This is a genomic window from Saccharothrix sp. NPDC042600, assembly GCF_040647305.1.
Taxonomy (GTDB): Bacteria; Actinomycetota; Actinomycetes; order Mycobacteriales; family Pseudonocardiaceae; genus Actinosynnema; species Actinosynnema mutabilis.
The window spans coordinates 1-52,554 of record NZ_JBEZBW010000058.1 but is presented as its reverse complement, the minus strand read 5'-3'; the positions used below and the strand labels follow the sequence as shown (position 1 = coordinate 52,554).

The window sequence follows — 52,554 nt, the reverse complement described above, 5'->3', positions numbered from 1 at the left end:
CGCGCGCGCCCGCGCCCGCCGCGCCGCCCGCGTCCGCCGCGCCGACCGCCCGCCTCGGCCCTCAGTGCACGCCCAGCACGCCGTCCACGCGGCGTGGGATGCGCAGGGGGTTGTCCGTGCGCAGTTCCGCCGGCAGCAGCGCGTCCGGCCACGACTGGTAGGTCACCGGGGCCAGCCAGCGGCGGATCGAGGTCGCCCCCACCGACGTGTGCAGCGGGTTCGTGGTGGCGGGCCACGGGCCGCCGTGGTGCATGCCCCACGCCACCGCCACACCGGTCGGCCACCCGTTGAAGATCAGCCGCCCGGCGACCCCGCCCAGCGCGGACGCGACCACTCCCGCCAGCTCGTGCTCGTCGTCCGACGCGTGCACGGTGCCGGTCAGCGTGCCCGGCAGCCGGCGCAGCACGTCCGGCAGGTCCTCCGGGTCGGTGTAGGTGACGACGATCCCGGCCGGCCCGAAGTGCTCCTCGGTCAGCTTCTCCAGGTTCTCGGCGAACGCGTCCAGCGGCACCGCGAACAGCTTCGGCGCGGCCGTGAAGCCGGCCTCGGGCGCGGTGCCCGCCGCGACCTGCTCGGCCAGGCCCGACGCCGCCAGCTCCTCGGTGCCCGACCGGTAGGAGTCCGACATCCGCTCGTTGAGCATCGCGCCGCCGGTCGTCCCGTCGACGGCCGACGCCAGCTCCGGCACCAGCGACTCCGGCGCGAACAGCAGCCCCGGGTTGGTGCAGAACTGCCCGACGCCCAGCGTCAGCGACCCGGCGAACCCGGTCGCCACCTCCTCCGGCCGCGCCGCCGCCGCGCCCGGCAGCACCACGGCCGGGTTCACGCTGCCCAGCTCGCCGTAGAACGGGATCGGGTCCGGCCGGCCCTGCGCGATGTCGAACAGCGCCCGCCCGCCGCCGGTGGACCCGGTGAACCCGACCGCCCGCACCGCCGGGTGCTTGACCAGCGTCACGCCCGCCTCGGTCCCGTACACGATCCCGAACACCCCGTCCGGCACGACGGAAGCGACGACCCGCGCGGTCTCGCGGGAGGTCCCGGGGTGCGCCGAGTGCGCCTTCACGACCACCGGGCACCCGGCCGCCAGCGCGGACGCCGTGTCCCCGCCGGCGACCGAGAACGCGAACGGGAAGTTCGACGCCGAGAACACCGCGACCGTCCCGAGTGGACGGAGCATCCGCCGCAGCACCGGCCGGGGCGGGACGGTGTCCGGGTCCGCCGAGTCCAGCACCGCCTCGACGTACGAACCCTCCCGCAGCACCTGGCCGAACAGCCGCAACTGGTTGGTGGTGCGCTTCAACTCGGTGCTCAGCCGCGGCACGCCCAACGCCGTCTCGGCGTCCGCCACCGCGACCAGCGACTCGGCGGACGCGTCCAGCGCGTCGGCCACCCGGTCCAGCACGTCCGCCCGGTCCGCCGCCGGCAGCGCGGACCACGCCGGGAACGCGTCCGCGGCGGCCCGCGCCAGCGCGTCCACCCGGTCGTCGGCGGTGGCCGGGATCGGCTCGCCGAACGGCTCCCCGGTCCGCGGGTCGTAGCCCTGCACGACGGTCACCGGCCCGCCTCCTTCACAGCCGTGTCGAACTCCGGACCGCACCAGATGCCGCCCAGGTACTTGTGCGCCACCGAGTCCGGGTCGCCCTCGGGGACGTCCGCGACGAACACCTCCGAGTCGTCCTTCGGCTCGTAGCCCAGCGCCCGCGCCTCGTCGAGGGAGAACCAGCGCCGCGTGTTGTCCGAGACGCCCCACACCACCCGGAACCCCGGCGACGGCGCGGACAGGCACGCCTCGAACAGGCGCGCGCCGTCGTCGGGCGACAGCCACGTGGACAGCATCCGCGCGTCCTTGGGCCGTTCGAAGCACGACCCGATGCGGATCGCGACGACGTCCATGCCGTACCGGCTGGCGTACAGGCTGCCCAGCGCCTCCAACGCCACCTTGCTCACGCCGTAGTACGTGTCCGGCTGCGGGAACAGGTAGTCGCCCGCCTCGCCCGACGCCCGCTCGTAGAAGCCGACGGCGTGGTTGGAACTGGCCAGGACCACCCGGCTGACGCCGTTGCGGCGCGCGGCCTCCAGCACGACGTGCGTGCCGTTGATGTTGACGTCCAGGATCTGCGCCCAGGGCTGTTCCAGGCTGTGCCCGCCGAGGTGGATCACGGCGTCCACGCCCTCGCACGCGGCGTCCATCGCGGCCTGGTCGGTCACCGAGGCCCGCACGACCTCGACGGCCTCGCCGTCGGCGGCGGGCGGCTGCTCGCCGATGTCCAGCAGCCGCAGCACGCGGCCGGGCGCGGCGAGCCGGGTGCGCATGAGGGTGCCCACCCCGCCGGCGGACCCGGTGATCAGGATGCGTTGGGTCACGGGAAAACCTTTCGCTGTGTCTTCGGCGCGCCTCCGGCGGCCTCGCGGTCAGCGGCCGAACTGGCGGAGCAGTTCGGTGATCGTTCGAGCACCGTGCAAAAGCGCGTCCACAACCTGCTTCTCGTGTTCCGGCGTGAGTCGCCCCAGCGGCACCGAGCAGCTCATCGCGTCCAGGACCGGCGACCGGTAGGGCAGGGCGACCGCGAAGCAGCCCAGACCGGGCGTGTTCTCCTCGCGTTCGTGGGCGTACCCCACCGAACGGAACCCGGCCAGCTGGGTGTGCAGCGCGCCCCGGTCCACCACGGTGTTCGGCGTCAGCGGCGTCAGCTGGGCCGGCAGGATCGCGTCCACCTCCTGCGGTGTGCGGGCGGCCAGCAGCGCCTTGCCCAGGGACGTCGAGTGCGCGGGCAGGCGGCGGCCCACGCGCGAGACGACCCGGAGGTGGTGCTCGGACTCGCGGCTGGCCAGGTACACCACGTCGGCGCCGTCGAGGCGGGCCAGGTGGACCGTCTCGTTGATCTCCCGGCGCACCTGTTCCATGACCCGGATCGCGACCTGCACGACCGGGTCGTGGTCCAGGTACGAGGTGCCGACCAGCAGGGCGCGCACGCCGATGCCGTAGGTGCCGCGGGTGGTGTCCAGCTCGACCCAGCCGCGGGCGACGAGCGTCTGCAACAGCATGTAGAGGCTCGACTTGGGGTAGCTCAGCTCGCGGTGCAGCTCGGTCAGCGTCAGCGGGCGCTCCGACGCCGACAGCACCTCCAGCAACTCCACCGTCCGGTCGGCCGATTTGACGGCGTTCGGCCGTGCGGGTGACGCGGGACCAGTCACCTGTCCTCCCCGGTGAGTACTGAGACGCGCTTCTTGACACGTCGCAGTGGCGATTCTTACAGTCCGCCCATCACGTTCACAAGTACGACTCCATTTCACACATGTGAACAAGGAGGGCGCTCATGAGAACATCCCGCCGGTCTTTCACCGCTGCCGCCGCGCTGGCCGTCGTGGGACTCGTCAGCTCCGCGTGCGGCACGTCGTCGTCCGGCGGGGCCCAGGTCCAGCAGGACCCGAACGCGCCGTTCGAGGTGTGGACGCGCAGCACCGAAGCGCCCGCGAAGGTCTACGCGAAGCTCTTCGCCGACTTCGAGCAGAAGACCGGCGTCAAGGTGGACTACAAGCCGATCTTCACCGACTTCGAGAAGCAGCTCCAGCAGCGCGCGGCCTCGAAGGACCTGCCGGACGTGATCATCAACGACACCGGCTCGCTCGGCACGCTGGTCGGGCAGGGCCTCGTCCCCGAGCTGGACCGCTCCTCCGTCGTCGGCAACGGCGACATCGTCGAACGCGCCTGGGAGAGCGCCAAGGGCGCGGACGGCAAGTACTACGGCGTCCCGTTCTCCGCGCAGGCGTTCGTGACGCTGATCCGCAGGGACTGGCGCGAGAAGCTGGGCGAACCACTACCCCGGAGCTGGGCCGACCTCACCGAGCTGGCCACCGCGTTCACCACGCGGGACCCCGACGGTGACGGCCAGGCCAACACCTACGGGATGCTCGTCCCCGGCACCACCGACCGCGGCTACCTGGCCTGGTGGGCGTCGAGCTACCTGTTCCAGGCGGGCGGCGACATCGTCAAGGCCGACGGCGACAAGTACTCCGTCGCCATCGACTCCGCCGAGTCGGTCAAAGCCGTCGAGTGGATCCGCGGGCTGTTCTGCGACAGCAAGGTCGTCGTGCCCGGCGCGCTGACGCTCAACACCAACGACGCGCACGCGTTCTTCGAGTCCGGCAAGGCCGGCATCTACCACACCGGCCCGTACATGTTCGGCCGCTTCGACCAGAAGCTGGGCAAGGACAAGTACGAGGTCATCGCGCCACCGGCCGGTCCGGCGGGCGTCGGGTCGCTGGCCGAGGGCGAGAACGTCTACCTCATGGCCGGGTCGCCGCGGGTGGCCGACCAGAAGAAGCTCGCCGAGTTCCTGATCAGCGCGGGCGCGCAGCAGGCCGGCATGAAGGGCGAGACGCAGCCCGTGGTCCGGCTGCCGGTCAACAAGAACGTGGACGTGGAGACCGTTTACGACGACGCCCGCTGGAACACCGTGGCCAAGCTCTACCAGGACGGCGCGAAGCCGTTCCCGAGCCTGCCGAACTTCCAGCCGTTCCGGCAGCAGACCGCCGAAGGCCTCAACGGCATCCTCGCCACCTGCTCCACCGACGTGAAGGGCGACCTCGGCAAGCTCGCCGAGAACCTCAAGAAGGAACTGGCCGCTCAAGGGATGGCCGGGTGACGGCGGTGAAGACCGCCCGAGACGTGGGGGCGACGGCCAACGGCGGCGGTGCCGTCGGCCCCCACCCCGTGGGGCGGCGCCGCGAGCGCCGCCTCACGGGCGCCACCCCGTGGCTGTTCCTCGCGCCCGCGCTGGTGTTGTTCGTGGTCTTCAAGTACGTGCCGATGGCCGAGGGCATCCGGCTGAGCCTGTTCCAGGTGCGGCCGTTCCTCGGGGACCTGTTCGTGGGGCTGGACAACTACGTCCGCATCCTGGAGGACGACCGGTTCCGCTCGGCCATCGGCCGGACGGTCCTGCTCGCCGCCGGTCAGACCGCCGGGGCGATGCTGATCGGGTTCGCGCTGGCCCTGGTGCTGGAGGGGCACGCCCGGTCGCTGTGGTTCGTGCGGTCGGCGGTGTTCCTGCCGGTGGTCGCGGCCACCGCCGTGATCGGCGAGATCTGGCGGTTGCTGTACTACCCGGCGCCCGAGGGGTTCATCAACGACATCCTGTCGTTCGTCGGCCTCGGTCCGCTGACCTTCCTGGACAGCCCGGACTCCGCGCTGTGGTCGGTGATGGCGGTGGGCGTCTGGAAGGGCGCGCCCTACGACATGGTGCTGATCCTGGCCGGCCTGGCGGGCATCGACCGGCAGCAGTACGAGGCCGCCGAGATCGACGGTGCCTCGACGTGGCAACGCATCCGGTACGTGACGCTGCCCGCGCTGCGGCCGGTGGTGACGATCCTGCTGACCCTGGCGGCCATCCGCGGGCTAAGGACGTTCACCGAGGTCTACGTGCTGACCGGGGGCGGCCCGGCCGGGTCGACCGACGTGTGGATGACCCGGGTGTTCTCCGTGGCGTTCGAGCGCAACGAACTCGGGATCGCGTCGGCCGGATCGGTGCTGCTGTTCCTGATCACCTTCGCGTTGACCGTGACCGTCCAGCTCTACCGGAGGAGGAAGGCCGCATGAGCGTCGCGCAGAAGTGCGAGACGGCGCTGGGCTGGCGTTCCGACCGGTCGGCGTGGGTGTCGCGGGGCGTCCGGGTGCTGTTGTGCGTGGGCGCGGTCCTGTTCTTCACCGGGCCGCTGCTCACCATCTTCTCCGGCGCGTTCGACGACAACCCCGACCCCACCCGGCTCTCGGTGGTGCCGGACCACCCGTCGCTGGACAACTTCCGGGCGGCCGGCGAGAACCGGATCTGGCACTACCTGGGCAACTCGCTGATCATCGCCGGCGGCGCGCTGCTGCTCCAGCTCTCGGTGAGCGTCTTCGCCGCGTACGCGTTGGCGCGCAAGAAGTTCCGCGGTCGGGCGATCGTCCTGCTGGCCGTCCTCACCACCATGATGCTGCCCGAGGAGGTGATCGCCATCCCGCTGTCGCTGGTGATCGGCGACCTCCCGGTGTTGGGCATCAGCCTCAAGGGCACGCTGCTCGGCGTCATCCTGCCGCTGGGCGCGTGGGGGTTCTCCATCTTCGTCATGACCGAGTTCATGAAGGAGATCCCGGTGGAGATCGAGGAGGCGGCCACCGTGGACGGCGCGGGGGAGCTGCGGATCTTCGCCCGGATCATCCTCCCGCTGTGCAAGCCGGCGCTCGGCGTGGTCGCCGTGTTCGGGTTCACCATGATCTGGGAGCAGTACCTGCTGCCGCTCATCGTGGCCACCGACCCGTCCGACTACACGCTGACCGTCGCCCTGCTGTCGTTGCGCTCCGACGACCAGGTCGGGCCGGGCATCGTGCTGGCCGGGGCGCTGCTGGCGCTGGTGCCGAGCCTGCTCGTGTACCTGTCGCTGCAAAAGTCTTTCCTGCGTGGGATCACCACCGGAGCGATCAAGGGATGAAGGTCGGTATGCAACTCGATGGGGTGCTGTTCTTCCCGGTGACGCCGTTCGACCCGGACGGGGCCGTCGCCGAGCACGTGCTGGCCGAGCACGTGAAGCGCGGGGTGGCGGCGGGCGCGGGCGGGGTGTTCGTCGCGTGCGGCACCGGCGAGTTCCACGCCCTGGACCTCGCGGAGTTCGAGCGCGCGGTGGCCGTGGCGGTCGAGTCGACGGCCGGGCGGGTGCCGGTGTTCGCGGGCGCGGGCGGCCCGCTGCCGGTGGCCAAGGCCTTCGCCCGCGCGGCCCGGGACGCCGGCGCGGACGGGTTGTTGCTGCTGCCGCCGTACCTGGTGACCAACCCGCCGCGCGGGCTCGTCCGGTACGTCGCCGAGGTGGCGGGCGCGACCGAGCTGCCGTTGATCGTGTACCAGCGCAACAACGCGGTGTTCACGCCGGAGACGGCGGTGGAGGTCGCGTCGCTGCCCACGGTGGTCGGCTTCAAGGACGGCCTGGGCGACATCGACCTGTTGCAGCGCATCGTGCTGGCCGTGCGGGCCGCGGTGGACACGCCGTTCCAGTTCTTCAACGGCCTGCCCACCGCGGAGCTGACCGTGCCCGCCTACCGGGGCATCGGCGTGGACCTGTACTCGTCGGCGGTGTTCTGCTTCGCGCCGGACATCTCGCTGGGCTTCTACCAGGCCGTGCAGGACGGCGACGACGCCTTGGTCCGCCGCTACCTGACCGAGTTCTACCGGCCGTTCGTGGAGCTGCGCGACCGGGTGCCGGGGTACGCGGTGGCGCTGGTGAAGGCGGCCGTGAAGGCGACCGGCCTGGACGTGGGCGGCGTGCGCCCGCCGCTGCTGGACCCGACCGACGAGCACCTGGCGGAGCTGGAGAAGATCATCGTGGCCGGACGGGAGCTGGCGGCGTGAAGATCGCCTCGATCGACCTCACGCCGGTCGCGTTCGCCGACCCGCCGCTGCTGAACTCCGTGGGCTGCCACGAGCCGTGGGCGTTGCGCACGATCGTCGAGGTGCACACCGACGAAGGCCTCTCCGGGCTGGGCGAGACCTACGGCGACATCGGCCACCTGACCCGGTTGCGGACGGTCGCGCCCGCGCTGGTCGGCCTGGACGTCCACGACCTCAACGGCCTGCACGCCCGCGTCACCGCGGCGCTGGGCGGCGAGACCGGGTCCGACCGGCACGGCCTGACCGGCAAGCTGACCGCCGAGTCCACTGTGGACCGCGTGTTCGCCGCGTTCGAGGTCGCCACGTGGGACATCCGGGGCAAGGCCCTCGGGCGTCCCGTGGTGGACCTGCTGGGAGGCGCTGTGCGGACCGCCGTGCCGTACAGCGCCTACCTGTTCTACAAGTGGGACGGCCACCCCGGCGCGGAGCCGGACGGGTTCGGCGCGGCGCTGGACCCGGACGGGATCGTCGCCCAGGCGCGGATGCTGGTCGAGCGGCACGGGTTCGGTTCGATCAAGCTCAAGGGCGGCGTGTTCCCGCCGGAGGAGGAGATCGAGGCGATCCGGGCGTTGCGGGCGGCGTTCCCGGACCACCCGCTGCGGCTGGACCCCAACGCGGCGTGGACGCCCGCGACGGCGTTGAAGGTCGCCGCCGAGCTGGACGGCGTGCTGGAGTACCTGGAGGACCCGTCGCCGGAGATCGCCGGCATGGCGGAGGTGTCCCGGTCGGCGCCGTTGCCGCTGGCCACGAACATGTGCGTGGTGGCGTTCGAGCACATCGCCCGGTCGGTGGAGCTGGGGGCGGTGCAGGTCATCCTGTCCGACCACCACTACTGGGGCGGGCTGTCGCGGTCCAAGGAGCTGGCCGCGATCTGCCGGACGTTCGGCATCGGCCTGTCCATGCACTCCAACTCGCACCTGGGCATCAGCCTGGCGGCCATGACGCACCTCGCCGCCGCGACGCCGAACCTGAACTACGCCTGCGACACCCACTACCCGTGGAACTCGGCGGACGACGTGCTGACCACACCCTTGTCCTTTGTGGATGGTGGTGTGCCGGTGCCTGCCGGACCCGGGCTGGGCGTCGAGCTGGACCGCGACGCGCTCGCGCGGCTGGCCGAGAACTACCGGAAGTGCGGGCTCGTGCAGCGCGACGACACCGGGTACATGCAGCAGCACGACCCGACTTACGAGAGGAAGCGCCCCCGGTGGTGACGACCGTCGCCCACGTCTACCCGTGGGACATCGTCGGTGACCCTTCGGCCGTGCAACGGGTGTCCGGGCTGGGCGTGGACGCCGTGGCGCTCGCGGCGGCGTACCACACCGTGCGCGCGGCCACGCCGTTCCACCCGGCGCACCGGCTGGTTGACGCGCGGCACGCGGCGTTCTACCTGCCGGTGCGGCGGGAGAAGTTCGGTCGTCTGGTGCCGCTTGAACCGTCCTGGGTGGAGCCGGACTCGTACCGGCGCGCCTCGGACGCTCTCAAGGCGGCCGGATTGCCGGTGTACGCGTGGACCGTGCTGACGCACAGCAGTGTGCTCGGCGACGCGCACCCCGATCTGGTGGTGCGCAACGCTTTCGGCGACGCCTATCCGTACGCGCTGTGCCCGGCGCAGCCCGACGTCGTGGAGTACGCGCGCGCGTTGGTGTCGGAAGTGCTCGAACTCGGGCAGCCGGACGGGGTCGTGCTGGAGGCGTGCGGCCCGTTGGGGTTCGTGCACGGCGGTCACCACGAGAAGACCGACGGCACGGACTGGACTCCCGTGCAGCAGAAGCTGTTGTCGCTGTGCTTCTGCGCGGTGTGCGCCGGACGGTACCCCGAGGGGACCGCCGAGGCGGTGCGCGCCGGGGTGGACGGGGGAGCGGCGTCGGTCGAGGAGGCGTTGGGGGAGTTCGCCCCGGCGGTCCGGGCGGTGCGGACGGCGGTGTCGCGGGACCTGCGGCGCGAGCTGGTGGCGCTCGCCGGTGACGTGCGGGTGGTCGTGCACGCCACGGCCGACCCGTGGGGCACCGGGCCGTTCGCCACGGTGGCCGACGGGGTCGGGGCCGACGTGGACGTGCTCACGCTGACGTGCTGGCGCGGCCCGGACGTGGCGGTGCCCGCGATCGAGGCGTTGCGGGCGTTCGACGTGCGGACGGCGGCTTACGTCCTGGGCCTGCCGCCGCGCGCCGCCGACGGGGACGCGCTGCTGGCGGAGTGGCTCGCCTACGCGAATGCGGGGGTGGAGGAGTTCCACGTCTACCACGCCGGACTCGCCTCGGCCGCCCGGCTGGCGGCGTTGCGGCACGCCGTCCACGGCGTCCGGGATCACCTGAACGGGTAACTGTGAAAAGGGCGGAGCAACCCGGCGCGCGGGCGGCTCCGTCCTTCCGACATGAGAAGCCTAGGAACCGTCATCGGCGCAGGCGCGCTGCTCCTGCTGACCGCCTGCGCTTCGACCCAGCCGTCGGTGGCGCCGGGGAACAGCGGGCCCACGCTGACCACCGCGACGAGCACCCCGCCCTCCTCGGAGGAGCCGGGCTTCGAGAGCCCCGTGCCGCCGGGTGCCAAGGAGGTGCCCAAGGCGAAGGTCGACGCCGCCGCCGTGCCCGAGGACCGGCCGCGAACCGTGTGGACCGAGGGCGACGGCAGCACCATCGGCCTGGTAGCGCAGGAAGCGGGCTGCGGCAAGGCCAGCGTGGAGGTCGCCGAGCAGGGGCCGCAGGTCGTCAAGGTCGTCATGGTGGAGACCACGCCCAAGGACGCCCAGGTCTGCACCATGGACATCCGCTACCCGCCGCTGACCGCGAAGCTCGACGCCCCGCTGGGCGAGCGCGCCGTCGTGCTGACCACCCGGCAGGACCAGAAGTAGGTCCGCTCGACCGCCCGCCGCCGCGCTCGCGGCGGCCCGACGTTCCACCTCCCCCCGGTGCCCGGTCGACCTGCCCCGTCGGCCGGGCACCTTGCAACCCTTGCGCGCCGAAGTACCGTCCTACGGCTATGAGGAAGTTCGCCGCCGCCCTCGCGGCCCTGGCCCTCGCCGGCTGCACCGGCGGCACGCCCACCGGCGCACCCGGTTCGTCCACCACCCAACCGGGCGCCACGGTCTCGTCGTCTCCTTCGACAACGTTGTCATCGCCTGGGGCGACCGACCGCCCCGCGCCGCCGCCGCAGTCCAGCGCCGAGCCGTTGCCGGGCGGTCCGACCGCCGTCCCGGCCGAGCGGATCGACGCCGGCACCCTGTCCGAGCTCCACAAGAAGGACGTGCAGGCCTCCGCGGACGGCCGCACGCTGCGCGTCATCGGTCTCGCGGGCGGGTGCAAGCGCGCGTCGGCCGAGGTCGCCGCGCAGGCGGCGGACCAGGTGCGGATCACGCTCGTGACGACCTACTACCCGCCGGCCGGCGGGGTGTGCACGCAGGAGTTCCACGACGTGCCGCTGAACGTCACCCTGGACGCCCCGCTGGGGGACCGCCGGGTCGTCCTGGAGAGCCGCGAGGACACCGCATGACACCCGATCGGGTGATCTAGCATTCGGCGGATGCCGATCCCCGACGCGTTGAACTCCGCCCTGGCGGACCCGAGGTTCTGGGCGATGTACTGCTTCGAGGAGGACTTCGAGGGCTACGACGAGTACTTCGACGAGGACAGCCACGTCCTGGCCTTCCCCGTGGGCGGCGGGTACTCGCTGGACCTCGACATCGGCGACTCGTACTTCGACCTGGGGCTGCGGGCGCCGGGCGCGGACGAGCCGGTCACCGTCGGCTGGTCCGACGAGGCCCACTTCCACCCGCACACCCTGCGCTGGGAGGAACTGGACCTGGTGTGCCGGGCCGCCGCGCTGCTCGACCCCGACCTGTGCCACCCCGGTCCGGGCCTCGCGCTGCTCAGCCGGTTCGTGGTGATCAGCGCGTACGACGACATCGACACGATCAAGTCGCTCTTGCACGCCGCGTTCACCGGCTTGAAGCCCAAGGACGTCGAGGGCTACTGGCCGGACGCGGAGGACATCGCCGACCGTGCGGACTTCCGGCACGAGGCCGTGGTGTGGCACCGGGACACCGACGGCAACTACAGCGTGCACAAGGACATGTCGGCGTTCGACGGCAACGACCTCTACAGCACCCGGACGCGCGGCTCGGACTTCCCGTGGGCGGACTGGCGCTCCCTGCTCGACCACGCGGAACGCACCCTCGCCGCCGCCGTGGACCCGACGTGGCTGGAACCCCTGGCCGTCGGCAAGCTCCTCGACCGCGCGGTCACCGACCGCGACCCGGCCGCCGCGCCGGAACTGGCCCGCACCCTGGCCGACGCGGGCTGCGCGAACCGGGCCATCCCGACCGCGCTCACCGACCCGGTCCACCCGGCCGAGACGGCGTGGGTCCTCGAACTCCTCAGCACCGCCCCGCGCGGCACGCTGCTGCGCGGTCTGCCGACCACCGACGCCCGCGTGTGGTGGTCGCGCTCCAGCCGCTGACCCGGTCGGGGTGGCGAACCGCGGCCCGCCACCCCGACGCGAAGCGGTTACTTGCGGAAGGTGATCTGGAAGGTCGGCGCTGAGGTCTCGGCGAAGAAGTCGTTGCCCTTGTCGTCCACCACGATGAACGCCGGGAAGTCCTCCACTTCGATCTTCCAGACCGCCTCCATGCCCAGCTCGGGGTACTCCAGCACCTCGACGTGGCGGATGCAGTCCTGCGCCAGCCGCGCCGCCGGGCCGCCGATCGAGCCCAGGTAGAAGCCGCCGTGCGTCCGGCAGGCGTTGGTCACCTGCGCCGACCGGTTGCCCTTGGCCAGCATCACCATCGAGCCGCCGGCCGCCTGGAACTGCTCGACGTAGGAGTCCATGCGGCCGGCCGTCGTCGGGCCGAACGAGCCGGACGCGTAGCCCTCGGGCGTCTTCGCCGGACCGGCGTAGTACACCGGGTGGTCCTTCATGTACTGCGGCATGGGCTCGCCCGCGTCGAGGCGTTCCTTGATCTTCGCGTGCGCGATGTCGCGGGCCACCACCAGCGGACCGGTCAGCGAGACGCGGGTCTTCACCGGCAGCTTCGACAGGGTCTCGCGGATCTCGGCCATCGGGCGGGTCAGGTCGATCCGGACGACCTCGTCGGACAGGTCCTCGCCCTCGACGTCGGGCAGGAACTGGGCCGGGTCGCGCTCCAACTGCTCCAGGAACACGCCCTCGGGCGTGATCTTCGCCTTGGCCTGGCGGTCCGCCGAGCACGACACCGCGACGCCCACCGGGCAGGACGCGCCGTGCCGGGGCAGCCGGATCACGCGCACGTCGTGGCAGAAGTACTTGCCGCCGAACTGCGCGCCGATGCCGAAGTTCCGGGTCAGCTCCAGGACCTGCTGCTCCAGGTCGAGGTCGCGGAACGCGTGGCCGGCCGCGGACCCCTCGGTCGGCAGGTGGTCCAGGTAGCGGGCGGACGCGAGCTTGGCGACCTTCAGGTTCTGCTCGGCCGACAGGCCGCCGACGACCACGGCCAGGTGGTACGGCGGGCACGCGGCGGTGCCCAGCGAGCGCAGCTTCTCGTCCAGGAACCGGGCCAGCCGCGCCGGGTTGAGCAGCGCCTTGGTCTCCTGGTACAGGAACGTCTTGTTGGCCGAACCGCCGCCCTTGGCCATGAACAGGAACTCGTACTTGGGTTCCGTGCCGGGCGCGGAGAACAGGTCGATCTGCGCGGGCAGGTTGGTGCCGGTGTTCTTCTCGTCCCAGAAGGTGACCGGGGCCATCTGCGAGTACCGCAGGTTCAGCTCCTGGTAGGCCTCGAAGATGCCGCGCGACAGGGCTTCCGCGTCGGCGCCGCCGGTCAGGACGGACTCGGTGCGCTTGCCCATGACGATCGCCGTGCCGGTGTCCTGGCACATCGGCAGCACGCCGCCGGCGGAGATGCACGCGTTGCGCAGCAGGTCCATGGCGACGAACCGGTCGTTGCCGCTGGCCTCGGGGTCGTCGACGATCGCGCGCAACTGCTTGAGGTGCGACGAGCGCAGCAGGTGCTGGATGTCGCGGACGGCCTCCTTGGCGAGCAGCGTCAGCGTCGACGGCTCGACCTGGAGGAACTTCCGGCCGGCGGCCTCGACCACGGACACGCCGTCGGAGGTGACCAGGCGGTACTCCGTGGTGGTGTCCGGGCCGAGCGGCAGGACGTCGGTGTACTCGAAAGCTGTGGTGGGCACTGCGGGCACGTCGCGGGCTCCCTTGCGCGCGTTCGGGTTCCGACGAACCTATACCGAGCGGTCCGGTCCGGTCCCTCCACCGTGGTGTGATTCGCGTCGTGGTGGAGAGCGCTTCGAAGCGGCGGCTGGGTGTCGGCGAACTCGACGCGGTGGTGCGGGAGGCCCTGGGGGTCGGTCTCGCGGCGCACGTCGAGCTGACCGGGGGCATGTTCAACACGGCGTACCGGCTGACCACGGAGGACGGCCGCGAGACCGTGCTGAAGGTCGCACCGCCGCCGGGTGTGCCGTTGATGACCTACGAGCGCGACCTGATGCGCACGGAAGCGCTGGCGTTCTCCCTGATGGCGGGCCGGGGCTTGCCGGTGCCGGAGGTGCTGCACGCCTCCGACGACCTGCTGCTCATGACCGCTCTGCGCGGAACCCCGTGGAACGCGGCGGGTCTGCCGGACGCTTCGCGGGCGGGGCTGCGGCGCGAGCTGGGCGGGATCGTGCGGGAGCTGCACGGGATCACCGGTGACGTGTTCGGCTATCCCCAGGGACCCCGCGGTTCGACGTGGCGGTCGGCGTTCCTGGCGATGGTGGACGCGGTGCTGGCCGACGCCCGCCGGTTCGGCGTGGACCTGCCGGACGTGCGACCGGCGTTCACGGCGCGGGCCCACCTGTTGGACGAGGTGACGTCACCTGTGCTGGTGCACTTCGACCTGTGGGAGGCCAACATCTTCGTCGCGGACGGCCGGATCGAGGGAATCATCGACCCGGAACGGGCGATGTTCGGCGACCCGCTGGCGGAGTTGGCGACCGTGGCGCTGTTCGCGGACGTCGACGCGGACTACCTGGCGGGCTACGGCCGCACGGAACCGTTCACGCCGGCGGAGGAGACCAGAATTGCGCTCTACCGCGCATATCTGTGCCTGATCATGATTGTCGAGGGAACCCCTCGCGGCTACAACGGTCCCGAGCACGACTCACATGTCACGTTCTTCCGCCAAAAACTAGCCGAATACCTGAGCTGACGACCACGCACCCCGCGAGGCCGCGTCGGCTTGTCACGCCGCCTTTCCCGCCGATCACGCTTTCCGATCGGCGGGAAAGGCGGCGAGACGAGCCGACTCCAGGCGGCCGAGCCGCCGCGACGGAGTCGCGGCCATCCAACACAGTCGCGGCAGAAAATACGGAAGGCCGGGCCGGCCCCCGACCGCCCCGACCTTCCTCAGCGTGCGACCACCCCCGCGAGATGGGGCGGGGGTGTCGCAAAGCTCGTGTAACACGCGACCGTGCCGTGATCGGCGTCACAAGTCAACCCGGCTGAACGGGTGATCCGCGCACCGGCCGGCCGAGCCCGCGATCACCGGCCGGTGAGCGACGATCGCTAGCTGGCGTAAGCGCGCAGCTTGGCGGCCCGCTCGCCCTGGCGGAGCTTGGCCATGACCTCGCGCTCGATCTGGCGCACCCGCTCGCGGGACAGGCCGAACTGCTTGCCGATCTGATCCAGTGTGCGCGGCTGGCCGTCCTCCAGGCCGTAGCGCAGCCGGATCACGGCCTGCTCGCGCGGCTCCAGCGTGGCCAGCACGCGGCGCAGGTCGTCCTGCAGCAGGCCGGAGATGACGGCGCTCTCCGCGTCGGTCGCGTCGGAGTCCTCGATGAAGTCGCCCAGCGGGGCGTCCTCCTCGGTGCCGACCGGCATGTCCAGGCTCACCGGGTCGCGCGCGTGGTCGAGCAGGTCGGCCACCTTGTCCGGCGTCAGGCCCGACTCGCGCGCCAACTCGTCGTTGGTCGCCTCGCGGCCCAGTTGCTGGTGCAGGTCGCGCTTGATCCGGGCGAGCTTGTTGACCTGCTCCACGAGGTGGACGGGCAGCCGGATGGTGCGGCCCTGGTCCGCCATCCCCCGGGTGATCGCCTGGCGGATCCACCACGTGGCGTAGGTCGAGAACTTGAAGCCCTTGGTGTAGTCGAACTTCTCCACCGCGCGGATCAGACCCAGGTTCCCCTCCTGGATCAGGTCCAGCAGCGGCATCCCGCGGCCGGTGTACCGCTTGGCCAGCGAGACGACCAGGCGGAGGTTCGCCTCCAACAGGTGGTTCTTCGCGACGTGGCCGTCGCGGATGAGCTGGCGCAGTTCCCCCTTGCGCGTGGCCGACAGGTTCGCACCCGTCTCCAGCATGTGCTGGGCGAAGACCCCCGCCTCGATCCGCTTCGCGAGTTCCACTTCCTCGGCCGCGGTGAGCAGCGCTGTCTTCCCGATCCCGTTCAGGTACACCCGGACCAGGTCGGCGGCCGGGCCCTGGGCGTCGAGGTCGAACTCGGCGCTCGTGGTGGTCGTGTCGCTCTCGACCTCGCGGTCGAGGACCTTCGGGACGGTCATGGAGCTCCCTCCCCCTTGTTCGCGGGCTGGCAGTGCGGTCACGCATCCCGCGCTGCGCTGCGCGAGGTTGCCTTTCGGCTGTCATCGGGGGAAACGTTCGCCGGTGCGAAATGGTTCCCGCCTCCCCGATCTGAGAGACGTCACTGCCGTCACAGCGGTTGCGCCGCGAATCCTGAGATTTGGCTGAGAAGGATCTAGAGTTCCACCAACACGGTGAAGGGACCGTCGTTCACACTCCGCACCGACATCATCGCGCCGAACCGGCCCGTTTCCACCCGAGCGCCCTTTTGGCGCAGTTCCCGGACGACCGCGTCGACCAACGGCCCGGCGTGCTCGGGCCGGGCGGCGGCCGTCCAGGACGGCCGCCGCCCCTTCCGCGTCTCGCCGTAGAGTGTGAATTGGCTCACAACCAACAGCGGCGCACCGGTCGTGGCGCACGACTCCTCGTCGCGCAGGATGCGCAACTCGTGCAGTTTCCGCGCCATCAAGGGAGCTTTGGCCTCGGTGTCCTCGGCGTGGACGCCCAGCAGCACCAACAACCCCGGCTCGTCGATCGCGCCCACGCGCTCGCCGTCCACGGTCACCTCCGCCTCGGTGACCCGCGCCACGACCGCTCTCACGCCGGCACCACCATGCCGTGCCGCACCAGCTCGCGGACGATCGGCAGCGCCGCCCGCGCCAGGTCCTCGGCGGAGACGTCGTTCGCGTAGGCGAGCAGCGTGATCAGGTCCTCCAGCGGCAACGCGCCCCGGAAACCCGCCAGCAGGCGCGCGGCGGTCTCGTCCAGCTCGTGCTGCCACCCGGGCCCGTCCGTGCGGTGCAGGCGGCGCACGACGGCCTCCCAGCCGTCCTCGGTGGGCGAAGAGACCTCTTCCAGCAGGACCGTCTCCGGCACGGTGAACCGGGTGGCGAGCACGGCGTCGTCGTCGTGCGCGCGCAGCCACTCGACCCGGTCCAGCCAGGCGGCGGACTCCGGCCCCAGCGGGTCGTCGTAGGCGTGGCGCAGGTCTTCGCACACGACCTCGGGGTGCGCGGCGTCGGTGCGCCGCAGGGTCACGAACCCGAACCCGATGCCCTCCACGTCCTGCTCGGCGAACCAGTCCAGCCAGGCCGACGCCTTCGCGCGCCCCTCCGCCGACCGCGGGTCCACGCCCGCGTCGCGCAGCCACGTGCCGACGTAGAGCGTCGGGTCGGCGACGTCGCGCTGGACGAACCAGGCGTCCACGTTGCGCGGCAGCCACCGGGACACCCGGTCCGCCCAGTCCTCGCCCCGCCGGTGCAGCCAGGAGGCGAGGAGCTGCCCGACCCCGCCCTCGTTGAGGAAGGACGGGAGCTGCCGCACGACCAGCGCGCTGGCGTCGTCCCCGCCGAGGCCGGAGTCCCGGTAGACGTAGTCGACCCGCGGCGGACCCACCACGAACGGCGGGTTGCACACGACCTGGTCGAACCGCCGGTTGCGCAACGGCGCGAACCACTCGCCCTGCCGGAGCTCCACGTCGATCTCGTTGAGCCGGAAGGTGCCCTCCGCGAGCCGCAGGGCCCGTTCGGACAGGTCGGTGGCGGTGATCCTGCGCGCGTGCCGGCTGGCGTGCAGGGCCTGCACACCGCACCCGGTGCCGAGGTCGAGCAACGTCTCCACCGGCCGCCGGGACGTGGCCCGCGCCAGGCTGATCGACGCGTGCCCGACGCCGAGCACGTGGTCGGCCGGCACGGGCCCGCCGCGCTGCTCGGAGTCGAGGTCGGCGATCACCCACCAGGACCCCTCGTCGTCCCCGTACGGCCGCACGTCCAACCCGGCCCGCACGCGGTCCCCGTCGCGCACGAGCAGTTGCGCGCCCACGGCTTCGTCGAGGTCGAGCCCGTCCAGCGCCTTGCGCACGGCGGCGGCGTCCTCGGCGTCGCCGAGCAGGAAGAGCCGGATCAGCGTGCCCAACCCGCCGGCGTCCGCGGAGGCCCGCCGGGCGGCCTCCGGCTCACCGCGGCCCAGCGCGGCGTGCGCTTGCGGCCCGAGGACGTCCACGACCCCGTCGGCGTCGTACCCGGCGTTCTGGAACGCGCCGCGCAGGCGCGCGGTCAGCGAAGGAGAAAGGTCTGGAAGCACACCGGATTCTCCCGCCCCCGTGCCCGACCCGCTCGCTTCGGGGTCCCTTCCCGACGGGAAACGCCCATTCAAGGCGCGCTGATGGCCAGAGCGATGGCCATAGCGAGCCGCTGATCCGGATCCTCCAACGGCAACGGGGTCACTTCCGCCATTTTCTGCATCCGATAACGCAAGGTGTTCGGGTGCACCGACAAAGCGCGCGCCGCTTCCCGCGCGTCCCCCTGCGCCGCGAGCCACGCCCGCAAGGTGGCCGCGTAGTGCGTTCCGTGCTCTTCGTCGTGCCGGACCAGTTCCGCCACCGGCCCCCGGACCGGCAGCCGGCCGCCGGCCGCCGCCGCCGCGAGCCGTCGGAGCAGGACCTTCGCCCAGGCGTGGTCGTAGACGACCGGCTCGCCGACCGACAGCGCCAGGCACTCGTCGGCCTCGTGGCGCGACGCCGGCAGCTGGGCGGCCTCCGCCCGGCCCCCGATGCCGGCCTCGACCACGACCTCCGCCGGCAGTTCGCGCTTGAGCGAGCGGACCCACTCGACCGCCGCCGACGGGTCGTCGCCGCACGGCAGCACGGTGTAGAGGACGTTCCCGAACAGGGCGCTGCGCCCCGGCCGTGACCAGCCGAAACCCGCCGTGGCCCGCTCGAACGCGAGCAGCGCCGCGCCGTGCTCGCCCTCGCCGGCGTGGGCCTGCACGGCGATCACCCGCAGGTCGGTCGGCGGGAGCCCCAGGCGGGGCAGGTTGGCGCCGCTGTCCAGCGCCCCGATCACCAGGTCCGCCTCGGCCTGGCGCTCCAGGTCCGCCGACGCCCTCGCGCGCAGCAGGTGCAGGGCGGCGGTCCGCGCGCCGTCGGCCAGCGCCGCGTGCCGGGCCTGGTCCACGTCCCGGTCCACCTCGACCCACACCGAGCCGAGCAGCTCGCGGCCGGCCCGGACCGCGGCCACCAGCCGGCCCCCGAGCTGGTCGGTGAGCTTGGGCACGAACAGCGGCTCGTCGCTGCGGGACAGGTGGGTGAACACGCCGTAGTCGTCCAGGGCCTGCCGGGCCTCCTCGGGCACCCGCCGGCCCAGGATGGTCTGGACGCGCACCTGGTCCACGCCCTGTTGCCGGTAGGAGTAGGCCAGGACGCGCGATTGCTGGTCCTCGATGGTGACCGGGCCGCCCACCACGGCGGCGATGGCGTCGGCCACGGCGAACAGGTCGCCGGACCCCTTGCGCTGCCCGCCCAGGACCAGCGTCTGCGCCACGTTCGCCAGCTGCCCCCACGCCACGGACGGCTCCACCAGCAGCACCGCCGCGCCCGAGCGCTTGGCGGCGGCCACCACCCGCTCGTCCAGCGGCGGCCGGCCGTGCAGGACCACGGCCGCCGCGGCGGTCGAGCCGACCAGGCGGGCGGCGGCGGTGGGGGTCGGCACGCCCAGGCCGAGCAGGACGTCGTCGGGGGCGGCGGTGGCGGGTTCGGCGGGGTCGTGCAGGGCCACCCCGCGCAGCTCCACGTCCCGGCCCCGGGGCGCGCAGCTCAGGTGCGTGCCCAGGCTGCCGAGCACGTCCACCAGCCGATCAAGGGCCACCACGGTCGGATCGTACGGTCACCCGGCGCGAACGTGCTCGAATACACCACCCTGACGGTGTCGCGGTAGGGCGAGCAGTGGGACTATGGAACACATGGTCGACCACGAGCGCGACGGCACCCCGGTGCTGATCACCGAAGCGGCGCCCTCCTACGAGGAGCAGCACGCCGCTCGCAAGCGCAAGTACGCGATCATGATGGGCGCCCGCATCCCGTGCCTGGCCCTGGCCATGGTCTTCTACCAGACGTGGTGGCTCGCGCTGCTGTTCCTCGTGCTGTCCGTGCCGCTGCCGTGGATGGCGGTGCTCATCGCGAACGACCGGCCCCCACGCAAGGCGGAGAAGGCCAACCGGTTCGTCAAGGAGCACCGCGCCATCGAGGCCCGCGGGCATCAGGTCATCGACGGCTGAGCCCTCGCCACCGGCTGCGCCTGCGCCACCGGCTGGGCGCCCACGTTCGACACCGCCGAGGCCGCCGCCCGGACGCCCCCGACCAGGGAGTCCTCCCGCGACGCGCCACTGAGCCACGCCGCGAGCAGCCCGGCGTCGAACGCGTCCCCGGCGCCCGTCGAGTCCACGCACTCCACGTCCAGCGCGGGCACCGACAGCACGCCCTGGCGGTCCACCCAGCTCGCGCCGTCCGCGCCCGAGGTCAGCGCGACCGCTCCCACCACGTCGAGCAGGGCGGCGGCGCTGCCCGGCTCCGGCGACCCGGTGAGCGCGACCAGCTCCTCGGTGTTGGGCAGCAGCAGGTCCACCCCGGCGATGTCGTCCAGGAACCCGTCGTAGACCAACGCCGCCGACTGCGGGTCCACCGAGGTGGTCAGCCCGGCCTCGCGGGCCGCGCGCAGCACCGCCAGCCCGGCGGGCCGGGAGGAGGCGTCGAGCAGGACGTACCCGGACAGGTGCAGGTGCTTGACCCCGCGCAGCAGCCCGGGGTCGAGGTCGGCGGGGGAGAAGCGGGCGTTCGCGCCCCGGTCGGGCAGCATGGTGCGCTGCCCGGTGTCGTCCACCAGGACCACGACGCAGCAGGTGGCGGCCTCGGTGTCCACGGCGAACGCGCACCGCACGCCCGCCGCGGTCAGCTCCGCGTGCACCTGCCGGCCGGCCGAGTCCGCGCCCACCCGGGCGACCAGCGTGGGCGTCGCGCCGCACGCCGCCAGCCACACCGCCGTGTTCGCGCCCGCGCCACCGGGCTCGATGGTGACCTTGGCGCGCGAGTCGCCGCCGTGGACGATCGGGCCGGAGTGCCGGGCCACCACGTCCAGCCCGGCGTCCCCGACGACGACGATCGACGTCACTTCGCCAGCTCCACGGCCACCTCGGCGGCCAGGGCCGCGTTGGACAGCACCAGCGCCTCGTTGGCGTCCAGGCTCACGCCGCCGCTGGCGGTGTGGAAGTGCTCCAGCAACGCCGGCGTGACGTCCTTGCCGTGCACGTCCCGGGTCTTCTCCAGGCCCTCGCGCAGCAGCCGGTCGTGCAGGTCCCGGTCCATCTCGTACTCGGCCGGGATCGGGTTGGCCAGCAGCACGCCCGCGCTGCCCGGCACCTGCCCGAAGTGCGCCGCGACGACGGCCGCCGCCTGCTCCGGCGCGTCCACCCGCCACGGCACGGCGTGGCCGGACTCGCGCCGGTAGAACGCGGGGAAGGAGTCGGTCCGGTAGCCCAGCACGGGCACCGACCGGGTCTCCAGCAGCTCCAGGGTGGCCGGGATGTCCAGGATCGACTTCACGCCCGAGCACACCACCAGGATCGGCGTGGTGGCCAGCACGTCGAGGTCGGCGGACACGTCCCAGGTCTCCCGCGCGCCCCGGTGCACGCCGCCCAGGCCGCCGGTGGCGAACACCGTGACACCGGCCTGGCGCGCGATGGCGGAGGTCGAGGCGACGGTGGTCGCGCCGTCCTTCTTCAACGCGTAGGCCGCGCCCAGGTCCCGCCGGGACAGCTTGACCAGGTCGTTGGCCGGGTCGCAGACGTGGTCCAGCTCGGCGTCGGTCAGGCCGACCTTCGGCACCCCGCCCAGCACCGCGATCGTGGCGGGCACCGCGCCCGCCTTCCGCACGACGTCCTCCAGGCGCGCGGCGACCTCGCGGTTGCGGCCGGGCGGCAGGCCGTGGGACAGGATGGTGGATTCCAGGGCGACCACGGGCCGGTTCTCGGCCAGGGCGGTGCGGACCTCGTCGGTGATGCTCGGCGTACTCACGAGGGGCCATCCTCCCAGGTAAGCTGGGGACGTGAGCACGCAGACTCTGCCCGAGGTCGACGTCCGCCCGGAAGGCACCGACCACACCGGGGACGACACCCCGAAGATGTTCCACTACGTGCGCAAGAACAAGATCGCCGAGAGCGCGGTCATGGGCACGCACGTGGTGGCGCTGTGCGGCGAGGTGTTCCCGGTGACGCGGTCGCCGAAGCCGGGCTCCCCGGTGTGCCCGGACTGCAAGAAGATCTTCGACGGCCTGCCCAAGGGCGGCGGCGAGTAGGTCACCGCTCGAACAGGTCGTAGAGCTGCCGGGTCGCCTCGGCGCCGTAGGCGACGCTGCCCACCGGCACGCGTGCGCCCACCGCGTCGACGACCCGGGCCGTCCACACGGGTCCGAACGCCCCGCACAGCTCGACCAGCTCCGCGCCCTCCTCGACCAGCCGCTCGGCGGCGGCCACGACCTGCTCCACCCGGCCCAGGCCGACCAGGACGGTCTTGCACGCCCCGGTGTCGGCCACGGTCACGTTCCAGCCGGGGTCGCTGCCCTGGGCGAAGTAGACGAAACCCCACTGCCGCATCGCCATGACGTCCTCCTCGTGTCGGTGACGTGACCAGGCAATACCGGCGCGGGCGGCGGTGTCCACGAGGATCGACCTCACGCCCGTTCGGCACGGCCCAACACGCCAGGCAGCCGGGTACGCGCGCTCATCCCCGGTGTGGGCGTGGTCACAGCTCCCGGGCGAGGGCGGCCAGCCGTTCGGCCTGGTCGTGCACCGGGCTCCACACCAGCGCGTGCCGGACGCGGGGCGCTTCGCGCAGAGCCGCCCAATGCAGACCCTCGGACCGGTCCCATCGCGGGCGCAGCGCCACCACATCGCCCCCGTGGCGCAGTTCCGCGACGAACAGCGACCGCCGTGACGGCCCGGAGCGCACCCGGGGCCGCCAGCCCGCGGCCGCACACCCGTCCAGCAGCGCGTCGTGGTAGCCGGGGGCGAGGTCGCGGTCGTAGAGCAGCAGGTCACGGCCGGTCAACTCGGCCCACTCGACCTCGTCACGCCCCGCCAGCGGGTGCGTGTCGGCGACCAGCACCCCCAACGGACTGTCGCTCACCACCGCGGTCCGCAGACCGTCGACCGCCTCGGGCAACGCGATCAGCCCGGCGTCCAGCCCGCCGCCCTGCACCAGCTCCAGCTGCCGCGCCGCCTGCAGGTCCACCAGTTCGACCGCCTCGGCCGTGTGCAGGGCGGGCAGCACCGCCGGCGGCGCGCCCGGCGTCACCCCCACCCGCAACGGCCGGTCCGCGCTGTCCCGGACCGCCCGCACGGCGACCTCGGCCGCGTCGAGCATGCGGCGGGCGTGGGGGAGCAGGGCCAGTGCCGCCGCGGTGGGCGTCATGCCCGCCGGGGTCCGGGTGAACAGGGTGACGTCCAGCTCGCGTTCCAGCGCGATGATCTGCTGGCTCAGCGACGACGCTCGGACGCCCAGGCGTTCGGCGGCGCGGGTCAGGTGCCGCTCCTCGACCACCGCGCACAGGTACCGCAGCCGGCGAAGGTCCACGGGCCACAAACTACGGTTTGCGCTCCACGGGCAGCCGCTCGGTCGGCGTCGTGTCCGCCGGGGAGGTCACCTCGGTCGGCTGCCAGGCCTGCTTGCCCTCGTCGGACCGGATGCGTTCGGCGGCCCGTTCCAGCTCCAGCCGCCGCCACCGCCGGCGCTGCCGACGGGTCATCTTCGCGGGCCACATCTCCTGGATGGCGCTGTTGAAGTACGCGCCGATGGTGATGGCCAGGCCGATGAAGAACGCGAAGAGCAGGAACGCGATGGGCGTGGCCAGCGCGCCGTAGGTGTAGCCGGTCGTGGTGATCCACCGGATGTAGAGGCGCAGCCCGATGGACGACAGCAGGAACACCGCCATCGCCAGCACCGCGCCCGGCAGCAACCGGTGCCACGGCAACTTGTTGGGCAGCGACACCTTGTAGAGCGTCGCCAACGCCACGACCAGCAGCACCGCGACGCCGGGGTAGTAGAAGGCGCTCAGCCAGAACTCGATGGTGGCGCGCCACCCGCTCGGGAAGATCTCCGGCAGCAGGTCCGGGCCCAGCGCCAGCACCGGCAGCCCGACGATCAGCAGGACCAGGCTCACCATGTAGAGCAGGAGCGCGAAGATGCGCTGCCACACCTCGTTGCGCACGCCGTACTGGTCGTGCGCGGCGGTGATGGCGTCCACGAACGACGACATCGCCGACGAGCCCGCCCACAACGAGATCAGGAAGCCCACCGACACGATCTCGCCCTTGCCGATGGTCAGGATCTGGTCGACCGTGGGCGCGATCACGCCGTTGACGACGTCCTGGCTGAAGATCGTCCGGCAGGTCGAGATGATCCGGTCCTTGACCGCGCTGACCACCTCGGGGCCCAGCCAGTCGCCGAGGTAGCCCATCGAGCCGAGCAGGCCCAGGAGCAGCGGCGGGAAGGACAGGGTCTGCCAGAACGCCGCCTCGGCGGCCTCGGAGAAGATGCTGCCCTCCCAGGCCTTGGACAGCGTGCGCGCCAACAGCCGCAGTGGTCCCTTCCGGGGCCTGCTGCGTGCCGTCTCGTCAGTCGGCGAACCCATCGCAGGGTCAAGCATGGTGCATCGCGGGTGATTTCGCGGCATCGGAGCCGAGGTGTCGCCGGGCCGGCAGGTAAGCTGTCGGTGCCCTCGACGGTCATCCACCCGAGGGCATTCGCATGTTCACCGGGGCGCAGGAGGGGTTCAGAGGTTGTCGCTACCGCAAGTCGCCACGACCCGCCCGCTCCGCGCCTGGCAGCGGCGCGCCCTGACCAAGTACCTGGCCGCCGGGCCCAAGGACTTCCTCGCCGTCGCGACGCCGGGCGCCGGCAAGACCACGTTCGGGCTGCGCGTCGCGGCCGAACTGCTCGCCGACCGCACGGTCGAGGCGGTGACGATCGTCGCGCCGACCGAGCACCTCAAGCACCAGTGGGCGCAGGCGGCGGCGGCCGTGGGCATCGCGATCGACTCGAACTTCCGCAACACCAACGCGGTGACCTCCCGCGACTACCACGGCGTGGCGGTGACCTACGCGCAGGTCGCCGCGCACCCGACGCTGCACCGGGTGCGCACGGAGAACCGCAAGACCCTGGTCCTGCTGGACGAGGTGCACCACGGCGGCGACGCGAAGTCGTGGGGTGACGCGATCCGGGAGGCGTTCACGCCCGCGACGCGGCGGCTGTGCCTGACCGGCACGCCGTTCCGGTCGGACGACTCGCCCATCCCGTTCATCAGCTACGAGCCCGGTCCGGACGGCGTGCAGCGCAGCAAGTCCGACCACTCGTACGGGTACTCCGACGCGCTCAAGGACGGCGTCGTCCGGCCGGTGATCTTCCTGGCGTACTCGGGCGAGGCGAGCTGGCGGACCAGCGCGGGCGAGGAGTTCTCCGCCCGGTTGGGCGAGCCGCTGACCCAGGAGCAGACGGCGCGGGCGTGGCGCGTGGCGCTGGACCCGACCGGCGAGTGGATCCCGTCGGTGTTGAAGGCGGCGGACGTGCGGCTGACCCAGTTGCGCGAGGGCGGCATGCCCGACGCCGGTGGGCTGGTGATCGCGACCGACCAGACGGTGGCGAAGGCGTACGCGGAGATCCTGAAGCGGACCACGGGCCACGACGCGACGCTGGTGCTGTCCGACGACCCGAAGGCGTCGGGGCGGATCGCCGAGTTCTCGGAGTCGACGGACCGGTGGATGATCGCGGTCCGGATGGTGTCCGAGGGCGTGGACGTGCCGCGCTTGGCGGTTGGTGTGTACGCGACCAGCGCCTCCACGCCGTTGTTCTTCGCGCAGGCGATCGGCCGTTTCGTGCGGGCGAGGGCCAAGGGTGAGACGGCGAGCGTGTTCCTGCCCAGCGTGCCGGTGCTGCTGGGGTTGGCCAGCGAGCTGGAGCAGCAACGCGACCACGTCCTGGGCAAGCCGCACCGGGAGAAGGACGGCTGGGACGACGAGCTGCTGTCGCAGGCCAACCAGGTCCAGGACGAGCCGGGCGAGGAGGAGCGCGCGTACACGGCGCTGGGCGCGTCGGCCGAGCTGGACCAGGTGATCTACGACGGGTCGTCGTTCGGGACGGCGGCGTTCGCGGGCAGCGAGGAGGAGCAGGAGTACCTGGGCCTGCCGGGCCTGCTGGAGCCCGACCAGGTGCGAGCCCTGCTGCGGCAACGCCAGGAGAAGCAACTGGTCGAAGCCAGCCGCAAGGCCGCCTCCGCCCCGGTGGCCGCTCCCGCCCCGGCCGCGCGACCGGCGAGCGTGCAGGAACGCTTGGCGGCCCTGCGCAAGGAACTGAACACCTTGGTCGCCATGCACCACCACCGCACCAAGAAGCCACACGGGAAGATCCACAACCAGCTGCGCGAGTACTGCGGCGGACCGCCCACGGCGATGGCTTCGATCGAGCAACTTGAAGAGCGGATCGCCACCCTGCGCTCCTGGTAACGCCCCCGCGGCACTGCGCATCCGGCCCACCCCAGCCAGTCGCCGCTCATCGGACCGCTCGCCAATTCGCCGCCCAGCCGCGCCCCGCCGCCCTCGCCCCGGCCGCCGTGAGCCCCCAGCCTTCCGGAGTGGCTCGGCGTGGCCTCCGGCCCCCGTCTCCATGATCCCACCGACCACCGACAATTCCGGCCCGCCCGCAGCGCACACGAGCGACTGCGGCAGGGCTGGCGGCGGCTGCGGTGGCGGGCTGCGGTGGCGGGCTGCGGGCGGCGGTGGCGGCTGGCTGCGGGCGGCGGTGGCAGGCGGCTGGCGGTGGCGGGGCTGGCTGCGGCTGCGGGCGGCGGTGGCTGGCGGTGGTGGTTGCGGCGGTGGCCGGGGGGCGTGGGGTGGCGGCGGCCGGTGAGGGCTGCGGCGGTGGCAGGGCGCGGTGGCGGGTTGCGGCGTGATGCTGCGGCGGGCGGCGGGCGGTGGGGGTTGCGGCGAGCTGTGGTGGGCGTGTTGGAGGCCGCGCGGGCCCTGCCATTCGCAGTGGCTCGCAACAAACCCCACGTAACCCCTCAGGTGACCGGTCGTAACCGGCTACTGCATCCGGAGTAGGCAGATGTCCGTTCGGTTACCTCGTCGTTAGCTCATCGTGCCTACTTTATCGGTCAAGTGTGCTTCCGGTCACCGCCTGTCCCGGCATACGTTGTGCGCCACAACATTTCCCGCGTAGCTCTGAAAGGGATGCGGATGCGCAGCAAGAGCCTCGCCCTCATCGCCGTCGGCACTGGCCTCGCCGTTGCCATGACGGCGTGCGGCGCCAACACGTCCGGCGGTGGCACCACCACGGGCACGAACACTGACAGCGGCTCGGGCGGCGCGAAGGTCGGCGTCATCCTCCCCGAAACCGCCACCTCCGCACGCTGGGAGGGCTTCGACAAGCCGCTCCTGGAGAAGGCCCTCAAGGCCGAAGGTCTGACGCCCGACATCCAGAACGCCCAGGGTGACGTGCAGAAGTTCTCGACCCTCGCGGACGGCATGATCAACGCCGGCGTCAAGGTCCTCATCATCGCCACCCCGAACAGCGAGATCGGCGCGGCGGTCGCGAAGAAGGCCGAGGCGCAGGGCATCGCCGTCATCGACTACGACCGGCTCAACCTGGGCGGCAGCTCGAAGTACTACGTCTCCTTCGACAACGTGAAGGTCGGCGAGCTGCAGGGCCAGGGCCTCGTCGAGGGCCTCGCCAAGCTCGCCCCGGGCAAGAAGCCGGCCGAGGTCATCGAGATCGAGGGCGCCCCGACCGACAACAACGCGACCCTGTTCCACGAGGGCCAGCAGAAGGTCCTCAAGCCCAAGTACGAGTCCGGCGACTACAAGCTGGTCCAGTCGCAGCCCATCGAGGGCTGGGACAACCAGAAGGGCGGCACCACCTTCGAGCAGATCCTGACCGGCAACGGCCAGAAGGTCGACGGCGTCGTCGCCGCCAACGACGGCCTCGCCGGCGCGGTGATCACCGTGCTGAAGAAGTACGGCCTCAACGGCAAGGTCCCGGTCACCGGCCAGGACGCCACCCCGGAGGGCCTGCAGGCCGTCCTGCGCGGCGACCAGTTCATGACCGTCTTCAAGCCGATCGCCGAGGAGGCCCAGGCCGCCGCCAAGCTGGCCGCCGCGCTGGCCAAGGGCGACACCGCCGCCGCCGACAAGCTCGCCACCGGCGTCACCAAGGACACCAAGGGCAACCGCGACGTCAAGTCGGTGCTGCTGACCGCGCAGCTGATCACCAAGGACAAGGTGAAGACCGTCGTGGACGCGGGCTTCGTCAAGGCCTCGGAGATCTGCGTCGCCGACACCCAGGCCGCCTGCACCGAGCTGGGCATCAAGTAATCCAGCGCTCGCCGATGCGGGGTGTGGCCTCACCACACCCCGCACCGGCGCGCACTCACCCCAGGAGACCTCAAGTGACTGAGCCGATCCTCGAACTGCGCGGCGTGAACAAGAGCTTCGGCCCCGTGCACGTCCTGCACGACATCGACTTCACCGTCCAGCCCGGTGAGGTGACCGCGCTGGTCGGCGACAACGGCGCGGGCAAGTCGACGCTGGTCAAGTGCATCGCGGGCATCCACCCGATCGACTCCGGCGAGGTGCTCTTCGAAGGGCAGCCGGTCCACGTCCACGGGCCGCGCGACGCCGCCGCCCTCGGCATCGAGGTCGTCTACCAGGACCTCGCGCTGTGCGACAACCTCGACATCGTCCAGAACATGTTCCTCGGCCGCGAGCGCGGCAAGGTCGGCCTGCTCGACGAGGCCGACATGGAGCAGGCCGCCCGCAAGACCCTGACCTCGCTGAGCGTCCGCACGGTCAAGTCCGTGCGCACCCAGGTCGCCTCGCTGTCCGGCGGCCAGCGGCAGACCGTCGCGATCGCCAAGGCCGTGCTCTGGAACAGCAAGGTCGTCCTGCTGGACGAGCCGACCGCCGCCCTCGGCGTCGCCCAGACCCGGCAGGTGCTCGACCTCGTGCGCAGGCTCGCCGAACAGGGCCTCGGCGTCGTCCTGATCAGCCACAACATGAACGACGTCTTCGAGGTCGCGGACCGCATCGCGTGCCTCTACCTCGGCCGCATGGCCGCCGAGGTGCTCACCAAGGACGTCACCCACGGCCAGGTCGTGGAGCTGATCACCGCGGGTCGTTCCGGCGACCTCGGCATCGCCCGCCCCGAATCCGCCACCATCTGAGGACCCCGGCATGACCAACACCACCAGCGAGACGTCGTCCCAGGACACCCCGCCCCCGGCCGCGGGCGCGATCTCGGACTTCGGCATCGACACCACGTCCCGCTCGACCGGCGAGGCGGTGCGCGACTACACCGCCCGCCTGCGCGGCGGTGAACTCGGCCCGCTGCCCGCCCTCCTGGGCCTGCTCGTGCTGCTCGTCGTGTTCAGCTCGCTCGACGAGACGTTCCTGACCCTGGGCAACATCGCGAACCTCCTCCAGCAGGGCGCGAGCATCACCATCATCGCGATGGGCCTGGTGTTCGTGCTGCTGCTCGGCGAGATCGACCTGTCCGCCGGCACCGCGTCCGGCGTGTGCGCCGCGGTCATGGCGCTGCACCTGAACAAGGGCGGCAACCTGCTCGGCGGCATGGGCGACACGGTCTTCTACACCTTCTGCGCGCTGCTGGCGCTCGGTGCCGTCCTCGCCGTGCTGATGCGGATCTGGGCGGGCGCCGCGCTCTCCGTCGTCGCGCTGGTCATCGCGCTGATCGGCGTCCCGGCCAACCCGTGGGTCGAGATGCTGCTGGCGATCTGCGTGGGCACCGCCATCGGCTGCATCACCGGCTTCCTCGTCGCCAAGGTCGGCATCCCGTCGTTCGTGGTGACGCTGGCGCTGTTCCTCGCGTGGAGCGGTGTCGTGCTCCAGTTCATCGGCCAGGGCGGCGTGCTCGGCCTGAACAACGACGTGCTGTTCAAGGTCACCAACGGCAACCTGTCCACCACCGGTTCCTGGGCGCTCTTCGTGATCGCGGTCGGCGGTTATGCTGCCGTCGTGCTCGGCAGGCATTTCTCCAGGCTGCGCAAGGGTCTGGTCGCTCCTCCCACCCCGCTGGTGCTGACCAAGGTCGGCGCGGTCGTGCTGCTCGGCGCGGTCGGCACCTACCTGCTGACGCTCAACCGGTCCCAGACCTCCGTCGTGGTGATCACGGGCGTGCCGTACGTGGTGCCCATCGTGCTGGCGCTGCTGGTGGTCGGCACGTTCGTGCTGGAGCGCACCCGCTACGGCCGGCACGTGTACGCCGTGGGCGGCAACAAGGAAGCCGCGAACCGCGCGGGCATCAACGTGGCGCAGATCCGCATGAGCGTGTTCGTGATCTGCTCCTCGGCCGCGGCGATCGGCGCGATCGTGTACTCGTCCAAGGTCGGCTCGGTCGACCCGAACGCCGGTGGCGGCAACACCCTGCTGCTGTCGGTCGGCGCGGCCGTGATCGGCGGCACCTCGCTGTTCGGCGGCAAGGGCCGCATGCGGGACGCCGTGATCGGCGCGGCGGTGATCGCGACCATCAACAACGGCATGGGCCTGCTCGACCAGCCCGCCGCCGTCGTCTACATCGTGACCGGCCTGGTGTTGCTGCTGGCCGCCAGCGTCGACGCGCTGTCCCGTCGCCGGGCGGCGGTCGCACCGCGCTGACGTGAGCACCCCCACCGCCGGTGCCCGGCCCGACGAGGTCCGCAGGCACAACCGCACCGCGCTGTTGCGCAAGCTGCACGTGGACGGACCGTCCACCAGGGCGTCGCTCGCGGCCGAGCTCGGGCTCAACCGCAGCACGATCAAGGCCCTGGTGGACGGGCTGGCCGAGTCCGGCGTGGTGGCCGAACGCGTCCCCGCCCAGCGCTCCGGCGCCGGGCGGCCGTCACTGCTGGTGCTGCCGCAACCGCACGCCGCGGTCGTGATGGCCATCGACGTCCGCGTCGAGCAGGTGGCGATGGCGTTCGTCGGGCTGGGCGGCGACATCCTCGGGCGCGACTCGTGGAACCTGCACCACCGGTCCCGCGACCCCGGTGAGGTGATCACGCACATCGCCGACTCCGCCAAGCTGCTGGCCGACGAGCTGGACGTGGTGCCGGTCGGGGTGGGCGTGTCCGTGCCGGGTGTGGTGCGGCGGTCGGACGGTCTCGTGCACGAGGCCCCCAACCTGCACTGGACGGACGTGGCCCTGGGGTCGCGGCTGTCGGCGGTGCTGAAGGTGCCCGTCCAGGTCGGCAACGACGCCGAGCTGGGCGCGCTGGCCGAGCACGTGCGCGGCGCGGCCCGCGGGTCGTCGGACATGGTCTACATCTCCGCGGACGTGGGTGTCGGCGGCGGCGTGATCTCGTCCGGGATGCCGTTGCGGGGCACCGGCGGGTACGTCGGCGAGCTGGGGCACATGGTCGTGCGGCCCGGCGGGCGGCGGTGCTACTGCGGCTGCCAGGGGTGCTGGGAGACCGAGGTGGGGGAGGCGGCGCTGTGCCGGGCGCTGGCGCTGCCCGAGGACGCGCCGCGCGGTGCCGTCGTGGCGGAGCTGCGGTCGTTGGCGGCGTCGCCGGAGGCCGTGGCGCACCGGTTGGGCGAGTTCACCGAGTGGCTGGCGATGGGGCTGGTCACCGTGGTCAACATGCTGGGGCCGGAACTGGTGGTCCTGGGCGACCTGTTCACCGCGTTGCCCGACCAGGTGGTGGACGAGGTGCGCGGGGTGGTGCAGAAGCGCTCCCTGGTCAGCCGCGCCGTCGGCGGGACCCGCATCCTGTCCTCGCCGCTGGGCCGGGACGCGAAGCTGTTGGGCGCCGCGGAGCTGGCTTTCGAGCCCGTCCTGTCCGAGGTCTGACCCCGGGGTCGGGCGTGTCGGTTCGCGCACATGCAGGGGGGCGGGGATCCGATGATCGGATCCCCGCCCCGGACGGCTAGGGTGCTGGCGGGCCGCGGGCCCGCCGTGATCAGCCCTGCTGCAGTTCAGCAGCGAGTTCGCGCAGCTTCGTGCTGTGCTCGCGGGCGTGGTGCCCGCAGAACAGCAACTCGCCCCCGGACGGGAGCACGGCGCGCACCTGGGCAGCAGCCCCGCAGCGGTCGCAGCGGTCGGCAGCGGTCAAAGCGGGGCGGGTGAGCGTGGTAGTCATGGAAATCTCCCTCCGTCCCGGCACCGTGGTTCGGTGCCCTCACACCTAGCTGCGACCACTCCGCATCTGGCGGGTGCGTCGTGCTCGCTGCTTCCACTCTTGCAGACGCACGGGCGTAAGTCAGTGTTCCCGAGGTCGTGGCGACCCGCGTCACTCGTCATTTACCCGGACACCAGGACGTTCGAACGCGGAACTTCCACCGGTTCGCCAGGGGAACCGCTCACGTTCCGCTGTCACGCCAACGCTTTCGGACCTGCGAATACGACAACGGACGCACGTCCGCTGCTCCGAACGGTGGGCCCGGAATGCTCCTTGCTGTGACGGGTAACACTTTGGTCAGCCGAGAGCGAACAGAGCCTGGTATTCCACGATCCGGACGCCCGGTGTCCGATTCACCGGCCGTCAACCAACCTCCGGATCGCGGTTGACCACCTCCCGCGAGCCGTCGAGGTAGAGCCCGGCGAGCGCGGCGTGCTCAGCCGCGACCCGAGCCGACTTCCGCCGGAAGGACAACGGGCGGACCTCCCCGAACACCTCGACCTCCGCCTCGGTGGCCACCGCCACCACGACCCGCCCGCCCGCGCGGAGGTGGTTGATCATCTCATCGTTGAGCCGGACGTTGGTTTGCTGTGTGGGACCGGGCGTCCGGTAGAGGCGGAACCGACCGCGGAGGTCGCCGCTCTCACCGACGTAGACAGCCGGCCGCTCCTGGCTCGGCATGCCGGAGAACGTGAGCCGGTACAGCCCGGGACGCGGCGGCACCGGCGGGAACAGGAGACCGCCACCCCCATCCAGCGCGACCTCACCCGCGCGCCGCCATGTCGTCCGAACCCGCACGTCCACCTCGGGCATGTCCGGCTCGGCCTCCAACCGCACCGGCGGCTCGACGGCGGCCCGGCGGGTGTACGCCCGACCGTCCCGCCCGCGCTCGAACCGGACCCGCTGCCGACTGAAGTCGACCGCAGCCACGTGCCAATCGGCGGCCCGCCACGCCCGCGCCTGGGACAGCGTGCTGTTCGCCCACCACTGCCGCGTGTCGTAGGCGCCCGGTGGCAGGCCTCCGCGCACCAGTCCAGCGATGTCGGCGAACGCCATGTCGACGACCTCCCGACCCTCATCGGCGAGCGCGGCCAAGCGGTCCGTCAGCGGAGCGTATTTGGGTTTCACGGCGGCCTCCCGGAGTGCGGGTCCTCCGAAAAGGAAAACGCCGGTGACCCCGAAGGGCCACCGGCGTTCGCCGTGTCGCGGAAGCTCAGTCCAGGTAGTCGCGCAGCACCTGCGAGCGCGACGGGTGGCGGAGCTTCGACATCGTCTTCGACTCGATCTGCCGGATGCGCTCCCGCGTCACCCCGTAGACCTGGCCGATCTCGTCCAGCGTGCGCGGCTGGCCGTCGGTCAGGCCGAAGCGCAGCCGGACCACGCCCGCCTCGCGCTCGGACAGCGTCGCCAGCACGGACTGGAGCTGGTCCTGGAGCAGCGTGAACGACACCGCGTCCACGGCCACCACGGCCTCCGAGTCCTCGATGAAGTCACCGAGCTGGCTGTCGCCCTCGTCGCCGATCGTCTGGTCCAGCGAGATGGGCTCCCGGGCGTACTGCTGGATCTCCAGCACCTTCTCCGGGGTGATGTCCATCTCCTTGGCCAGCTCCTCCGGCGTGGGCTCGCGGCCCAGGTCCTGGAGCAGCTCGCGCTGGATGCGGCCGAGCTTGTTGATGACCTCGACCATGTGCACCGGGATGCGGATGGTGCGCGCCTGGTCGGCCATCGCGCGGGTGATGGCCTGGCGGATCCACCACGTCGCGTAGGTCGAGAACTTGTAGCCCTTGGTGTAGTCGAACTTCTCGACCGCGCGGATCAGACCCAGGTTGCCCTCCTGGATCAGGTCGAGGAACGCCATGCCGCGGCCGGTGTAGCGCTTGGCCAGCGACACCACCAGGCGGAGGTTGGCCTCCAACAGGTGGTTCTTGGCGCGCTCGCCGTCCCGCACGATCCACCGCAGGTCGCGGCGCAGCTGCGGGGTGAGCTTCTCGCTCTCCTCCTCGGCGCGGCGGACCCGCTCGGCGGCGTAGAGGCCGGCCTCGATGCGCTTGGCGAGCTCGACCTCCTCCTCCGCGTTGAGCAGGGCGACCTTGCCGATCTGCTTGAGGTAGGCGCGGACGGAGTCGGCCGACGCGGTGAGCTCCGCGTCCTTGCGGGCCTGCCGCAGGGCCTCGGACTCCTCCTCGTCCCAGACGAAGTCGCCCTCGCCCGGCTTGGCCTCCTCCTCGGCCGGCTCGTCCTCGACGGGCTCGTCGATCAGTTCGACGTCGTCGACCAGGTCCTCGTCACCCGGCAGGGCTTCGAGGTCTTCGGGCTCGTCGCCCTCGCCGGGCTTCTTCGCCTTCGCCGGCGCGGCGGCGCCGGCCTTGGCGGCCGTCTTGCGCGGCGCCCGCGTGGCCGTCTTGCCCGCCGCGGCGGTCTTCGCCGCCGGCTTCTTGGCCGGGGCCTTCCTCGCCGAGGTGGCCTTGGGCGTCTCCTCGGCGTCAGCCTTAGCTGCCTGAGTCGTCTTCGCGGCTGCCACGTACGCCCTTTCGCGACTGTCGATCAAGGCAAACCGAAGGGCGCGAACCTCGGTCGCCGGAGTACGGGGGAGAGCCCGCCGGATGTTCGTCGGCGGGGCACCGTTCCATTGTAACGACGAGAATCGCGCGCAGATGCGCATCACCCGCATCAGATGCGCATCGACACGCGTTTCCGCAGCTAGAACGAACGCGAATGGTTCAGTGTCGGAGACCGTGCGTGGCGGCCACGGCCGCGCCGACGATGCCCGCGTCGTTCTTCAGCGCCGCCGCGACGACCTCGGTGCGGACCTCCAGCAGCGGCAGCCACTTCTCCGCCTTCTTGCTGACCCCGCCGCCCGCGATCACCAGGTCGGGCCAGATGAGGTCCTCCAGCACGTTCAGGTACCGCGACACCCGCGGCGCCCACTCCGCCCAGCTCAGGCCCTTGTCCTCCTTCACCGAGGCGGCGGCGCGCTTCTCCGCGTCGTGCCCGTCGACCTCCAGGTGGCCGAACTCGGTGTTGGGGATCAGCTCGCCGTCGACGAACAGGGCGCTGCCGATGCCCGTGCCGAACGTCAGCAGGACGACCAGGCCGTCCTTGCCCTGCCCGGAGCCGAAGCGCATCTCGGCGATGCCGGCGGCGTCGGCGTCGTTGAGCACGACGACCTCCTCCTTCGGCTTCCCGAGGCGCCGGGCGAACAGCTCGGCCGCGTCCGTGCCGATCCACGCCTTGTCGACGTTCGCGGCGGTGTGCGCGACACCCTTCTTGACGACGCACGGGAGGGTGACACCCACGGGGCCGTCCCAGCCGAACTTCTCGACGATCTCGGCGACCACGTCGGCGACCGCGTCGGGCGTCGAGGGCTGCGGCGTCACGATGCGCAGGCGCTCACCGTCCAGCGCGCCCGCCTCCAGGTCCACCAGGCCGCCCTTGATGCCCGAACCGCCGATGTCCACGCCGAACCCGCGGGTCATGCCCATCCCCGTGGCCCTTCCTACTCGATTCAGTAACCGTGGCCGCAGACCTTAGCCTGGACTTCCCCGATAGTCCCGTGAGAGTGACGCAGGAGGAACACCTTGCCGTTGGATCCAGGCGCATTGGTCGACGTCGCGGTGCAGGTCGGGCGCGAGGCGGGCGACCTCGTGCAGTCGATGCGGGCCGCCGCCGTGTCCGATTTCGACACGAAGAGCAGCATCACCGACGTGGTCACGGCCGCCGACCGGGCGTCCGAGCGGCTCGTGCGGCGGCGACTGGCGGAGCTGCGGCCCGGTGAGCCGGTGGTGGGCGAGGAGGAGGGCGGCGACGAGGTCGAGGGGCTGACCTGGGTCGTGGACCCGATCGACGGCACGGTGAACTACCTGTACGGCATTCCCCACTACTCGGTGTCCATCGCGGCGCAGGTGGACGGGGTGTCCGTGGCGGCGGCCGTGGTGGAGCCGGCCGGCGGGCGGGTGTGGACGGCGTGGCAGGGCGGCGGGGCGTGGTTGGACGGGCGGCGGCTGGCGGTGTCCGCCCAGACGCGGCTGGACCTGACGCTGCTCGGGTACGGGTTCGCCTACCGGGCGGACCGGCGCAAGCGGCAGGCGGAGACGTGGGCGTCGATGGCGACGGTCGTGCGGGACATCCGGCGGGCCGGGGCGGCGTCGCTGGACCTGTGCGCGGTGGCGGCGGGTCGGTTGGACGCGTACGCCGAGCACACCCTGGGCCGGTGGGACTGGGCCGGTGGCGCGTTGGTGGCGCGGGAGGCGGGTGCGGTCGTGTACCTACCGGGTGAAACTCCGGAACTGGGCGCGGACGCGACGTTCGCCGCCGCGCCGGGCATCGCCGACGCCCTCTTCGCGGCCCTGGTCGAACACGGCTTCAGCAAGGTCTGACCCGAGAGGATCGTTCAACAATCCCCGCATTCCTCAATCCCCACGTCCCTCGCGGAAGTTGTTGAACGATCCGACCAACCTGCCGAAAACCGCCCGCGCGGGGGAGAACGAGCCCCGTGCGGGGGAGGTGCCACCCCGCGGGCGGTCCGACCGGGCGGGTCGTAGGTTCGTCGGATTGTTCAACGATCCGACGAACCTGCCGAGAATCACCGGGCCGGGAAACGATCGCCCGCGCGCCGTTGCCCCGCGCCCGCCGTCGCTGGTGCCCCGCGCCCGCCGTCGCTGGTGCCCGGCGTCGCCAGCGCCACCCGCGAGAGCCCGGCGCGCGGTGCCTCAGCCGCGGCCCGGCCTCAGCAGTGGACGTCGCGTGCGCCCTTGAGGTGGTCCGGGTTGACCGACGGCGGCGGGATCTCGGCCACCTGGCCGCCCTGCCGGTCCGGGTACTGCTCGGCCCACGTCGTCAGCTGGTCCAGCACCCGCCGCGCGTCCTGGTTGGGCTTGACCTCGCCGAACTTCTTGCCGATCGCCACGTCCACCGTCGCGTCCTGGCGCTCGTCGCGCACCAGCTCCAGGCACGGCGCGATCAGGCTCAGCGTCCGCGCCGCCCCGGCACCCGGCGCGCCGAAGCGGATCTGGCCGCGGCACGTCATGTCCTGCGCCGGGTACAGCGGGTCGTTGCCGGGTTCCGCGGCCTGTTGCAGGCCCAGTTCGGTCAGCGTCGTCGCCACGAACCGCGCCTGGTTGCGCTGGGTGCTCGCGTTGACCACGCGGAACTTCACGTCGCCGACCGGCACCGGGTCGGTGCGGTCCAGGGCGTCGTGGGACAGGACCGTGCCCAGCGCGGGCGCGGGCTGCGGTGGTTCGGGCGCGGGCGCTCCACCGGGGACCGGAGCGGCCGCCGACGACGAGGGCGCGCTGCCCGGCGAGTTGCACTTGATGGCCGCGTCCACGTCGCCCGCGTCGGCCAGCACGCGGTTCCACACCACCACGGCGGTGACCGCCAGCACCAGGAACAGCACGATGGCGGGCCACGGCCGCCGCCTCCGGTACCGCGACGACCCGCTGCTCCCCGACCCGGGTCCCACGTCCGCCGACCTCCCCTGGCGTAGTGCTGTTGGTGATCAGGCTATTCCGCCCCGCCGCGATCCGCGTCCCGGGCTCCCGCGTAGCGCCCCGCAATCACCCGGTAGCGGACGGTCAACGGCGCTCGGAGGCATCGCAACACGGCCGGCACGGGTGGGCAAGACCCGTTGCAAGCCTATCGGGCCTGGCAGTCGAGGGCCTCTCACCCGTCTGCTCAATTAGGGGGAACCCGCTGCACGCCCACCCGATCAATGAGCTACCCTCTCGGCGCTCCGCGCGCTCCCGGACAGCCTGATGCGTCGACGTACAGGGGGTTGGCGCCCGGCCGCGCGGGCGAGACCTCCGTCACTGGGGACGGAGGGCACAAACAGGGGCGCTGGTGCGTTAACCAGCGACACGAACAGTCTCCGTAGACCGCAGGGGTGAAAAGACAATGGCGACCGACTACGACGCACCGCGTCGCAGCGAGGCTGACGAACTCGCTGAGGACTCCCTGGAGGAGTTGAAGGCGCGGCGCAACGAGACGCAGTCCGGGGTCGTCGACATCGACGAGGACGCGTCCGCCGAGAACTTCGAGCTGCCGGGCGCCGACCTGTCCGGTGAGGAGCTGACCTTCAAGGTGCTGCCCAAGCAGGCCGACGAGTTCACCTGCTCGAAGTGCTTCCTGGTGCACCACCGCAGCCGCCTGGCCGAGGAAGTCGGCGGGCAGTACATCTGCCGCGACTGCGCCTGAGCCCGGGAACCCTGCCGCGACTGGCCTGACCAGCGCGGACAGCCGACCGGATCGAGCACCACGACCCGTTCCTGGGCGCTCACCCCAACCGCCGGGGTGGCGCCCAGACGCGTTCCCGGAGACGGACGCGAGCGGAACTCGCGTCTCATCAGGCTCTCTTTCAGGCGGACTTCGCCGCCGTCAACGCGGCCACCAGCTTCTCCGGCGACTTGACGCTGAACAGCCAGTACGGCGTCGGGTCGGCCGGGTCCTCCAGGACCACCTTCACCACCGGACCCACCCACCCGCGGTGCGCGACGAACGCCGCCGGGTCCAGGTGCGGCCCCATCGCCTTGCGCTTGGTCTTCGCGTCGAACACCTCGACCGCGCCGAGCAGCGCCACCGGCACGTGCGCCTCGCCGACCCGCAGCTCGCCGCCGGACACCTCGACCTTGAGCGAGCCCATCCGCCACAGCAGCAGCAACGCCAGCGGCACGGTCACCACGTACGGCAGCCACGACCGCACGCCGGGGAAGCCCATGTGGATCTCGGCGGCCAACAGCACCGCCGCGGCCAGCGGCAGCGGCCAACCCCACCAGGGCACGGTCAACCGCTCCCGGAAGGTGATCGGGACGGTCACAGCACTCTCGCTCACGCGTCCAGGGTAGTCTCGCGCGCCGTGCCCAGCGTCGAGGTCCTGCTGTCCCGGCTCGATCCCTCCGTGCCGCTCCCGTCGTACGCCAGACCCGGCGACGCGGGCGCCGACCTCGTGACGACCACCGACGTGGTGATCGAACCGGGGGAGCGGGCCGTGGTCGGCACCGGCGTCGCGATCGCGCTGCCCGAGGGGTACGCGGGGTTCGTGCACCCGCGCAGCGGGCTGGCCGCCCGGGTCGGGCTCAGCGTGGTCAACACGCCCGGCACGATCGACGCGGGCTACCGGGGCGAGATCAAGGTCTGCCTGGTCAACCACGACCTGCGCGAGCCGGTGGTGCTCACGCGCGGCGACCGGATCGCCCAGTTGGTGGTGCAGAAGGTGGAGCACGCCGTGTTCCGCGAGGTCGAACAGCTGCCCGACTCGGCGCGGGGCGCGGGCGGCTACGGCTCTACAGGCGGGCACGAGGTGCTCGCCCGGACGGAGGGGTGAGGGCGAGATGTTCGGAAAGCGCCGCAAGCGCGGTAGGCACTCCGCGAACCGGGGGACGGCGCCCGAGGTCGAGGTGGACCTCGACATCCCGGAGGTCGGCCCGTACGACTCCGAGCACGCCCCCGACGACGGCCTGAACCGGCTGGACCTCGGCTCGGTCCTGTTGCCCGTCCCGGAGGGCGCGCAGTTGCAGGTGGAGATGGACCAGGCGGGCGCGGTGCGCGCGGTGCACCTGCTCACCCCGGTCGGCCAGCTCACCATCAGCGCGTTCGCCGCGCCGAAGACGGACAAGCTGTGGCCGGAGGTCGGCGCGGAGCTGATCGCCCAGCTCAAGGGCGACGGGTTCCGCATCAACCGCGAGAACGGCCAGTGGGGCGAGGAGATCACCGCCCGCAACAACGAGGTGCACCTGCGCTTCGTCGGCGTCGACGGCCCGCGCTGGATGCTGCGCGGCGTGGCGGCGGCCCCGTCCGAGCAGCAGGCCGAGCAGGCCGGGTACGCGCTGTACGAGCTGGTCAAGCACACCGTGGTGGTGCGCGGCGAGCAGCCGATGCCGGTGCGCACGCCGCTGCCGATCGAGCTGCCGGAGGCCATCGCCCGGCACATCGCGGCCCAGCAGCAGCAGGGCTAGGCGTTCCGCAGGGCGTCGAGGGCGGCGCGGCCCAGGGCTTCCCGGTCCGCGCCGACCTCGGCCAGCGTGGTCGTCCGCAGGGCGGCCCGCGGCAACGACGACACCCACTTCCGGGCTACCTCGAACGGGTGGACCGGGTCGTCGGTGCACGCGGCCACCCCGACCGGCACGTCCAACCCCCGCAACTCCGCCACGGTGGGCGCCTTCAACACCGCCGCTTCCCGCAGCACCGCGGGCAACGCCGCCCCGTAGCGCGGCCACGCCCGCCGCAGCTCGTCGCCGACCCAGCCGTCCACGCCGGCGACCGCCGCGTGCACGCCTTCCGCCGCCACCACCGCCGCGCTCGCCGAGGCCGCCAACGCCGCCGGCGCGCCGTCCGGCCGCCCGGTCCACGCGGGCAGCGCCGCCAACACCCCCGCGCACCGCGACGGGTTGCGCACCGCCCACACCGCCGCGATGTGCGCACCCAGCGACACACCCCCGACGACCAGCGGTTCCCCGTCGTACGCGGCGTCCAGCGCGGCGAAGTGCTCCTGCACCGACCGCGACTCGGGCGCGACGAGCGCGAGGCCCGCGGCGGCCAGTGGCCGGGCGAACACGGAACGCACGAACACCTCGTCGGAGGCCGTGCCGGGGAGGAGGACAGCGGTGGCGGGCGTCATGGCGTGAACATCCTCCCCCAGTCGGATACCCGGTCGGGTGGACCCGGTTACCCTGGCCTCGTACGGGCCTCATAGTCGAGGTCCACCGGAGGAGCACCCAGGAGTCGGGGATGACTGGAACTGGGGGCGGCTACTGGCGCCGCCTCGTGCGTCGGCTGACCACCGACGTGAGCGAGCTGGACGCCGACGACCTCTCGCGAAAAGCCGTGGAGATCGGCGCCGTCCGGGCGTGCGACTGCAAGTCCGGCCAGGAGGTGACCGTGCTCGGCCGGCTGCGCACCGTCGAGCTGTGCCCCCGGGACGCCGCCGCGACGCTGGAGGCCGAGCTGTACGACGGCACCGAGGGCGTGACCCTCGTCTGGCTGGGCCGGCGGCGGATCGCCGGCATCGAGCCGGGCCGGACCATCAAGGCCCGTGGGCGCATCGCCGTCCGTGACGGGCGCAAGGTGCTCTACAACCCCTACTACGAGCTGCAGACCGCTTCATGACCTCAACCGAATCAGAGAAGCAGCCGACCCTCCTGGAGCAGATGGGCGGGGTCAGCGGCTTGCTGTTCTCGTCGTTGCCGGTGGTGGTCTTCGTCCTGGTGAACGCCTTCGCGGGGCTCATGCCCGCGATCTGGAGCGCGCTGGGGTCGGCCGTGGTCATCGGCATCGTGCTCGCCATGCGCAAGGGCAGCGTCCAGCCGGCCGTGTCCGCGGTGTTCGGCGTCGGCATCGCCGCCTTCATCGCCTACCGGACCGGTGACGCCAAGGGCTTCTTCCTGTTCGGCATCTGGCAGAGCCTGGTCTACGCGGGCGTCTTCGTGGCCTCGATCGTGGTCCGCTGGCCCCTGGCCGGTGTCATCTGGAGCTTCCTCAACGGCCAGGGCACGGCGTGGCGCAAGGACAAGGCTTCGGTCCGCGACTACGACATCGCCACGCTCGTCTGGGCGCTGGTGTTCGGCTCGCGGTTCGTCGTCCAGCGCTGGCTCTACGACGAGGCCTCGGTGGGCTGGCTCGCCGCCGCGAAGCTGGCCATGGGCTACCCGCTGATGGCCGTGGCCCTGGTGGCGACCGTCTGGGCCGTCCGCCGTTCGGACAAGCGCCTCAAGGCCGCCCAGGCCGAGGAGGAAGAGGAGAACAGAGCCGCCGAGGAGCGGCTCCGTTCCCAGTACGACTAGTCCTTGCGCCCGGTGACGGCCACGGTGACGCCGAGCCCGATCATGGCCAGCCCACCCGTGCCCCCGACCAGCGAAAGCCGCCTGGGCGACCGCGCGAACCACCCCCGCGCGGTCGCCGCGGCCAGTCCCCACACGCTGTCGGACACCACGGCGATCACGTTGAACACGAGCCCCAGCAGCAGCATCTGCGCCACGACGTGCCCCTGAGCCCGGTCCACGAACTGCGGCAGCACGGCGGCGAAGAACACGATCGTCTTGGGATTGGCCACCCCGACCGCGAACCCTTCCCAGAGCGTCCGCCAAGCGCCCCTCACGACGCCCCCGCCGTCGAACGAGGCCACCATCGCGCCACGCTCCCGGAACGCCTTGACCCCGAGGTAGACGAGGTAAGCGGCCCCAACAAGCTTGAGCACGGTGAACACCACCACCGACCGCTCAACGACCGCGCCCACCCCCAACGCCACCGCGACGACCAGCGCATAAGCCCCGAGGGTGTTCCCGAAAACGCTCATGAGCGCAGCCCGCTTCCCCTGCGCCAACGCCCGTCCGACAACGAACAGCACGCTGGGCCCGGGAATGATGATCAACAGGAACGACATCGCCGCAAAGGCAAGCAACCGGTCAGTGGACACCATGCCGGCATGCTAAGTGCCCCACCAGCACAACCACACCCAAGTTTCCACCCCCAGAACCCCTCCCAGGCGCGCAGCGCCCACAGCGGCAAAGCCGCCAAGCGGGCAGTCCACCGAAGGGGACACAAGCAAGAAGCCCCCGCTTTGGCAGTTGTGTCATCTTTGGTGGCTCGCCCGCCGGCGAGGCTCTTTTGATCTTTGAACTTGACGCTGACGCTCTCAAGCCCTCGCTTCGCGGGTCCTCACGCAACGCGCTCCGCGCTCGCAAGCTCGAACGCGCTCCGCGCTCTCAAGATCAAAAGCGGCTGAGGAGGCCTCCAGTGGGGGGAAGGGCGTCGTGTCCCCCACCGCATGACCTGGCGGAGCCAACCACACTTTTCGGGGGTCGGTCGAAAAACTTTTTGCTCGTTCCTCGCAAAAACTTTTTGGCCCGACCCCCGAAAAGTGTGGTAGCCCTTCGGGCAGGTCATACGGTGGGGGACACGAGGCCCCTCCCCTGGGCTAATTAGCCCAAAGGAAGCGCCTTCGGCGCCCTAGTAACCCAGAGCGGACCGGATCTCGCGTTCCACGTCGGCCGCGGCGACGAACAGCAGTTCGTCCCCACCCTCCAACGTGTCGTCCGGCGTCGGCACGATCACGCGCCCGCCCCGCAGGATCGTCACCAACGCCGCGTCCCGTGGCAGGGCCAGGGAGTTCACCGGCGACCCGGCCAACGGGGTGTCCTCCGGCAGGGTGATTTCCACCAGGTTCGCCTGGCCCTGGCGCAGGGTCAGCAGCCGCACCACGTCGCCTACCGTCACCGCCTCCTCGACCAGCGCCGACAGGATCCGCGGCGTCGAGACCGCCACGTCCACGCCCCACGACTCGGTGAACAGCCACTCGTTGCTCGGGTCGTTGACCCGCGCCACCACCCGGCGCACCGCGAACTCGGTCTTGGCCAGCAGCGACACCACCAGGTTGACCTTGTCGTCCCCGGTCGCCGCGATGACCACGTCGCACAGCTGCATCCCGGCGTCTTCCAGCGACGACAGCTCGCAGGCGTCCGCCTGCACCCACTCCGCCTGCTCCACGGTGTGCGGCTCGAAGTGGTTCCGGTCCCGTTCGATCAGCATCACCTGGTGGCCGTCGGCCACCAGCTCCGCCGCGATGGACCGGCCGACGGCACCCGCCCCAGCGATCGCGATCCGCACGTCAGGCCTCCTCAGGGGCGTGGGCCGCCGCGGCGGCCACGTCGGTCACCGTGCCGGACAGCGCGGCCACGTACACGACGTCGTCGGCCTGCAGCACCGTCTTTGACTCCGGCAGCACGCCCGTCCCGAAGCGCATGATGAACGCCACCCGGCACCCGGTCGCCTCCTGGAACGAGCGCACCGAGTGGCCCACCCAGCCCTCGTCCAGCTCCAGCGGCAGCACGGCCACCGCGCCGGACGGGTCGCGCCACGCCGTCGCCGCGCCCTCGGGCAGCAACATCCGCAGGAACCGGTCCGTGGTCCACGGCACCGTCGCCACGGTCGGGATGCCCAGGCGCTCGTACACCGCCGCGCGCTTCTCGTCGTAGATGCGGGCGACCACGGCGTCCACGCCGAACGTCTCCCGCGCCACCCGGGCCGAGATGATGTTCGAGTTGTCGCCGCTGGACACCGCCGCGAACGCGCCCGCCCGCTCGATGCCCGCCTCGATGAGCACCTTCTGGTCGAACCCGTTGCCGACGACCTGCTGGCCGTGGAAGTCCGCGCCCAGCCGCCGGAAGGACTGGGGGTCCTTGTCGATCACCGCGACCTGGTGGTCCAGGCGTTCCAGGGCCTTGGCCAGGGAGGATCCCACCCGGCCGCACCCCATGATCACCACGTGCACGAAAGCCTCCTGAACGACGCCTGGGAAGAACCTACCGACGATTACTCCGACCAGGGGAGGAGGACCCCTTACGCTGTGCACCCGTGTCCAAGCTCGCAACCGCGGCCAAGCGCCTCCTGGTCGGCAGGCCCTTCCGGAGCGACCGTCTCGCCCACACGCTCCTGCCGAAGAGGATCGCGCTGCCGGTGTTCGCCTCGGACGCCATGTCCTCCGTGGCCTACGCGCCTGAGGAGATCTTCCTCGTCCTGTCGATCGCGGGGCTGAGCGCCTACACGTTCGCCCCGTGGGTCGGGATCGTCGTCGTCATCGTCATGCTGACCGTGGTCGCGAGCTACCGCCAGAACGTCCACGCCTACCCGTCCGGCGGCGGCGACTACGAGGTCGCCACGGTCAACCTCGGCCAGCGGGCCGGCCTCACCGTGGCCAGCGCCCTGCTGGTCGACTACATCCTCACCGTCGCGGTCTCGATCTCCTCCGCCGCGGCGAACATCGGCTCGGCCGTCCCGTTCGTCGCCACCCACAAGGTGGAGTTCGCCGTCGCCGCGATCGTCCTGCTCACCGCCGTCAACCTGCGCGGCATCCGCGAGTCGGGCGCGGCGTTCGCCATCCCGACCTACGCGTTCATGGTCGGCATCCTGGTCATGATCGGCTACGGCCTGGTCCGGGGCGTGGTCATGGGCGACGAGATGCGCGCCGAGAGCGCCGGGTTCGAGCTGCGCGCCGAGGACGACCACCTGCTCGGCCTGGCGTTCGTGTTCCTGGTCCTGCGCGCCTTCTCCTCCGGCTGCGCGGCGCTGACCGGCGTCGAGGCCATCTCCAACGGCGTCCCGGCGTTCCGCAAGCCGAAATCGCGCAACGCGGCGACCACGCTGCTCATGATGGGCCTGATCGCCGTCACGATGCTGATGGGCCTGATCGTCCTGGCCCAGATGACCGGCGTGAAGATGGCCGAGGACCCCGGTCACCAGCTCGTCGGCGCGCCCGAGGGCTACGAGCAGAAGACGATGGTCGCCCAGATCGCCCACGCGGTGTTCGAGGGCTTCCCGGCCGGGTTCTTCTTCATCACCCTGGTCACCGCGCTGATCCTGGTCCTGGCCGCGAACACCGCGTTCAACGGCTTCCCGGTGCTCGGCTCGATCCTCGCCCAGGACCGCTACCTGCCCCGCCAGCTGCACACCCGCGGCGACCGGCTGGCGTTCAGCAACGGCATCGTCTTCCTCGCCGCCGCCGCGGTCATCCTGGTCATCGCGTTCGACGCCGAGGTCACCAAGCTCATCCAGCTCTACATCGTGGGCGTGTTCGTGTCGTTCACGATGAGCCAGACCGGCATGATCCGGCACTGGAACCGGCTCCTCTCGACCGAGACCGACCCGGTCGCCCGCAACCGCATGCGCCGCTCGCAGGCCATCAACGCGTTCGGCCTGTTCATGACCGGTTCGGTGCTCATCGTCGTGCTCATCACGAAGTTCACCAAGGGCGCCTGGATCGCCATCGCCGCGATGGCCGCCATCTACGCCCTGATGACCGCGATCCGCCGCCACTACGACCGGGTCGCCGAGGAGCTGCGCCAGCAGGAGCGGCAGAAGCTGCTCCCCGCCCGCAACCACGCGATGGTGCTGGTCAGCAAGCTGCACATGCCAACCCTGCGCGCCTTGGCCTACGCCAAGGCCACCCGTCCCGACGTGCTCGAAGCGGTCACCGTGAACGTGGACGACGCCGACACCCGCCGGCTGGTCGCGGACTGGGAGAAGGAGAACTTCAAGGTCCCGCTCAAGGTCATCGAGTCGCCCTACCGGGAGATCACCAAGCCGGTGCTGGACTACGTCAAGCGCGTCCGCACCGACAACCCGCGCGACGTGGTGACCGTGTTCATCCCGGAGTACGTGGTCGGTCACTGGTGGGAGCAGTTCCTCCACAACCAGAGCGCGCTGCGGTTGAAGGGCAGACTGTTGTTCCAACCCGGGGTGATGGTGACGAGCGTGCCGTGGCAGCTCGCGTCGTCGTCCAAGGTGACCGACAAGGACGTGATCGCGCCCGGAGCCATCCGGCGCGGCTTGGACAAACGCGGCGGTAACGAGAAGTGACGGCCACCTGGAAGCAGCGGCTCATCGAGGTCGAGGTGGGCGCGGTCGCCCACGGCGGGCACTGCGTCGCCCGGCACGAGGGCCGCGTGGTGTTCGTGCGGCACGCCCTGCCGGGCGAGCGCGTGCGCGTGCGGATCACCGAGGACACCGGCGGGTCGTTCTGCCGGGGCGACGCCGTCGAAGTCCTCCAAGCTTCACCCGATCGGGTGGAACCGCCGTGCCCGTTCTCCGGACCCGGGCTCTGCGGCGGCTGCGACTGGCAGCACGCGTCGTGGGAGGCGCAGCGCGAGCTGAAGGCCGCCGTGGTCAGCGAGCAGCTGCACCGGCTGGCCAAGCTCGACTGGGAGGTCATCGTCGAGGACCTGCCCGGCGGCCCCACCGACTGGCGCACCCGGATGCGGATGGCGGTCGCCCCCGACGGCCGGCCCGGCTTCCGCGCCCACCGCAGCCACGACGTCGTCCCCGTGGACCACTGCGTCATCGCCGTCCCCGGCGCCCTGGACCCGGTCGTCGGCCGCACCTGGCCGCCCGGGTCCGAGCTGGTCGTGACCCGCGACGCGGGCGGCCAGGTGCACCTGACCGAGGTCGGCCCGCCGGTCGTGCGGCGCGTCCGGCCCGTCCCCGGCCCGGCCAAGCGCCGCGCGGGCAGCGGCACCGCCACCGAACTGGCCGCCCACCGCGCCTGGAACCTGCGCGCCGACGGCTTCTGGCAGGTCCACCCGGCCGCCGCCGACACCCTCGCCGCCGTGGTCCGCGACTGGGCCGACTGCCGGCCCGGCGACCGCGCCTGGGACCTCTACGGCGGGGTCGGGCTGTTCGCGTCCGTGCTGGCCGAGCAGGTCGGCGAGAGCGGCTCGGTGGCCGTGGTCGAGTCCTCGACCGGCGCGGTCGAGGACGGCCGGGTCAACCTGTCCGACCTGCCGCAGGTCGCCTGGTACCCGGGCCGCACCGAGCAGGTCCTGGAGACCCCCGACTTCACCGACCTCCCGCCCGACGTGGTCGTGCTCGACCCGCCGCGCAAGGGCGCCGGCCGCGGCGTGGTGACCGCGATCGCCCGCAGCCGGCCCGCCCGTGTGGTCTACGTCGCGTGCGACCCCGCGGCCCTCGCCCGCGACATCGCGTCCTTTTCACACCTCGGCTACGAGTTGACCCAGCTCAGGGCGTTCGACGCGTTCCCGATGACGCACCACGTCGAATGCGTGGCGCTGCTGGAGCCCGTTCGCTGAGCGCCGTCTCAGCCAGTGGTCCGTAGACTGACCGGACGATCGGGGAGAGAAACCACAGGCGAGGTGGAGCGGTGGGCTTGCTGGAATCCGTGCACGGACCGGCGGATCTGAAACGGCTGGAGCACGACGAGCTGGTGCGGCTCGCCGAGGAGATCCGGCGGTTCCTGGTCGAGAAGGTCTCCCGGACCGGCGGCCACCTGGGGCCCAACCTCGGCGTGGTCGAGCTGACCATGGCCGTGCACCGGGTGTTCGACTCGCCGCGCGACCCCGTGGTGTTCGACACCGGCCACCAGAGCTACGTCCACAAGATCCTCACCGGCCGCGCCGCCGGGTTCGACTCGCTGCGCCAGAAGGGCGGCCTGTCCGGCTACCCCTCGCGCGCCGAGAGCGAGCACGACGTCGAGGAGAACAGCCACGCCTCCACGGCCCTGTCCTACGCCGACGGCCTGGCCAAGGCCTTCCAGCTCACCGGTCGCGGCGGCCACGTCGTCGCGGTCGTCGGCGACGGCGCGCTGACCGGCGGCATGTGCTGGGAGGCGCTGAACAACATCGCCGCCGGCACCGACCGGCCCGTGGTGATCGTGGTCAACGACAACGGCCGGTCCTACTCGCCCACCATCGGCGGCCTGGCCGACCACCTGGCGTCGCTGCGCCTGCAGCCCGGCTACGAGCGGGCCCTGGAACGCGGCAAGAACGCCCTGCAGAGCGCCCCGATCGTCGGCAAGCCCCTCTACGCGGCCCTGCACGCGGCCAAGCGCGGCATCAAGGACGCGCTGAGCCCGCAGGCCATGTTCGAGGACCTGGGCATGAAGTACATCGGGCCGGTCGACGGGCACGACCTCCCGGCGCTGGAGTCCGCGCTGCGCCGCGCCAAGTCCTTCGGCGGCCCGGTCATCGTCCACACCGTGACCCGCAAGGGCATGGGCTTCGCCCCGGCCGAGAACCACGAGGCCGACCAGATGCACGCCACCGGCGTCATCGACCCCATCACCGGCGAGAACGTCGGCCCGTCCAAGCGCACGTGGACCCACGTGTTCGCCGACGAGCTGGCCGCGCTGGGCGGCGAGCGCTCCGACCTGGTCGCCATCACGGCCGCCATGCGCGGCCCGACGGGCCTGGACAAGTTCGCGGGCCTGTACCCGGACCGGTGCTTCGACGTCGGCATCGCCGAGCAGCACGCCATGACCTCGGCCGCGGGCCTGGCCATGGGCGGCCTGCACCCGGTGGTCGCGGTGTACGCCACGTTCCTCAACCGGGCGTTCGACCAGCTGCTGATGGACGTCGCCATGCACAAGCAGGGCGTCACCGTCGTGCTCGACCGCTCCGGCATCACCGGCCCCGACGGCGCGTCCCACCACGGCATGTGGGACCTGTCGATCTGCGGCCTGGTCCCCGGCATCCACGTGGCCGCCCCGCGCGACGCGGCGACGCTGCGCGAGGAGCTGCGCGAGGCGGTCGCGATCTCCGACGCGCCGTCGGTCGTGCGCTACCCGAAGGCCTCGGTGGGCGAGGACCTGCCCGCTGTCGAGCGCGTCGGCACGGTCGACGTGCTCAGCCGCTCCGGTGACGACGTGCTGCTGGTGACCGTGGGCGCGTTCGGCGGGCTGGGCGTGTCCGCCGCGCAGCGCCTGGCCGACCAGGGCATCGGCGTGACCGTGGTGGACCCGCGCTGGGTGTTCCCGGTGTCGCCGGACCTGGTGGCGCTGGCGGCCCGGCACCGGCTCGTGGTGACCGTCGAGGACGGCGGCCGGCACGGCGGCTTCGGCTGGGCCCTGGCCGCCGCGCTGCGCGACGCCGGCGTGGACACCCCGTTGCGCGACCTGGGCATCCCGCAGGAGTTCCACCAGCACGGCGAACGCGCGGAAGTCCTGGCCGAGCTGGGCCTGACCGCTCAGGACGTGGCTCGTCGCATCACCGAGTGGGTCGTCGCCTCCCAGCCGGAGGAAATCGACGCGACCGTCGAGAAGTAGGCCGGTTACCCTTCCTCCGCCCGGCCAGTGGCCCGGACGGCTCTGCCGCTCCGGGTTCCGCGATGGCGAGCCGGGCGCACTGGTAACCGCGCTGTCAACGCGAATCAGGGGTTCGATTCCCTTACCTCGCCGCGACCCCGGCCGAGCACCGGGTGCAGGGCTCTGCGGGCTTCGGGCCCCCGCCCGACACCCCACGGCCGGGGTCGCGGTCCGCGTTCGCGAGCGTCTTCGGGAGGAGGGGACGTGAAGCACACGCTCATGCCGTGGGAACGCGGCGTGCACTTCAGCAAGGGCTCCGTGGTGGGCGAACTGGGCCCCGGTGAGCACCGCGTCCCCCGCCGCGACCTCGTCCAGCGGGTCGACGTCCGGCCCCGCTCCCACACCCCCGCCTGGCAGGACATCCCGACCGCCGACGGCGTCCTGGTCCGCGTGACCCTCGTGATCACGTGGGCGGTCGCCGACGCCACGGCGTTCGTCCTGACCGCGCCCAACCCCGAGCACGAGCTGCACCTGGTCTTCCAGCTCGCGCTGCGCTCCGCCGTGCTGGGCCGCACCCACGACCAGGTGGACCCGGACCGCGACGCCATCGGCGCGGAGGTCTTCGCCGCGGTCCAGGCCCGCGCGGCCCAGTTGGGCGTCGCGGTCGCGTCGGTCGCCGTGCGGGACGTCGTCATGCCGCCCGAACTGCGCAAGGCGGCACTGGCCGAGATCGTGGCGCGCGCGGAGGCCAAGGCGGCGCTCGAACGGGCCCGCGGCGAGACGGCCGCCATGCGGTCGCTGCTCAACGCCGCCCGCCTCGCCGAGGACCACCCGGCCCTGCTGCGGCTGCGCGCGCTCCAGTCCGCCCAGACCGTCGTGGTCGAACAGCCGTCCTCCTGAGCCGGTGGGGGCGACGGCCGTCCTAAGCACCCTCTCAGGGATGTGTGGCACCTTTGTGAGGTGCGCATCCTGGTAGTCGAGGACGAGGTGCCGCTGGCCGACGCGATCGCGCGCGGCCTGCGGCGCGAAGGCATGGCCGTGGACGTCGCCTACGACGGCGAGACCGGCCACGAGAAGGTCACCGTCACCCGCTACGACGTCGTCGTGCTGGACCGCGACCTGCCCGGCATGTCCGGCGACGAGCTGTGCAAGGAGATCCTCGGCTCCGGCGCGCTGACCCGGGTCATGATGCTCACCGCCAGCGCCGGCATCGACGACCGCGTCGCCGGCCTGTCCCTCGGCGCGGACGACTACCTGGCCAAGCCCTTCGCGTTCCCCGAACTGGTCGCGCGGGTGCGCGCCCTGGCCCGGCGCGCCACCCCCGCCACCCCGCCGCTGCTCACCGCCCGCGACGTCGAGCTGGACCCGGCCCGGCGCACCGTGCGGCGCGGCGGGCAGCCCGTCGAGCTGACCCGCAAGGAGTTCGGCGTGCTGGAGGTGTTGCTGGCCGCCAAGGGGTCCGTGGTCAGCAGCGAGGAACTGCTCGAACGCGTGTGGGACGAGAACGCCGACCCGTTCACCACGACCGTCCGGGTCACCGTCATGACGCTGCGCAAGAAGCTCGGCGAGCCGGGCATCATCGACACGGTCGTCGGCTCCGGGTACCGCGTGCCCACCGCCGGCCTGCCTGAGTGACGCCGGCGCTGCGCCGCCGCGGGCCGGGACTGCGCGCCCGGCTCACCCTGCTCGCCACCGGGCTCGTCGCGTTCGTCAGCGGACTGCTCCTGCTCCTGGGCTGGATGCTGGTCGGCCGCGTGGTCGCCTCCTCGCCCCGGTTCCCGGAGGGCAGCACGGTCGTCGTGGACGGCGTCGAGGTGGACTCCGGGGTGCTCGCCGACGCGCTGGGCCAACAGGCGCGCGACGACGTGCTGCGGTCGGGGACGATCGCCTTCCTGTGCGTGGTGGCCGCCGCCGCGCTGCTCGCGTGGACCATCGCCGGCCGCGTCCTGCAACCCGTGCACGACGTCACCGACGCGGCCCGGCGGCTGTCCGCCGAGTCGCTGGGGGAGCGGCTGCGCCTGGCCGGCCCGCGCGACGAGGTCGCCGAGCTGGCCGACACGTTCGACGAGATGCTCGACCGGCTGCAGGCCGCGTTCGACTCGCAGCGGCGGTTCGTCGCCAACGCGTCCCACGAGCTCCGCACGCCCCTGTCGGTGATCCGGACCGAGCTGGACGTGACCCTCTCCGACCCCGACGCGGACGAGGAGGAGTTGCGGCGCATGGCGTCCGTGGTGCGGTCGGCGACCGAACGGGCCGAGCAACTGGTGAGCGCTCTGTTGCTGCTCGCGCGCACGGACGGGCTGGGGTTGGCCGTGCGGGAGCCGGTGGACCTGAACGCCGTGGTCGAGTCCGCGTGGAAGGCCGTGCGCGGGGAGGCCGGGGAACGCCAGGTGCGGGCGTCGTTCGTGACCGCGCCGGCGCCGGCCGTCGGCGACCCGGCCCTGCTGGAGCGGATCGCGGGCAACCTGCTGGAGAACGCCGTGCGGCACAACGTGCCCGGCGGGTGGATCGAGGTGCGCACCGAGGGCGGGCCGGAGTGGACGTCCCTGCGGGTGTCCTCCTCGGGGCCGGTCATCGCGCCGGACCGGGTGGAGGAGCTGTTCGAGCCGTTCCGCCGGGGCGTGGCCGACCGGACCGCGCGCACGGGGACGGGGCTGGGGCTGTCCATCGTGCGGGCCGCCGTCGCAGCTCACGAGGGTCGCGTGCAGGCGTCCGCCATCCCCGGCGGCGGGCTGTCGGTGGCGGTCTTCCTGCCGTGCGCGCCCCGCTGAAAACTCGTTCGCGTGGCCCCGGTCACACATGATCCGGTTTCCGGGTGGGTACACGGGGGTTGACCTGCGCGAACCGGGCCCCGGACCCCCGATTTGTCTCCGCGTTGGGCGGGGTGTAACTTTCTCTCTGCCAGCGCGGAACGGGCCGGAACGAAGAAGCCGGAACGGAGCGCGGCGAACATCAGCCCCAGATCAAGTCGCAAGAAGCGATGAGTGACGGTGAGCGCGTGTTCTTTGAGAACTCAACAGCGTGCCGAATAGCCAGTAAATTTATGAACCTCGTCAAGAGGTTTCCTTTGAGATTGACTGGACA

At 71.9% G+C, this 52,554-nt stretch carries 52 protein-coding genes and 1 tRNA gene; 30 read left to right on the top strand and 23 right to left on the bottom strand.

Going from position 1 to position 52,554, the window contains the following annotated elements:
• Positions 1-61: 61 nt before the first annotated feature.
• The 3 genes from AB0A74_RS28235 to AB0A74_RS28225 are packed head-to-tail and all read right to left on the bottom strand — an operon-like array spanning position 62 to position 3,195.
• Positions 62-1,555 (bottom strand): aldehyde dehydrogenase (NADP(+)), encoded by a 1,494-nt coding sequence (locus tag AB0A74_RS28235; protein WP_358254049.1) that lies wholly within the window; start codon positions 1,553-1,555, stop codon positions 62-64.
• Positions 1,552-2,364 carry an NAD(P)-dependent oxidoreductase gene (locus AB0A74_RS28230; RefSeq protein ID WP_358254047.1) on the bottom strand — a complete coding sequence of 271 codons (813 nt, stop codon included), beginning with the start codon at positions 2,362-2,364 and terminating at the stop codon, positions 1,552-1,554. Before AB0A74_RS28230 ends, AB0A74_RS28235 begins: the two co-directional genes overlap by 4 nt.
• A gap of 48 nt (positions 2,365-2,412) precedes the next feature.
• Positions 2,413-3,195: an IclR family transcriptional regulator gene (locus tag AB0A74_RS28225; protein WP_358254045.1), complete on the bottom strand. Its 783-nt coding sequence runs from the start codon at positions 3,193-3,195 to the stop codon at positions 2,413-2,415.
• Between the two features lie 122 nt (positions 3,196-3,317).
• Between AB0A74_RS28225 and AB0A74_RS28220 the strand changes: the two genes are divergently transcribed.
• The 9 genes from AB0A74_RS28220 to AB0A74_RS28180 all read left to right on the top strand — a co-directional run bounded on the left by AB0A74_RS28220 (position 3,318) and on the right by AB0A74_RS28180 (position 11,873).
• Positions 3,318-4,646, top strand: a complete 1,329-nt coding sequence (locus tag AB0A74_RS28220; RefSeq protein ID WP_358254043.1) for a sugar ABC transporter substrate-binding protein — start codon at positions 3,318-3,320, stop codon at positions 4,644-4,646.
• Between the two features lie 5 nt (positions 4,647-4,651).
• The gene (locus tag AB0A74_RS28215) at positions 4,652-5,596 is read left to right on the top strand and encodes a sugar ABC transporter permease (RefSeq protein ID WP_358254041.1); all 945 of its coding nucleotides are present in this window, start codon (positions 4,652-4,654) and stop codon (positions 5,594-5,596) included.
• Positions 5,593-6,468: a carbohydrate ABC transporter permease gene (locus AB0A74_RS28210; RefSeq protein WP_358254039.1), complete on the top strand. Its 876-nt coding sequence runs from the start codon at positions 5,593-5,595 to the stop codon at positions 6,466-6,468. The genes AB0A74_RS28215 and AB0A74_RS28210 overlap by 4 nt, the downstream gene beginning before the upstream one ends.
• 8 nt (positions 6,469-6,476) lie before the next feature.
• Complete coding sequence (locus AB0A74_RS28205) at positions 6,477-7,379, top strand: 5-dehydro-4-deoxyglucarate dehydratase (protein WP_358254037.1); 903 nt, start codon at positions 6,477-6,479, stop codon at positions 7,377-7,379.
• The gene (locus AB0A74_RS28200) at positions 7,376-8,632 is read left to right on the top strand and encodes a glucarate dehydratase family protein (RefSeq protein WP_358254035.1); all 1,257 of its coding nucleotides are present in this window, start codon (positions 7,376-7,378) and stop codon (positions 8,630-8,632) included. The genes AB0A74_RS28205 and AB0A74_RS28200 overlap by 4 nt, the downstream gene beginning before the upstream one ends.
• Positions 8,626-9,741 carry a hypothetical protein gene (locus AB0A74_RS28195; protein ID WP_358254033.1) on the top strand — a complete coding sequence of 372 codons (1,116 nt, stop codon included), beginning with the start codon at positions 8,626-8,628 and terminating at the stop codon, positions 9,739-9,741. Before AB0A74_RS28200 ends, AB0A74_RS28195 begins: the two co-directional genes overlap by 7 nt.
• A 51-nt stretch (positions 9,742-9,792) precedes the next feature.
• The gene (locus tag AB0A74_RS28190; RefSeq protein WP_358254031.1) at positions 9,793-10,269 is read left to right on the top strand and encodes a hypothetical protein; all 477 of its coding nucleotides are present in this window, start codon (positions 9,793-9,795) and stop codon (positions 10,267-10,269) included.
• A gap of 128 nt (positions 10,270-10,397) precedes the next feature.
• Positions 10,398-10,907, top strand: a complete 510-nt coding sequence (locus AB0A74_RS28185) for a hypothetical protein (protein ID WP_358254029.1) — start codon at positions 10,398-10,400, stop codon at positions 10,905-10,907.
• A 30-nt stretch (positions 10,908-10,937) separates the two neighbouring features.
• The gene (locus AB0A74_RS28180) at positions 10,938-11,873 is read left to right on the top strand and encodes a hypothetical protein (protein ID WP_358254027.1); all 936 of its coding nucleotides are present in this window, start codon (positions 10,938-10,940) and stop codon (positions 11,871-11,873) included.
• A gap of 47 nt (positions 11,874-11,920) precedes the next feature.
• Here the strand turns inward: AB0A74_RS28180 and AB0A74_RS28175 are convergent, their stop codons facing one another.
• The gene (locus AB0A74_RS28175) at positions 11,921-13,588 is read right to left on the bottom strand and encodes a fumarate hydratase (protein WP_358254025.1); all 1,668 of its coding nucleotides are present in this window, start codon (positions 13,586-13,588) and stop codon (positions 11,921-11,923) included.
• 89 nt (positions 13,589-13,677) lie between these two features.
• Here AB0A74_RS28175 and AB0A74_RS28170 point away from each other — a divergent pair, with 89 nt between their 5' ends.
• Positions 13,678-14,592, top strand: coding sequence for an aminoglycoside phosphotransferase family protein (locus AB0A74_RS28170; RefSeq protein ID WP_358254023.1), 915 nt, complete (start codon positions 13,678-13,680; stop codon positions 14,590-14,592).
• Positions 14,593-14,948: 356 nt separating this feature from the next.
• On the opposite strand, the gene AB0A74_RS28165 is transcribed toward AB0A74_RS28170, so the two are convergent.
• From AB0A74_RS28165 to AB0A74_RS28150, 4 genes are all read right to left on the bottom strand, one after another.
• The gene (locus AB0A74_RS28165) at positions 14,949-15,941 is read right to left on the bottom strand and encodes a sigma-70 family RNA polymerase sigma factor (RefSeq protein WP_358254021.1); all 993 of its coding nucleotides are present in this window, start codon (positions 15,939-15,941) and stop codon (positions 14,949-14,951) included.
• A 194-nt stretch (positions 15,942-16,135) separates the two neighbouring features.
• Entirely contained in the window at positions 16,136-16,561 is a 426-nt protein-coding gene (gene dtd / locus AB0A74_RS28160; RefSeq protein ID WP_358254019.1) for a D-aminoacyl-tRNA deacylase, read from the bottom strand.
• Positions 16,558-18,042 (bottom strand): methyltransferase, encoded by a 1,485-nt coding sequence (locus AB0A74_RS28155; RefSeq protein WP_358254017.1) that lies wholly within the window; start codon positions 18,040-18,042, stop codon positions 16,558-16,560. The genes dtd and AB0A74_RS28155 overlap by 4 nt, the downstream gene beginning before the upstream one ends.
• Before the next feature lie 68 nt (positions 18,043-18,110).
• Positions 18,111-19,607: a helix-turn-helix domain-containing protein gene (locus AB0A74_RS28150; protein WP_358254015.1), complete on the bottom strand. Its 1,497-nt coding sequence runs from the start codon at positions 19,605-19,607 to the stop codon at positions 18,111-18,113.
• A gap of 91 nt (positions 19,608-19,698) precedes the next feature.
• Between AB0A74_RS28150 and AB0A74_RS28145 the strand changes: the two genes are divergently transcribed.
• Entirely contained in the window at positions 19,699-20,013 is a 315-nt protein-coding gene (locus tag AB0A74_RS28145) for a DUF3099 domain-containing protein (RefSeq protein ID WP_358254013.1), read from the top strand.
• Here the strand turns inward: AB0A74_RS28145 and AB0A74_RS28140 are convergent.
• On the bottom strand, positions 19,995-20,903 hold the full coding sequence (locus tag AB0A74_RS28140; protein WP_358254011.1) for a sugar kinase: 909 nt from the start codon (positions 20,901-20,903) through the stop codon (positions 19,995-19,997). The two genes, AB0A74_RS28145 and AB0A74_RS28140, sit on opposite strands and share 19 nt — an antisense overlap.
• Positions 20,900-21,805 (bottom strand): pseudouridine-5'-phosphate glycosidase, encoded by a 906-nt coding sequence (locus AB0A74_RS28135; protein WP_358254009.1) that lies wholly within the window; start codon positions 21,803-21,805, stop codon positions 20,900-20,902. The genes AB0A74_RS28140 and AB0A74_RS28135 overlap by 4 nt, the downstream gene beginning before the upstream one ends.
• A 31-nt stretch (positions 21,806-21,836) precedes the next feature.
• Here AB0A74_RS28135 and AB0A74_RS28130 point away from each other — a divergent pair, with 31 nt between their 5' ends.
• Positions 21,837-22,085: a DUF3039 domain-containing protein gene (locus AB0A74_RS28130; protein ID WP_309113749.1), complete on the top strand. Its 249-nt coding sequence runs from the start codon at positions 21,837-21,839 to the stop codon at positions 22,083-22,085.
• Between the two features lies 1 nt (position 22,086).
• Here the strand turns inward: AB0A74_RS28130 and AB0A74_RS28125 are convergent, their stop codons facing one another.
• The 3 genes from AB0A74_RS28125 to AB0A74_RS28115 form a co-directional block, all read right to left on the bottom strand.
• A complete protein-coding gene (locus tag AB0A74_RS28125; RefSeq protein WP_358254007.1) occupies positions 22,087-22,389 on the bottom strand; it encodes a DUF6506 family protein in 303 nt (100 codons plus the stop codon).
• A 142-nt stretch (positions 22,390-22,531) separates the two neighbouring features.
• Positions 22,532-23,362, bottom strand: coding sequence for a LysR family transcriptional regulator (locus tag AB0A74_RS28120; protein WP_358254005.1), 831 nt, complete (start codon positions 23,360-23,362; stop codon positions 22,532-22,534).
• Positions 23,363-23,372: 10 nt separating this feature from the next.
• On the bottom strand, positions 23,373-24,434 hold the full coding sequence (locus AB0A74_RS28115) for a YihY/virulence factor BrkB family protein (protein ID WP_358254003.1): 1,062 nt from the start codon (positions 24,432-24,434) through the stop codon (positions 23,373-23,375).
• A gap of 133 nt (positions 24,435-24,567) precedes the next feature.
• On the opposite strand from AB0A74_RS28115, the gene AB0A74_RS28110 reads away from it, so the two are divergent.
• The 5 genes from AB0A74_RS28110 to AB0A74_RS28090 all read left to right on the top strand — a co-directional run bounded on the left by AB0A74_RS28110 (position 24,568) and on the right by AB0A74_RS28090 (position 31,624).
• Positions 24,568-26,286, top strand: a complete 1,719-nt coding sequence (locus tag AB0A74_RS28110) for a DEAD/DEAH box helicase (RefSeq protein WP_358254001.1) — start codon at positions 24,568-24,570, stop codon at positions 26,284-26,286.
• Between the two features lie 732 nt (positions 26,287-27,018).
• On the top strand, positions 27,019-28,152 hold the full coding sequence (locus AB0A74_RS28105) for a substrate-binding domain-containing protein (protein ID WP_358253999.1): 1,134 nt from the start codon (positions 27,019-27,021) through the stop codon (positions 28,150-28,152).
• Positions 28,153-28,226: 74 nt separating this feature from the next.
• Positions 28,227-29,000, top strand: a complete 774-nt coding sequence (locus tag AB0A74_RS28100; protein WP_358253998.1) for an ATP-binding cassette domain-containing protein — start codon at positions 28,227-28,229, stop codon at positions 28,998-29,000.
• Between the two features lie 10 nt (positions 29,001-29,010).
• The gene (locus AB0A74_RS28095) at positions 29,011-30,450 is read left to right on the top strand and encodes an ABC transporter permease (protein ID WP_358253996.1); all 1,440 of its coding nucleotides are present in this window, start codon (positions 29,011-29,013) and stop codon (positions 30,448-30,450) included.
• 1 nt (position 30,451) lies between these two features.
• Positions 30,452-31,624: an ROK family protein gene (locus AB0A74_RS28090; protein ID WP_358253994.1), complete on the top strand. Its 1,173-nt coding sequence runs from the start codon at positions 30,452-30,454 to the stop codon at positions 31,622-31,624.
• 109 nt (positions 31,625-31,733) lie between these two features.
• Here AB0A74_RS28090 and AB0A74_RS28085 read toward each other — a convergent pair whose 3' ends face one another.
• From AB0A74_RS28085 to ppgK, 4 genes are all read right to left on the bottom strand, one after another.
• Positions 31,734-31,913: a hypothetical protein gene (locus AB0A74_RS28085; RefSeq protein WP_015800348.1), complete on the bottom strand. Its 180-nt coding sequence runs from the start codon at positions 31,911-31,913 to the stop codon at positions 31,734-31,736.
• A gap of 402 nt (positions 31,914-32,315) precedes the next feature.
• Positions 32,316-33,080 carry a hypothetical protein gene (locus AB0A74_RS28080; RefSeq protein WP_358253992.1) on the bottom strand — a complete coding sequence of 255 codons (765 nt, stop codon included), beginning with the start codon at positions 33,078-33,080 and terminating at the stop codon, positions 32,316-32,318.
• Positions 33,081-33,165: 85 nt separating this feature from the next.
• A complete protein-coding gene (locus AB0A74_RS28075; protein WP_358253990.1) occupies positions 33,166-34,473 on the bottom strand; it encodes an RNA polymerase sigma factor in 1,308 nt (435 codons plus the stop codon).
• 199 nt (positions 34,474-34,672) lie between these two features.
• Positions 34,673-35,434 (bottom strand): polyphosphate--glucose phosphotransferase, encoded by a 762-nt coding sequence (ppgK, locus tag AB0A74_RS28070; protein ID WP_358253988.1) that lies wholly within the window; start codon positions 35,432-35,434, stop codon positions 34,673-34,675.
• A 96-nt stretch (positions 35,435-35,530) separates the two neighbouring features.
• On the opposite strand from ppgK, the gene AB0A74_RS28065 reads away from it, so the two are divergent.
• Positions 35,531-36,328, top strand: coding sequence for an inositol monophosphatase family protein (locus AB0A74_RS28065; protein ID WP_358253987.1), 798 nt, complete (start codon positions 35,531-35,533; stop codon positions 36,326-36,328).
• A 350-nt stretch (positions 36,329-36,678) separates the two neighbouring features.
• Here AB0A74_RS28065 and cei read toward each other — a convergent pair whose 3' ends face one another.
• Positions 36,679-37,413 carry an envelope integrity protein Cei gene (gene cei / locus AB0A74_RS28060; RefSeq protein WP_358253986.1) on the bottom strand — a complete coding sequence of 245 codons (735 nt, stop codon included), beginning with the start codon at positions 37,411-37,413 and terminating at the stop codon, positions 36,679-36,681.
• Positions 37,414-37,844: 431 nt separating this feature from the next.
• On the opposite strand from cei, the gene AB0A74_RS28055 reads away from it, so the two are divergent.
• Positions 37,845-38,144: a DUF4193 domain-containing protein gene (locus AB0A74_RS28055; RefSeq protein WP_343936285.1), complete on the top strand. Its 300-nt coding sequence runs from the start codon at positions 37,845-37,847 to the stop codon at positions 38,142-38,144.
• A 160-nt stretch (positions 38,145-38,304) separates the two neighbouring features.
• Here AB0A74_RS28055 and AB0A74_RS28050 read toward each other — a convergent pair whose 3' ends face one another.
• Positions 38,305-38,778: a DUF3093 domain-containing protein gene (locus AB0A74_RS28050; RefSeq protein WP_358253984.1), complete on the bottom strand. Its 474-nt coding sequence runs from the start codon at positions 38,776-38,778 to the stop codon at positions 38,305-38,307.
• Between the two features lie 24 nt (positions 38,779-38,802).
• Here AB0A74_RS28050 and dut point away from each other — a divergent pair, with 24 nt between their 5' ends.
• Positions 38,803-39,270 (top strand): dUTP diphosphatase, encoded by a 468-nt coding sequence (dut, locus tag AB0A74_RS28045; protein WP_343936287.1) that lies wholly within the window; start codon positions 38,803-38,805, stop codon positions 39,268-39,270.
• A 7-nt stretch (positions 39,271-39,277) separates the two neighbouring features.
• Complete coding sequence (locus AB0A74_RS28040; RefSeq protein WP_358253982.1) at positions 39,278-39,901, top strand: DUF3710 domain-containing protein; 624 nt, start codon at positions 39,278-39,280, stop codon at positions 39,899-39,901.
• Here the strand turns inward: AB0A74_RS28040 and AB0A74_RS28035 are convergent.
• Positions 39,898-40,563 (bottom strand): alpha/beta hydrolase, encoded by a 666-nt coding sequence (locus tag AB0A74_RS28035; RefSeq protein WP_358253981.1) that lies wholly within the window; start codon positions 40,561-40,563, stop codon positions 39,898-39,900. The two genes, AB0A74_RS28040 and AB0A74_RS28035, sit on opposite strands and share 4 nt — an antisense overlap.
• A gap of 110 nt (positions 40,564-40,673) precedes the next feature.
• Between AB0A74_RS28035 and AB0A74_RS28030 the strand changes: the two genes are divergently transcribed.
• Together AB0A74_RS28030 and AB0A74_RS28025 are read left to right on the top strand one after the other, a co-directional pair.
• A complete protein-coding gene (locus AB0A74_RS28030; protein WP_337728907.1) occupies positions 40,674-41,051 on the top strand; it encodes an OB-fold nucleic acid binding domain-containing protein in 378 nt (125 codons plus the stop codon).
• On the top strand, positions 41,048-41,725 hold the full coding sequence (locus tag AB0A74_RS28025) for a DUF3159 domain-containing protein (protein ID WP_343936290.1): 678 nt from the start codon (positions 41,048-41,050) through the stop codon (positions 41,723-41,725). Before AB0A74_RS28030 ends, AB0A74_RS28025 begins: the two co-directional genes overlap by 4 nt.
• On the opposite strand, the gene AB0A74_RS28020 is transcribed toward AB0A74_RS28025, so the two are convergent.
• The 3 genes from AB0A74_RS28020 to AB0A74_RS28010 all read right to left on the bottom strand — a co-directional run bounded on the left by AB0A74_RS28020 (position 41,722) and on the right by AB0A74_RS28010 (position 44,211).
• Complete coding sequence (locus AB0A74_RS28020) at positions 41,722-42,360, bottom strand: LysE family translocator (RefSeq protein ID WP_358253978.1); 639 nt, start codon at positions 42,358-42,360, stop codon at positions 41,722-41,724. The two genes, AB0A74_RS28025 and AB0A74_RS28020, sit on opposite strands and share 4 nt — an antisense overlap.
• A gap of 530 nt (positions 42,361-42,890) precedes the next feature.
• Positions 42,891-43,547, bottom strand: coding sequence for a TrkA family potassium uptake protein (locus AB0A74_RS28015; protein ID WP_358253977.1), 657 nt, complete (start codon positions 43,545-43,547; stop codon positions 42,891-42,893).
• A 1-nt stretch (position 43,548) separates the two neighbouring features.
• Positions 43,549-44,211: a TrkA family potassium uptake protein gene (locus tag AB0A74_RS28010; RefSeq protein WP_343936294.1), complete on the bottom strand. Its 663-nt coding sequence runs from the start codon at positions 44,209-44,211 to the stop codon at positions 43,549-43,551.
• 83 nt (positions 44,212-44,294) lie between these two features.
• On the opposite strand from AB0A74_RS28010, the gene AB0A74_RS28005 reads away from it, so the two are divergent.
• The 7 genes from AB0A74_RS28005 to AB0A74_RS27975 all read left to right on the top strand — a co-directional run bounded on the left by AB0A74_RS28005 (position 44,295) and on the right by AB0A74_RS27975 (position 52,241).
• Positions 44,295-46,295, top strand: a complete 2,001-nt coding sequence (locus AB0A74_RS28005) for an APC family permease (RefSeq protein ID WP_358253975.1) — start codon at positions 44,295-44,297, stop codon at positions 46,293-46,295.
• Positions 46,292-47,521: a class I SAM-dependent RNA methyltransferase gene (locus tag AB0A74_RS28000; RefSeq protein ID WP_358253973.1), complete on the top strand. Its 1,230-nt coding sequence runs from the start codon at positions 46,292-46,294 to the stop codon at positions 47,519-47,521. Before AB0A74_RS28005 ends, AB0A74_RS28000 begins: the two co-directional genes overlap by 4 nt.
• Before the next feature lie 71 nt (positions 47,522-47,592).
• Entirely contained in the window at positions 47,593-49,491 is a 1,899-nt protein-coding gene (gene dxs / locus AB0A74_RS27995) for a 1-deoxy-D-xylulose-5-phosphate synthase (protein ID WP_358253971.1), read from the top strand.
• 64 nt (positions 49,492-49,555) lie between these two features.
• Positions 49,556-49,623, top strand: a tRNA-Ser gene (locus AB0A74_RS27990).
• 111 nt (positions 49,624-49,734) lie between these two features.
• The gene (locus tag AB0A74_RS27985; protein WP_358253969.1) at positions 49,735-50,370 is read left to right on the top strand and encodes a slipin family protein; all 636 of its coding nucleotides are present in this window, start codon (positions 49,735-49,737) and stop codon (positions 50,368-50,370) included.
• A 60-nt stretch (positions 50,371-50,430) separates the two neighbouring features.
• Positions 50,431-51,105 carry a response regulator transcription factor gene (locus AB0A74_RS27980; RefSeq protein WP_358253967.1) on the top strand — a complete coding sequence of 225 codons (675 nt, stop codon included), beginning with the start codon at positions 50,431-50,433 and terminating at the stop codon, positions 51,103-51,105.
• The gene (locus AB0A74_RS27975) at positions 51,102-52,241 is read left to right on the top strand and encodes a HAMP domain-containing sensor histidine kinase (protein WP_358253965.1); all 1,140 of its coding nucleotides are present in this window, start codon (positions 51,102-51,104) and stop codon (positions 52,239-52,241) included. The genes AB0A74_RS27980 and AB0A74_RS27975 overlap by 4 nt, the downstream gene beginning before the upstream one ends.
• Positions 52,242-52,554 lie beyond the last annotated feature (313 nt).

Excerpts from the sequence above, each read along its gene's own strand:
- AB0A74_RS28095 (WP_358253996.1), top strand. The coding sequence starts at position 29,011 with ATGACCAACACCACCAGCGAGACGTCGTCCCAGGACACCCCGCCCCCG.
- AB0A74_RS28220 (WP_358254043.1), top strand. The coding sequence starts at position 3,318 with ATGAGAACATCCCGCCGGTCTTTCACCGCTGCCGCCGCGCTGGCCGTC.
- AB0A74_RS28145 (WP_358254013.1), top strand. The coding sequence starts at position 19,699 with ATGGTCGACCACGAGCGCGACGGCACCCCGGTGCTGATCACCGAAGCG.
- AB0A74_RS28165 (WP_358254021.1), bottom strand. The coding sequence starts at position 15,941 with ATGACCGTCCCGAAGGTCCTCGACCGCGAGGTCGAGAGCGACACGACC.
- AB0A74_RS28180 (WP_358254027.1), top strand. The coding sequence starts at position 10,938 with ATGCCGATCCCCGACGCGTTGAACTCCGCCCTGGCGGACCCGAGGTTC.
- AB0A74_RS28185 (WP_358254029.1), top strand. The coding sequence starts at position 10,398 with ATGAGGAAGTTCGCCGCCGCCCTCGCGGCCCTGGCCCTCGCCGGCTGC.
- AB0A74_RS28035 (WP_358253981.1), bottom strand. The coding sequence starts at position 40,563 with ATGACGCCCGCCACCGCTGTCCTCCTCCCCGGCACGGCCTCCGACGAG.
- AB0A74_RS28020 (WP_358253978.1), bottom strand. The coding sequence starts at position 42,360 with ATGGTGTCCACTGACCGGTTGCTTGCCTTTGCGGCGATGTCGTTCCTG.
- AB0A74_RS28055 (WP_343936285.1), top strand. The coding sequence starts at position 37,845 with ATGGCGACCGACTACGACGCACCGCGTCGCAGCGAGGCTGACGAACTC.
- AB0A74_RS28115 (WP_358254003.1), bottom strand. The coding sequence starts at position 24,434 with ATGCTTGACCCTGCGATGGGTTCGCCGACTGACGAGACGGCACGCAGC.
- ppgK (WP_358253988.1), bottom strand. The coding sequence starts at position 35,434 with ATGGGCATGACCCGCGGGTTCGGCGTGGACATCGGCGGTTCGGGCATC.
- AB0A74_RS28205 (WP_358254037.1), top strand. The coding sequence starts at position 6,477 with ATGCAACTCGATGGGGTGCTGTTCTTCCCGGTGACGCCGTTCGACCCG.
- AB0A74_RS28210 (WP_358254039.1), top strand. The coding sequence starts at position 5,593 with ATGAGCGTCGCGCAGAAGTGCGAGACGGCGCTGGGCTGGCGTTCCGAC.
- AB0A74_RS28125 (WP_358254007.1), bottom strand. The coding sequence starts at position 22,389 with ATGGCGATGCGGCAGTGGGGTTTCGTCTACTTCGCCCAGGGCAGCGAC.
- AB0A74_RS28030 (WP_337728907.1), top strand. The coding sequence starts at position 40,674 with ATGACTGGAACTGGGGGCGGCTACTGGCGCCGCCTCGTGCGTCGGCTG.
- AB0A74_RS28040 (WP_358253982.1), top strand. The coding sequence starts at position 39,278 with ATGTTCGGAAAGCGCCGCAAGCGCGGTAGGCACTCCGCGAACCGGGGG.
- AB0A74_RS28190 (WP_358254031.1), top strand. The coding sequence starts at position 9,793 with ATGAGAAGCCTAGGAACCGTCATCGGCGCAGGCGCGCTGCTCCTGCTG.
- AB0A74_RS28105 (WP_358253999.1), top strand. The coding sequence starts at position 27,019 with ATGCGCAGCAAGAGCCTCGCCCTCATCGCCGTCGGCACTGGCCTCGCC.
- AB0A74_RS28025 (WP_343936290.1), top strand. The coding sequence starts at position 41,048 with ATGACCTCAACCGAATCAGAGAAGCAGCCGACCCTCCTGGAGCAGATG.
- AB0A74_RS28085 (WP_015800348.1), bottom strand. The coding sequence starts at position 31,913 with ATGACTACCACGCTCACCCGCCCCGCTTTGACCGCTGCCGACCGCTGC.